The sequence below is a fragment of the Pseudomonas sp. FYR_7 genome, assembly GCF_043106155.1.
Classification (GTDB): Bacteria; Pseudomonadota; Gammaproteobacteria; order Pseudomonadales; family Pseudomonadaceae; genus Aquipseudomonas; species Aquipseudomonas parafulva_B.
The window spans coordinates 1-56,692 of sequence record NZ_JBICMI010000033.1; the positions used below are offsets into that span (position 1 = coordinate 1).

54 protein-coding genes (1 of these 54 cut by a window edge) are annotated in these 56,692 nt (G+C 62.1%); 30 read left to right on the forward strand and 24 right to left on the reverse strand.

Annotated features, from left to right (window positions below):
* On the reverse strand, positions 1–85 hold an 85-nt coding region (locus tag ACF8R3_RS07940; RefSeq protein WP_140400445.1), incomplete at its 3' end, for a transposase.
* Positions 86–845: 760 nt separating this feature from the next.
* The gene (gene fdhA, locus ACF8R3_RS07945; protein WP_023532721.1) at positions 846–2,045 is read right to left on the reverse strand and encodes a formaldehyde dehydrogenase, glutathione-independent; all 1,200 of its coding nucleotides are present in this window, start codon (positions 2,043–2,045) and stop codon (positions 846–848) included.
* 434 nt (positions 2,046–2,479) lie between these two features.
* On the opposite strand from fdhA, the gene ACF8R3_RS07950 reads away from it, so the two are divergent.
* Positions 2,480–3,445 carry an RHS repeat-associated core domain-containing protein gene (locus ACF8R3_RS07950; RefSeq protein WP_197844116.1) on the forward strand — a complete coding sequence of 322 codons (966 nt, stop codon included), beginning with the start codon at positions 2,480–2,482 and terminating at the stop codon, positions 3,443–3,445.
* Between the two features lie 63 nt (positions 3,446–3,508).
* Here ACF8R3_RS07950 and purU read toward each other — a convergent pair whose 3' ends face one another.
* The 6 genes from purU to ACF8R3_RS07980 all read right to left on the reverse strand — a co-directional run bounded on the left by purU (position 3,509) and on the right by ACF8R3_RS07980 (position 11,049).
* Positions 3,509–4,366 (reverse strand): formyltetrahydrofolate deformylase, encoded by an 858-nt coding sequence (purU, locus tag ACF8R3_RS07955; protein ID WP_058638083.1) that lies wholly within the window; start codon positions 4,364–4,366, stop codon positions 3,509–3,511.
* Between the two features lie 11 nt (positions 4,367–4,377).
* Complete coding sequence (locus ACF8R3_RS07960; protein WP_058638084.1) at positions 4,378–5,010, reverse strand: sarcosine oxidase subunit gamma; 633 nt, start codon at positions 5,008–5,010, stop codon at positions 4,378–4,380.
* Positions 5,011–5,165: 155 nt separating this feature from the next.
* Positions 5,166–8,183, reverse strand: a complete 3,018-nt coding sequence (locus ACF8R3_RS07965) for a sarcosine oxidase subunit alpha (RefSeq protein WP_392515418.1) — start codon at positions 8,181–8,183, stop codon at positions 5,166–5,168.
* A complete protein-coding gene (locus tag ACF8R3_RS07970) occupies positions 8,180–8,515 on the reverse strand; it encodes a sarcosine oxidase subunit delta (RefSeq protein ID WP_027913567.1) in 336 nt (111 codons plus the stop codon). The genes ACF8R3_RS07965 and ACF8R3_RS07970 overlap by 4 nt, the downstream gene beginning before the upstream one ends.
* A 14-nt stretch (positions 8,516–8,529) precedes the next feature.
* Positions 8,530–9,780, reverse strand: a complete 1,251-nt coding sequence (locus ACF8R3_RS07975) for a sarcosine oxidase subunit beta family protein (protein ID WP_023532460.1) — start codon at positions 9,778–9,780, stop codon at positions 8,530–8,532.
* A 15-nt stretch (positions 9,781–9,795) separates the two neighbouring features.
* Positions 9,796–11,049 carry a serine hydroxymethyltransferase gene (locus ACF8R3_RS07980; protein WP_392515420.1) on the reverse strand — a complete coding sequence of 418 codons (1,254 nt, stop codon included), beginning with the start codon at positions 11,047–11,049 and terminating at the stop codon, positions 9,796–9,798.
* Between the two features lie 382 nt (positions 11,050–11,431).
* On the opposite strand from ACF8R3_RS07980, the gene ACF8R3_RS07985 reads away from it, so the two are divergent.
* On the forward strand, positions 11,432–12,472 hold the full coding sequence (locus tag ACF8R3_RS07985; RefSeq protein ID WP_078479259.1) for a low specificity L-threonine aldolase: 1,041 nt from the start codon (positions 11,432–11,434) through the stop codon (positions 12,470–12,472).
* Between the two features lie 110 nt (positions 12,473–12,582).
* Here ACF8R3_RS07985 and ACF8R3_RS07990 read toward each other — a convergent pair whose 3' ends face one another.
* The 3 genes from ACF8R3_RS07990 to gbcB form a co-directional block, all read right to left on the reverse strand.
* The gene (locus ACF8R3_RS07990) at positions 12,583–12,885 is read right to left on the reverse strand and encodes a cell division protein ZapA (protein ID WP_196185548.1); all 303 of its coding nucleotides are present in this window, start codon (positions 12,883–12,885) and stop codon (positions 12,583–12,585) included.
* Entirely contained in the window at positions 12,882–13,112 is a 231-nt protein-coding gene (locus ACF8R3_RS07995; protein ID WP_100852392.1) for a hypothetical protein, read from the reverse strand. The genes ACF8R3_RS07990 and ACF8R3_RS07995 overlap by 4 nt, the downstream gene beginning before the upstream one ends.
* Positions 13,113–13,318: 206 nt before the next feature.
* Complete coding sequence (gbcB, locus tag ACF8R3_RS08000) at positions 13,319–14,419, reverse strand: glycine-betaine demethylase subunit GbcB (RefSeq protein WP_058638089.1); 1,101 nt, start codon at positions 14,417–14,419, stop codon at positions 13,319–13,321.
* A 294-nt stretch (positions 14,420–14,713) separates the two neighbouring features.
* On the opposite strand from gbcB, the gene gbcA reads away from it, so the two are divergent.
* Positions 14,714–16,006 carry a glycine-betaine demethylase subunit GbcA gene (gene gbcA / locus ACF8R3_RS08005; protein WP_058638090.1) on the forward strand — a complete coding sequence of 431 codons (1,293 nt, stop codon included), beginning with the start codon at positions 14,714–14,716 and terminating at the stop codon, positions 16,004–16,006.
* Between the two features lie 72 nt (positions 16,007–16,078).
* On the opposite strand, the gene ACF8R3_RS08010 is transcribed toward gbcA, so the two are convergent.
* The 7 genes from ACF8R3_RS08010 to ACF8R3_RS08040 all read right to left on the reverse strand — a co-directional run bounded on the left by ACF8R3_RS08010 (position 16,079) and on the right by ACF8R3_RS08040 (position 24,920).
* Positions 16,079–17,005: an RHS repeat-associated core domain-containing protein gene (locus ACF8R3_RS08010; RefSeq protein WP_232105842.1), complete on the reverse strand. Its 927-nt coding sequence runs from the start codon at positions 17,003–17,005 to the stop codon at positions 16,079–16,081.
* A 78-nt stretch (positions 17,006–17,083) separates the two neighbouring features.
* Positions 17,084–17,854, reverse strand: coding sequence for an electron transfer flavoprotein subunit beta (locus tag ACF8R3_RS08015; protein ID WP_197844113.1), 771 nt, complete (start codon positions 17,852–17,854; stop codon positions 17,084–17,086).
* A gap of 10 nt (positions 17,855–17,864) precedes the next feature.
* Entirely contained in the window at positions 17,865–19,097 is a 1,233-nt protein-coding gene (locus ACF8R3_RS08020; RefSeq protein WP_058602964.1) for an electron transfer flavoprotein subunit alpha/FixB family protein, read from the reverse strand.
* On the reverse strand, positions 19,097–21,052 hold the full coding sequence (dgcB, locus tag ACF8R3_RS08025; RefSeq protein ID WP_058638092.1) for a dimethylglycine demethylation protein DgcB: 1,956 nt from the start codon (positions 21,050–21,052) through the stop codon (positions 19,097–19,099). Before dgcB ends, ACF8R3_RS08020 begins: the two co-directional genes overlap by 1 nt.
* Positions 21,053–21,258: 206 nt before the next feature.
* The gene (gene dgcA, locus ACF8R3_RS08030) at positions 21,259–23,319 is read right to left on the reverse strand and encodes a dimethylglycine demethylation protein DgcA (RefSeq protein ID WP_027913555.1); all 2,061 of its coding nucleotides are present in this window, start codon (positions 23,317–23,319) and stop codon (positions 21,259–21,261) included.
* Positions 23,320–23,334: 15 nt separating this feature from the next.
* A complete protein-coding gene (locus ACF8R3_RS08035) occupies positions 23,335–23,865 on the reverse strand; it encodes a DUF5943 domain-containing protein (protein ID WP_013970507.1) in 531 nt (176 codons plus the stop codon).
* Positions 23,866–23,942: 77 nt separating this feature from the next.
* Entirely contained in the window at positions 23,943–24,920 is a 978-nt protein-coding gene (locus ACF8R3_RS08040) for a dipeptidase (protein ID WP_023532386.1), read from the reverse strand.
* Positions 24,921–25,205: 285 nt separating this feature from the next.
* Here ACF8R3_RS08040 and ACF8R3_RS08045 point away from each other — a divergent pair, with 285 nt between their 5' ends.
* From ACF8R3_RS08045 to ACF8R3_RS08055, 3 genes are all read left to right on the forward strand, one after another.
* Positions 25,206–25,607 (forward strand): lysozyme inhibitor LprI family protein, encoded by a 402-nt coding sequence (locus ACF8R3_RS08045; protein ID WP_196185547.1) that lies wholly within the window; start codon positions 25,206–25,208, stop codon positions 25,605–25,607.
* A 117-nt stretch (positions 25,608–25,724) separates the two neighbouring features.
* Positions 25,725–26,441 (forward strand): hypothetical protein, encoded by a 717-nt coding sequence (locus tag ACF8R3_RS08050; RefSeq protein WP_078479264.1) that lies wholly within the window; start codon positions 25,725–25,727, stop codon positions 26,439–26,441.
* Between the two features lie 58 nt (positions 26,442–26,499).
* Positions 26,500–27,051, forward strand: a complete 552-nt coding sequence (locus ACF8R3_RS08055; RefSeq protein WP_058638096.1) for a hypothetical protein — start codon at positions 26,500–26,502, stop codon at positions 27,049–27,051.
* Here ACF8R3_RS08055 and ACF8R3_RS08060 read toward each other — a convergent pair.
* Entirely contained in the window at positions 27,048–28,004 is a 957-nt protein-coding gene (locus ACF8R3_RS08060; protein WP_058638097.1) for a GlxA family transcriptional regulator, read from the reverse strand. The genes ACF8R3_RS08055 and ACF8R3_RS08060 overlap by 4 nt on opposite strands.
* A gap of 142 nt (positions 28,005–28,146) precedes the next feature.
* On the opposite strand from ACF8R3_RS08060, the gene choX reads away from it, so the two are divergent.
* The 5 genes from choX (at position 28,147) to ACF8R3_RS08085 (ending at position 32,124) form a co-directional block, all read left to right on the forward strand.
* Positions 28,147–29,091: a choline ABC transporter substrate-binding protein gene (choX, locus tag ACF8R3_RS08065; protein WP_058638098.1), complete on the forward strand. Its 945-nt coding sequence runs from the start codon at positions 28,147–28,149 to the stop codon at positions 29,089–29,091.
* A 119-nt stretch (positions 29,092–29,210) separates the two neighbouring features.
* Positions 29,211–30,095, forward strand: coding sequence for a 3-keto-5-aminohexanoate cleavage protein (locus ACF8R3_RS08070; RefSeq protein ID WP_058638099.1), 885 nt, complete (start codon positions 29,211–29,213; stop codon positions 30,093–30,095).
* Between the two features lie 18 nt (positions 30,096–30,113).
* On the forward strand, positions 30,114–31,079 hold the full coding sequence (locus ACF8R3_RS08075) for an L-carnitine dehydrogenase (RefSeq protein ID WP_196124629.1): 966 nt from the start codon (positions 30,114–30,116) through the stop codon (positions 31,077–31,079).
* A gap of 10 nt (positions 31,080–31,089) precedes the next feature.
* On the forward strand, positions 31,090–31,566 hold the full coding sequence (locus ACF8R3_RS08080; RefSeq protein ID WP_058638101.1) for a thioesterase family protein: 477 nt from the start codon (positions 31,090–31,092) through the stop codon (positions 31,564–31,566).
* 300 nt (positions 31,567–31,866) lie between these two features.
* On the forward strand, positions 31,867–32,124 hold the full coding sequence (locus tag ACF8R3_RS08085; RefSeq protein WP_023532364.1) for a hypothetical protein: 258 nt from the start codon (positions 31,867–31,869) through the stop codon (positions 32,122–32,124).
* Positions 32,125–32,218: 94 nt separating this feature from the next.
* Here the strand turns inward: ACF8R3_RS08085 and ACF8R3_RS08090 are convergent, their stop codons facing one another.
* Both ACF8R3_RS08090 and ACF8R3_RS08095 read right to left on the reverse strand, forming a co-directional pair.
* Positions 32,219–33,325 (reverse strand): GlxA family transcriptional regulator, encoded by a 1,107-nt coding sequence (locus ACF8R3_RS08090; protein ID WP_023532694.1) that lies wholly within the window; start codon positions 33,323–33,325, stop codon positions 32,219–32,221.
* A 447-nt stretch (positions 33,326–33,772) separates the two neighbouring features.
* Positions 33,773–35,149 (reverse strand): L-serine ammonia-lyase, encoded by a 1,377-nt coding sequence (locus ACF8R3_RS08095; protein WP_078479266.1) that lies wholly within the window; start codon positions 35,147–35,149, stop codon positions 33,773–33,775.
* 440 nt (positions 35,150–35,589) lie between these two features.
* On the opposite strand from ACF8R3_RS08095, the gene ACF8R3_RS08100 reads away from it, so the two are divergent.
* From ACF8R3_RS08100 to trxC, 7 genes are all read left to right on the forward strand, one after another.
* Positions 35,590–36,537: a choline ABC transporter substrate-binding protein gene (locus ACF8R3_RS08100; protein ID WP_023532510.1), complete on the forward strand. Its 948-nt coding sequence runs from the start codon at positions 35,590–35,592 to the stop codon at positions 36,535–36,537.
* 82 nt (positions 36,538–36,619) lie between these two features.
* Entirely contained in the window at positions 36,620–37,468 is an 849-nt protein-coding gene (gene choW / locus ACF8R3_RS08105) for a choline ABC transporter permease subunit (RefSeq protein ID WP_193754990.1), read from the forward strand.
* On the forward strand, positions 37,465–38,643 hold the full coding sequence (gene choV, locus ACF8R3_RS08110; protein WP_023532472.1) for a choline ABC transporter ATP-binding protein: 1,179 nt from the start codon (positions 37,465–37,467) through the stop codon (positions 38,641–38,643). Before choW ends, choV begins: the two co-directional genes overlap by 4 nt.
* 196 nt (positions 38,644–38,839) lie before the next feature.
* Positions 38,840–40,582: a potassium/proton antiporter gene (locus ACF8R3_RS08115; protein WP_058602953.1), complete on the forward strand. Its 1,743-nt coding sequence runs from the start codon at positions 38,840–38,842 to the stop codon at positions 40,580–40,582.
* 35 nt (positions 40,583–40,617) lie between these two features.
* Positions 40,618–43,926, forward strand: coding sequence for a mechanosensitive channel MscK (gene mscK / locus ACF8R3_RS08120; RefSeq protein ID WP_197844110.1), 3,309 nt, complete (start codon positions 40,618–40,620; stop codon positions 43,924–43,926).
* A 121-nt stretch (positions 43,927–44,047) separates the two neighbouring features.
* A complete protein-coding gene (gene selO / locus ACF8R3_RS08125) occupies positions 44,048–45,508 on the forward strand; it encodes a protein adenylyltransferase SelO (protein WP_326383308.1) in 1,461 nt (486 codons plus the stop codon).
* Positions 45,509–45,534: 26 nt separating this feature from the next.
* Positions 45,535–45,969: a thioredoxin TrxC gene (gene trxC, locus ACF8R3_RS08130; protein WP_058638106.1), complete on the forward strand. Its 435-nt coding sequence runs from the start codon at positions 45,535–45,537 to the stop codon at positions 45,967–45,969.
* Between the two features lie 2 nt (positions 45,970–45,971).
* Here trxC and ACF8R3_RS08135 read toward each other — a convergent pair whose 3' ends face one another.
* The 3 genes from ACF8R3_RS08135 to ACF8R3_RS08145 all read right to left on the reverse strand — a co-directional run bounded on the left by ACF8R3_RS08135 (position 45,972) and on the right by ACF8R3_RS08145 (position 47,461).
* Positions 45,972–46,328 carry a type II toxin-antitoxin system HigA family antitoxin gene (locus ACF8R3_RS08135; protein ID WP_392515424.1) on the reverse strand — a complete coding sequence of 119 codons (357 nt, stop codon included), beginning with the start codon at positions 46,326–46,328 and terminating at the stop codon, positions 45,972–45,974.
* Entirely contained in the window at positions 46,318–46,626 is a 309-nt protein-coding gene (locus ACF8R3_RS08140) for a type II toxin-antitoxin system HigB family toxin (RefSeq protein ID WP_058638200.1), read from the reverse strand. The genes ACF8R3_RS08135 and ACF8R3_RS08140 overlap by 11 nt, the downstream gene beginning before the upstream one ends.
* Positions 46,627–46,687: 61 nt before the next feature.
* Positions 46,688–47,461: a ParA family protein gene (locus tag ACF8R3_RS08145; RefSeq protein ID WP_196134773.1), complete on the reverse strand. Its 774-nt coding sequence runs from the start codon at positions 47,459–47,461 to the stop codon at positions 46,688–46,690.
* 301 nt (positions 47,462–47,762) lie between these two features.
* Here ACF8R3_RS08145 and ACF8R3_RS08150 point away from each other — a divergent pair, with 301 nt between their 5' ends.
* The 12 genes in view from ACF8R3_RS08150 to ACF8R3_RS08205 are tightly spaced (at most 9 nt apart) and all read left to right on the forward strand, a layout consistent with a single transcriptional unit that may run on beyond the window.
* A complete protein-coding gene (locus ACF8R3_RS08150; protein WP_392475098.1) occupies positions 47,763–48,482 on the forward strand; it encodes a beta-ketoacyl synthase chain length factor in 720 nt (239 codons plus the stop codon).
* Complete coding sequence (locus ACF8R3_RS08155) at positions 48,458–49,276, forward strand: 1-acyl-sn-glycerol-3-phosphate acyltransferase (protein WP_196185545.1); 819 nt, start codon at positions 48,458–48,460, stop codon at positions 49,274–49,276. The genes ACF8R3_RS08150 and ACF8R3_RS08155 overlap by 25 nt, the downstream gene beginning before the upstream one ends.
* Entirely contained in the window at positions 49,245–49,517 is a 273-nt protein-coding gene (locus tag ACF8R3_RS08160) for a phosphopantetheine-binding protein (RefSeq protein WP_196185544.1), read from the forward strand. The genes ACF8R3_RS08155 and ACF8R3_RS08160 overlap by 32 nt, the downstream gene beginning before the upstream one ends.
* A gap of 9 nt (positions 49,518–49,526) precedes the next feature.
* Entirely contained in the window at positions 49,527–49,781 is a 255-nt protein-coding gene (locus tag ACF8R3_RS08165; RefSeq protein WP_023532695.1) for an acyl carrier protein, read from the forward strand.
* Entirely contained in the window at positions 49,778–50,323 is a 546-nt protein-coding gene (locus ACF8R3_RS08170; RefSeq protein ID WP_196185543.1) for a hypothetical protein, read from the forward strand. Before ACF8R3_RS08165 ends, ACF8R3_RS08170 begins: the two co-directional genes overlap by 4 nt.
* Complete coding sequence (locus ACF8R3_RS08175) at positions 50,320–51,999, forward strand: AMP-binding protein (protein ID WP_326383310.1); 1,680 nt, start codon at positions 50,320–50,322, stop codon at positions 51,997–51,999. Before ACF8R3_RS08170 ends, ACF8R3_RS08175 begins: the two co-directional genes overlap by 4 nt.
* On the forward strand, positions 51,992–52,726 hold the full coding sequence (locus tag ACF8R3_RS08180; protein ID WP_197844106.1) for a glycosyltransferase family 2 protein: 735 nt from the start codon (positions 51,992–51,994) through the stop codon (positions 52,724–52,726). The genes ACF8R3_RS08175 and ACF8R3_RS08180 overlap by 8 nt, the downstream gene beginning before the upstream one ends.
* Positions 52,723–53,661: a glycosyl transferase gene (locus ACF8R3_RS08185; protein WP_100852412.1), complete on the forward strand. Its 939-nt coding sequence runs from the start codon at positions 52,723–52,725 to the stop codon at positions 53,659–53,661. The genes ACF8R3_RS08180 and ACF8R3_RS08185 overlap by 4 nt, the downstream gene beginning before the upstream one ends.
* The gene (hutH, locus tag ACF8R3_RS08190; RefSeq protein WP_392475086.1) at positions 53,642–55,186 is read left to right on the forward strand and encodes a histidine ammonia-lyase; all 1,545 of its coding nucleotides are present in this window, start codon (positions 53,642–53,644) and stop codon (positions 55,184–55,186) included. The genes ACF8R3_RS08185 and hutH overlap by 20 nt, the downstream gene beginning before the upstream one ends.
* Positions 55,179–55,604 (forward strand): acyl-CoA thioesterase, encoded by a 426-nt coding sequence (locus tag ACF8R3_RS08195; RefSeq protein ID WP_326383311.1) that lies wholly within the window; start codon positions 55,179–55,181, stop codon positions 55,602–55,604. Before hutH ends, ACF8R3_RS08195 begins: the two co-directional genes overlap by 8 nt.
* Complete coding sequence (locus ACF8R3_RS08200; RefSeq protein ID WP_392475087.1) at positions 55,601–56,215, forward strand: outer membrane lipoprotein carrier protein LolA; 615 nt, start codon at positions 55,601–55,603, stop codon at positions 56,213–56,215. Before ACF8R3_RS08195 ends, ACF8R3_RS08200 begins: the two co-directional genes overlap by 4 nt.
* On the forward strand, positions 56,205–56,692 hold the beginning of the coding sequence (locus tag ACF8R3_RS08205; RefSeq protein ID WP_326383348.1) for a hypothetical protein. Its footprint extends 1,834 nt past the window's final position; only the first 488 of its 2,322 coding nucleotides appear in the window; its start codon is at positions 56,205–56,207; the stop codon falls past the right edge of the window. The genes ACF8R3_RS08200 and ACF8R3_RS08205 overlap by 11 nt, the downstream gene beginning before the upstream one ends.

A 56,692-nucleotide genomic window follows, 5' to 3' on the forward strand; every position in this document is an offset into this window, starting at 1 on the left:
CGACATCGGCGACAGGTTTGCCTTTCTCGGTCACTTGCTTGACCGCTTCGATCTTGAATTCTTCGGGGTAACGCTGACGACTCATGGCACCTCCTATTTGGGCCTCATTATGAGGCTTGGAGGTGTCTACGAAACTAGGGGCGATTCAATGCCCCCGTCAACTACACCAACCCGACAGGCCATGCACTTGTCCACTTGAAAAATGGTCAAACACTGCAACCTTATAAGAACCACGCGGCGCCCCTGCCTCATGTGTTCAAGCCATCCAGGCTAAGACGCACAACCTCTCATGCTAGCGCGCTGAATCCAAACCCACCCAAATATGTTCCTCCCACAGAAGACTATTACAAGAGGATCAGGGAGCCTGACATATTTGAATCAATCATCAGCAATCTTACTTTCCAAGATGCCGCCGCCTTTGCAAAGACCGCCCAATCCAATAGAAGCTATGCCGTGCCGGTCATCGAGCGGTACATGTCAATAATCTCAGATACAGATGCCACCATGGAAGCCGTCCGGTCTGGCGTACTCCCCGGTGTCCCTAGGAGGTTTGGACAAAGCCTGGGCTTGGAGCTGAATCCCTATCTGCGAGACATAAACGCTTTAAGCTCAATTCATAGAGCAGCGCTTGACGGCATCCGAAACATTGCCCGACTTATAAGATTTAACAGGGAGTATGATGCACGCGCGAATCGTTCGCGTAGCGACAGTCTGCTGGGAGAATGAAACACGGTCGAAGCATCGTGGTTAAATTAACTTGCTATAAATACGCCTGGGATCAACTTACTTGTTCCCTTGATGCAGAAAGCCCCTCGGTTTGAGGGGCTTTCGTTACTCGATGCTAATTACGCCGCCCCCCACATCTTATGCGGGTCAATCACAAACTTCTTCGGCACGCCCGCATCAAACTCGCCATACCCTTCTGGCGCCTGATCCAGGTTAATCACCTGCACGCCCACCACTTCGGCAATGTTGATGCGGTCCCACATGATTGCCTGCATCAGCTGGCGGTTGTACTTCATGGTCGGAGTCTGGCCGGTGTGGAAGCTGTGCGACTTGGCCCAGCCCAAGCCGAAGCGGATGCTCAGTGCACCGATTTTGGCAGCAGCGTCCACCGCACCCGGGTCTTCGGTCACGTACAGGCCCGGAATACCGATCTGCCCAGCCACACGGGTCACCTGCATCAGCGAGTTCAACACAGTCGCCGGCGCCTCGTGCTTGGCGCCTTCATGGCCATGACCGCGAGCTTCGAAGCCTACGGCATCGACGGCGCAATCCACTTCCGGCTCGCCGAGAATGTCCACGATCTGTTCGTGAAGCGGCGTGTCCTTGGACAGGTCGACCACTTCGAAACCCTGGGACTTGGCGTGGGCCAGGCGCGCAGGGTTCAGGTCACCGACGATGACGCAGGCGGCGCCCAGCAGGCGGGCCGAAGCGGCAGCAGCCAGGCCTACAGGGCCAGCACCGGCTACGTAGACGGTGCTGCCAGGGCCGACCCCAGCGGTCACCGCACCGTGGTAGCCGGTCGGCAGAATATCGGACAGGCAGGTCAGGTCACGGATCTTCTCCATGGCCTTGTCGCGTTCTGGCAGTTTCAACAGGTTGAAGTCAGCGTACGGCACCAGCACGTATTCGGCCTGGCCGCCCGTCCAGTCACCCATGTCGACATAACCGTAGGCACCACCAGCACGGGCCGGGTTGACGGTCAGGCAGACGCCCGTATGCATTTCCTTGCAGGAGCGGCAGCGACCACAGGCGACGTTGAACGGTACCGAGACCAGATCGCCGATCTGCATGCGCTCGACGTCACTGCCCTTCTCGACAATTTCGCCGGTGATTTCGTGGCCCAGCACCAGACCGACCTGGGCCGTGGTACGGCCTCGGACCATGTGCTGGTCGGAACCGCAGATGTTGGTGGAAACCACCTTGAGGATCACGCCGTGCTCGATCTTCTTGCCGCGTGGGTCTTGCATTTTCGGGTAGTCGATTTTCTGCACCTCGACCTTGCCCGCGCCGAGATACACCACTCCACGATTGCCAGACATGCTCTTACCTCGCTTTATTTGTATTTATGCAGCGGTGGTGAACGCGCCGCCATCCATGGGCGGCATGTGTTACTGGATGGGGGAATTGTGGGCTCGATGGGCGATGTCACAGTGACTGGTTGCGACAGGGGTATGCCTGTTAGCGGCGCCTACCGCCTGGAGGGTGAGCGGTCGCAGCCAAGCCGCTACCTGACATTTATTTGTATGCAGCCAGCGGTGGTGAACGCGTCACCCTCCATGGGCAGCCCGTGTCATTGAAATGTAGGGGTGGTGGGCGTGTTAAGCCGCTGTGCGGTGACTGGAGACAGCAGGGGGATACTTTTTCACCGTGCCCCGTTTGGCAACCTATTAGTTTTGCCAGTGGTAGAGGCACGGCGGGTGTTGAGAATGGACGTGTGTCAACCGCGCTCATCCGTTGCACAGAGACGTTCATCATGACGACAACGAACCGTTCACTTTATTTCTACCAGGCCAACAGACTCATCGCAGTGCAACAGAGTGGCGACCACCGCTCAGTTTTTCGCACCGCAGGCACACCCTTAGCCGAACAATTATCAGGACAACTGGGCACGAGCCTGCTCGCAGTCGAGGGGAGCGGGACCGTACTGCGGGCCGGCTGTGCTGGTCGGAACGAACCACACCACTACACAGCTTACGGGTACGATCCGAAACTGCCGTCCTACATGACGCTGCTGGGGTTCAACGGCGAAGTATTAATTGCGTTGCAAGATGACTACGCCCTTGGCCAAGGCCATCGCTGTTTCAGTCCGGTGAGGATGCGCTTCAATACGCCCGATAGGTTGAGCCCTTTCGAGGCGGGCGGTTTGAATACTTACTGTTACTGTGAAGGGGATCCCGTCAATTACATAGACCCCAGCGGGCAAATGAAACGCTTAGGGAGGAACGCCAAGCCGTCCGTGAGTGCTCCTAATGCGAGTACCCGACGACCCCGCCACTCACCGCCTCCCACCACCGGGTTGTCAAACTTAACAAACAACAACAAGACGGTGGCGGCCGCACAACCGCCTGCGTCAAGGAAACCCGCTGGGCTTTTACCCCGGCAGGCCGTATTACGTTCTGACAACCCCAATCCCAGCCCTAGGTCTGATTGGATAGAGGACCCCAGAAGTGACTCATTTATATTCAACGTAAATATAAACCCAAAACCCACGGCCGTGGTCACACCCATTCAAACTTCACGGCCATCAAGCCCCTACCGGCAGCAGCCCCACTCCCCTGCATCTTCAGCGAACTCGTCAAGGGACTCGACGCCCGCTGAAAGTCGATCATCCAGTCCTCCATCTGGACTGATACCCGACTTCGTTCAGAGCACTATCGATATTCGCCAAAGCTCTTTTTACAGCCGTCGACATGATCCATCTAATTTCTATGGCTCATAGCCAGCATGCCGGCTCCCACACGGGCATCCACTGCCCTGATGTCCAAACAGCCAGCACAACCGGTCAGAGCACAACCGTCCGATTGGCGTTCAGAAACACCCGCCTTTCAATGTGGTACCCCACCGCCCGCGCCAAGGTCAGGCACTCGATGTCTCGCCCTTTGGCGATCAGGTCCTCGGGGTAATAGGTGTGGTCCACCACCTCCACGCCCTGGGCGATGATCGGCCCTTCGTCCAGGTCGTTGTTGATGTAGTGCGCCGTGGCCCCGACCATCTTCACACCTTTGTTGTACGCCTGGTGGTAAGGCTTGGCGCCCTTGAAACCCGGTAGTAGCGAATGGTGGATGTTGATCGCGCGGCCATCGAGCTGGCGGCACAGTTCAGGCGAGAGCACCTGCATGTAGCGGGCGAGGATGACCAGCTCTGCGCCCGTGTCCTCGATCACCTGCAACACCTTGCGCTCCTGCGCAGGCTTGTCTTTGGGATCGAGCGCGAAGTGGTAGTAGGGAATCTTGTGCCAGTGTGCCAAAGGCTCGAGGTCGGGGTGGTTGGAAACCACCGCCGCCACGTCCATGCCCAGTTGACCGATGCGCTGGCGATACAGCAGGTCGTTCAGGCAATGATCGGCCTTGGAGACCATGATCACCACCTTGGGGCGATGGTTGGGCGCCGTCAGCTCGAACGCCATGCCAAACGCCTCGCTGCGCTCGGCAAGGCCTGCACGCAACCCGTCTTCGTCGAAGCCATCAGGCACGCGAAACTCCACGCGAATGAAGAAGCGCCCTGACAGCCGATCATCGAAGGAATGGTGCTCCGTCACGTAGCAGCGTTGCTCGAAGAGGTAACGCGTCACCACGTCGACGGTACCGAGCATGCTCGGGCAGTCGGCGGTGAGAATCCAGGTATCCGGTGCCCGACTCATGGTGTTTCTCCTTAAGCCTCGATGGCCAGTCCGTACTCAGCCGATGCGTCCTGCAGCCAGAGCCACCAGTAATCGGAGAAGCTGCGGCGGATGACCAGTTCCCAGGTGTCTTCGGCGGTGCGCCGAATCACCAGTTGCGACTTGGCAAACACCGTGCCGACAGCCTTGCCGACCGGGAAGTTGTTCGGATGCACATCATAGCTGGTGGATTTCATCAGCACTTCGCGCACGTTCGGGCCGCGCAGTTCCAGCAGGCTCTGCCCACCGCTGACGTTGACCACCTGGATGTGTTGCCCTTCCAGGGCATCGCGCAACTTCTGCTCAATCGCCACTTCCTGCCCACCCGGAACGATCAGCAGCCATTCGTCAGGGCCGACCCATTGCAGCGACAGGTCGCCATTGGCAACGACGGTCAGTGCCACCGGCAACTCCAGGCCCAGGGCCTTGTGGACGCCACCGGCAAAGGCGGGATCATGGCCGTTGCCACGCAGGGTCAGGTGACCGAGGAACTTGCGCTCGCGCAAGGTCACGCCGGCATTTTTGCGGCCCTTACCCACCAGGCTCGCCAGGTCGGCGTGGTGCAATGGCGACTCGGCCTTGGCCGAGGCACCAGGGTTTTGCTCGAAGACGTTGATAGCGCTCATTTCATACCTGCCTAGAATTCTTGTTCGTCGATGGGATGCAGACATCCGGTCCTGCAAACTCTGCCGGCCTCATCGCCGGCGAGCCTGCGCCGATCCTTGACATCTGCATCGCGCCATTAGGAGCAGGCCTGGCCTGCTCCTAATGGAGCCCGGAGTCAAACGTTCTGCCGCTCACCCTTCGGATCGAAGAACACCGAAGACACGATTTCCGCCTCGATCACGCTGCCATCGGCCTGAGGCGAGTAGACACGCTCGCCCATGCGCTTGAGGCCGCCCTTGACCACACCCATGGCGAACGAGTAGCCCAGAGAGTTGGCAGCGTAGCTGGAGGTAACGTGGCCAACCATGTCCATCGGGATGGGCTGCTTCGGATCGAACACCAGTTGAGCGCCTTCAGGCAGCCACTGGTTCGGGTCGATCGGTTTCAGGCCAACCAGCTGCTTGCGGTTTTCACGCACGCAGTCTTCACGGTTCATGCCGCGCAGGCCAATCCACGAATACGGCTTGTTGCGCCCTACGCACCAGCTCATGTTCAGGTCGTCCGGGGTCATCGAGCCGTCCGTGTCCTGGCCGACGATGATGAAGCCCTTCTCGGCACGCAACACGTGCATGGTCTCGGTGCCGTACGGGGTCAGGTTGTACTTCTTGCCTGCCTCGACGATCTGCTCCAGCACGCCCATGGCGTAGTTGGCCTGCACGTTGATTTCGTACGACAGTTCACCGGTGAACGAGATACGGAATACACGGGCCGGCACACCGCCGACGTTGCCTTCCTTCCAAGTCATGAACGGGAAGGCTTCCTTGTCCATGTCGATGTCGGTCAACTCGCTGAGCAGCTTGCGGCTGTTCGGCCCGGACAAGGTCATGGTCGCCCAGTGGTCGGTCACCGAGGTGAAGTACACCTTAAGGTCCGGCCACTCGGTCTGGTGGTACAGCTCCAGCCACTGCAACACGCGCGCCGCGCCGCCAGTGGTGGTAGTCATGATGAAGTGGTTGTCGCCGACGCAGGCGGTTACGCCGTCGTCGAACACCATGCCGTCTTCCTTGCACATCAGGCCATAGCGCGCCTTGCCCACATCGAGCTTGGTCCAGGCATTGGTGTACACGCGGTTGAGGAACTCGCGCGAATCCGGGCCCTGAATATCGATCTTGCCCAGGGTAGAGGCGTCCAGGAAGCCGACGCTGTCACGCACCGCTTTGCACTCACGGGCAACGGCGGCGTGAATATCTTCACCGGCCTTGGGGAAGTACCACGGACGCTTCCACTGGCCGACGTCTTCGAACTCGGCGCCGTTCTTCACATGCCAGGCATGCAGGGCCGTAAAGCGCACAGGCTCGAACAGGTGCCCACAGTGACGACCCGCCACCGCGCCGAACGTCACCGGCGTGTAATTGGGGCGGAACATGGTGGTGCCCATTTGCGGAATGGTGATGCCCATCGAACGCGCCGCAATGGCCAGGCCGTTGATGTTGCCCAGCTTGCCTTGGTCGGTACCGAAGCCCAGTGCGGTGTAGCGCTTAACGTGCTCGACCGACTCGAAGCCTTCACGGGTAGCCAGCTCGATGGCAGCGGCCGTGACGTCGTTCTGCTGATCGACGAACTGCTTCGGCGCACGGGCGGTGCCCTTGTCGTGTGGCACCTGGAACAGCGCCAGGGTGGCGTCTTCCTTGCGCGAAACGGTTTTCGGCAAGGTGCCTACGCTGGCCTTGAAACCTGCTTCGGTGGCTGCACGCACGCCGCCTTCGAAGCCGTCGGCAATGGCATCGCCCAACGGGTAGACACCGTTGATGCCGCCAACGCACTCGCGCTTTTGCGGGGCATTGCCCGGCACGAAGCCCAGGATGTCTTCACGCCATACCGGACGGCCGCCCAGGTGCGAAGCCAGGTGAACCACAGGGCTATAGCCCCCGGAGGTGGCGATCAAATCGCACTCGAGGGTTTCACCAGGGCTGGTGACCTTGTGGGCCCTCACATCGATGGCCGCCACACGAGCGCCGGTGACGTGCTTGCTGCCCTTGGCTTCGATGACGGCACTGGAAGTGAGGATACGAATACCCTTGGCGCGCGCTTCTTCGACCAGCGAGCCACGTGGGTTGTGGCGCGCATCGGCGATGGCCACCACTTGCAGCCCAGCATCGTGCCAGTCCAGCGCGGTACGGTAGGCGTGGTCGTTGTTGGTCGACAGCACCAGCTTGCGGCCAGGTGCTACGCCGTAGCGACGAACGTAGGTCGAAACGGCGCCGGCCAGCATGTTGCCCGGCACGTCGTTGTTGCCGTACACCAGCGGGCGCTCATGGGCGCCGGTGGCCAGTACGACACGTTTGGCCCGTACACGGTGCACGCGGTGGCGCACCTGACCAAGCGGAGCACGGTCGCCCAAGTGGTCGGTGAGGCGCTCATGGATGGTCAGGAAGTTGTGGTCGTGGTAGCCGTTGACCGTGGCGCGTGGCAGCAAGGTCACTTCCGGCAGGCCTTCGAGCTCCTTGATGACGCCACTGACCCATTCAGCGGCCGGCTTGCCATCGAGGGTTTCACGGGTGTCCAGCAGGCTGCCACCGAATTCTTCCTGCTCGTCCGCCAGGATCACGCGAGCACCGCTGCGCGCAGCGGCAAGGGCCGCCGCCAGGCCCGCAGGCCCTGCACCGACGATCAGCACGTCGCAGTGCTGGTTCATGTAGTCATAGCTGTCCGGATCATTCTGCAGCGGCGCGCGGCCAAGGCCGGCTGCCTTACGGATGTACTTCTCGTACGTCATCCAGAACGACTTAGGGTACATGAAAGTTTTGTAGTAGAAGCCCGGCGGCATCATGCTGCCGCCCACCTTGCTGAGGATACCCATGACGTCATTGTTGACGTTCGGCCAGCCATTGGTGCTGGTGGCGACCAGGCCCGAATACAGGGCTTGCTGGGTGGCGCGCACGTTGGGGATCTGGGTGGCTTCGCTGGAGCCGATCTGCAAGATGGCGTTCGGCTCCTCGGTGCCTGCGGCAATGATGCCGCGCGGACGCGAGTACTTGAAGCTGCGGCCAACGATGTCGACGCCGTTGGCCAGCAGGGCCGCTGCCAGGCTGTCGCCGGCATAGCCCTGGTAAGTCTTGCCGTTGAAGGTGAAGTTCAACACCTTGCTGCGGTCGATACGGCCGCCGCTGGCGAGGCGATAGGTCTGGCTCATACGTTGACTCCCCGTTCGTTTACAGCAGCCGAGCGCGCCGGTGTGTGTTCACGGGCGCTGACTTGCGGCTTCTCGCCAATCTTGTAGGTTTCCAGGATCTCGTAGGTTTCGGTGTTACGAGTGACGTTGAAATACTGACGGCAGCCGGCAACGTGATCCCACAGTTCGTGGTGGATACCGCGCGGGTTGTCACGGTAGAACATGTACGTGCCCCACTCTTGGTCGGAGCAGGCGTTGGGGTCCAGCGGGCGGGCAATGTGCGCCTGGCCAGAGGCGTGGAACTCTTCTTCGGAGCGCAGCTCGCCGCAGTGGGGACAGAAAATATGCAACATGACGGTGTCTCCGGTTAGTGGGCGACGGCGGCAGCGCCGTGTTCGTCGATCAGGGCGCCGTTGTAGAAGCGGTCCATGGAGAACGGCGCGGCCAGTGGGTGCATCTCGCCCTTGGCCAGGCTCGCGGCGAAGACGTTGCCCGAACCTGGAGTCGCCTTGAAGCCGCCAGTACCCCAGCCGCAGTTGAAGAACATGTTCTTGACCGGGGTCTTGGTGATGATCGGGCAGGCGTCCGGCGAGGTGTCGACGATGCCGCCCCATTGGCGGTTCATGCGTACACGCGAGAGGTTGGGGAACATCTCGACGATGGCCTGCAAGGTGTGCTCGATCACCGGGTAAGAACCACGCTGGCCGTAGCCGACCCAGCTGTCGATACCCGCACCGATCACCAGGTCACCTTTGTCCGACTGGCTGATGTAGCCGTGCACGGCGTTGGACATGATGACGCTGTCGATGATGGGCTTGATCGGTTCGGAAACCAGTGCCTGCAAGGGGTGCGATTCGAGCGGCAGGCGGAAGCCGGCCAGCTTGGCCATGTGGCCGGAGTTACCTGCCGTGACCACGCCCACGCGCTTGGCGCCGATGAAACCCTTGTTGGTTTCCACGCCGATGACCGCGCCGTTTTCCTTGCGGAAACCCGTCACTTCGGTCTGCTGGATCAAATCCACGCCCAGGGCGTCGGCGGCACGGGCGTAACCCCAGGCCACGGCATCGTGACGGGCAACGCCGCCACGGCGCTGTACGGTAGCACCCAGGATTGGGTAACGGGTGTTCTTGGAGCAGTCCAGGTACGGAATCTCGGCCGCGACCTGGGCGGTGTTGAGCAGCTCGCCATCGACGCCGTTGAGGCGGTTGGCGCTGACCCGGCGCTCGGAGTCACGCATGTCCTGCAGGGTATGGCACAGGTTGTACACACCGCGCTGGGAAAACATGACGTTGTAGTTGAGGTCCTGGGACAGGCCCTCCCACAGCTTCATGGCGTGCTCGTAGAGGTGGGCCGACTCGTCCCACAGGTAGTTGGAGCGCACGATGGTGGTGTTACGGGCGGTGTTGCCGCCGCCCAGGTAACCTTTTTCGATCACCGCGACATTGGTGATGCCGTGCTCCTTGGCCAGGTAGTAGGCCGTGGCCAGGCCGTGGCCGCCACCGCCGACGATGACCACGTCGTACACCTTCTTCGGTGTCGGCGTACGCCACATGCGCTGCCAGTTCTCGTGGTGGCTGAGGGAGTGCTTGAGAAGGCCGAAGCCCGAGTAACGTTGCATGGTGTGGGACTCCACTCAGCGGTAAACAGGGAAATCTGCGCACAGCGCCGCGACATTGCTGGCCACATCGGCTTCGACGTCAGCGTCACCGAGGTTGTCGAGCACGTCGCAGATCCAGCCGGCCAGGGCCACGCATTGGGCGACCTTGAAGCCACGGGTGGTGACCGCCGGGGTGCCGATGCGCAGGCCCGAGGTCACGAACGGCGATTGCGGGTCGTTGGGTACGGCGTTCTTGTTGACGGTGATGTGCGCGCGGCCCAGGGCAGCGTCGGCATCTTTGCCCGTCAGGCCCTGGCGAATCAGGCTGACCAGGAACAGGTGGTTGTCGGTGCCACCGGAAACCACGTCATAGCCGCGTTCGATGAACACCTGCGCCATGGCCTGGGCGTTTTCGATGACCTGCTTCTGGTAGCTCTTGAACTCAGGCTCAAGCGCTTCCTTGAAGCACACCGCCTTGCCGGCGATTACGTGCATCAGCGGGCCGCCTTGGGCGCCCGGGAAGACGGCAGCGTTGAGTTTCTTCTCGATCTCTTCGTTCGACTTGGCCAGGATCAGGCCGCCACGCGGGCCGCGCAAGGTCTTGTGGGTGGTGGTGGTCACCACGTCCGCGAACGGGATCGGGTTCGGGTAAAGGCCCGCAGCGACCAGGCCGGCCACGTGGGCCATGTCCACGAACAACAGCGCCCCGACCTTGTCGGCGATGGCGCGAAAACGCGGGAAGTCCAGGGTTTTGGAGTAGGCCGAGAAGCCCGCGACAATCATTCTGGGCTTGTGCTCGACCGCCAGTCGCTCGACTTCGTCGTAGTCGATCAGGCCGGTATCGGTGTCGATGCCGTACTGCACGGCGTTGTACAGCTTGCCCGAAGACGACACCTTGGCGCCGTGGGTCAGGTGGCCCCCGTGGGCCAGGCTCATGCCTAGAATGGTGTCGCCGGGCTGCAGCAACGCCAGGTATACAGCGCTGTTGGCCGAGGAGCCGGAGTGCGGCTGGACGTTGGCATAGTCGGCACCGAACAGCTGCTTGGCGCGCTCGATGGCCAGCACTTCGACCTTGTCGACATGCTCGCAGCCACCGTAGTAGCGCTTGCCTGGGTAGCCTTCGGCGTATTTGTTGGTCAGGCCGCTGCCTTGGGCCTGCATCACGCGCTTGGACGTGTAGTTCTCCGAGGCGATCAGCTCGATGTGGTCTTCCTGACGCTGCTCTTCGGCACTCATCGCCGCCAGCAGTGCATCGTCGTAACCTTGAATCTGGTCTTGCTTGCTGAACATCTTGTATCTCCCGGCAGCGATCATTTTTTGTTCGGAGGGTTCACTTTGACCCTTTGTGGCGATGGTAGGGCTGGCCGGGGTGTGCCAGATGCCTGCGCACGCCTTGCAATGGCGCGTTTACGACATTGGTCAGCGTCCCGATCACACTGACCACACGTACGGCTTGCGTTGGGGGGCGCTGGCCTGAACACCCGCCAGGCCACGGCCCGTTTCTTCATCGGGCCAAGCTCACTGACCTGACGCTTCGGCACGCCTGCCTGGATTTGGATACAGCGAAGCCCGTGAACAAGTGCGCTTGAAACGCATGGGTATCGGGGTTGTATAGTCAACCGCTGAATCGATGGTTTAGAGTGCTGTCCTGCGTCGTTCACAGGACAGTGTCATGACAGATAAGAGCCAACAATTCGCCAGCGACAACTATTCCGGCATCTGCCCGGAAGCCTGGTCTGCGATGGAAAAAGCCAACCACGGCCACGACCGCGCCTACGGCGACGATCAATGGACGGCGCGCGCCTCGGAATACTTTCGGGCCTTGTTCGAAACCGACTGCGAAGTGTTCTTCGCCTTCAACGGCACCGCCGCCAACTCGCTGGCCCTGGCCTCGCTGTGCCAGAGCTACCACAGCGTGATCTGCTCGGAGACCGCGCATGTCGAAACAGACGAGTGCGGCGCCCCGGAATTTTTCTCCAATGGCTCTAAGCTGCTTACCGCCCCAAGTACCAACGGCAAGCTCACCCCCGAGTCGATCCGCGAAGTGGCGCTCAAGCGCCAGGACATTCACTATCCAAAGCCCCGCGTGGTCACGCTCACGCAAGCCACGGAAGTCGGCACCGTCTACCGCCCCGACGAACTCAAGGCGATCAGCGCCACCTGTAAGGAATTGGGCCTTAACTTGCACATGGACGGCGCGCGCTTTACCAATGCTTGCGCTTTCCTGGGCTGCAGCCCGGCCGAACTGACCTGGAAAGCCGGCGTCGACGTATTGTGTTTTGGCGGCACCAAGAACGGCATGGCCGTCGGGGAAGCCATCCTGTTCTTCAACCGGCAGTTGGCCGAAGACTTCGACTACCGTTGCAAGCAAGCCGGGCAATTGGCTTCGAAGATGCGGTTTCTGTCTGCGCCTTGGGTCGGGATACTCGAAGACGGCGCCTGGATGCGGCACGGCAAGCATGCCAACCACTGCGCCCAATTATTGGCATCACTGGTGAGTGATTTGCCAGGCATCGAGCTGATGTTCCCAGTGGAAGCCAACGGGGTGTTCCTGCAAATGCCCGAACCGGTGATCGAGGCCTTGCGAGGCAAGGGCTGGCGCTTCTATACCTTCATCGGCAGCGGCGGTGCGCGGTTCATGTGTTCCTGGGACACTGAAGAAGAACGTGTGCGCGAGCTGGCGGCAGACATCCGGGCCATCGCCGGCACTTGATACTTCTGCCAGTCGGCTTCACCTGAAACTCAGTCATCGAGCAACTGGGGGAAACCGTGAAGCGTGGGGGCGAGGTTAGCCGCTCCCCACTTGGCTTGGCCAACGACCTGTCACTGCTCGGCCATGGTCCGAACGATCGCGTCAACGGTGGCGTCGATCTGCGCCTGGGTCCGTGCAAGCGTCTGCTGATGCTCCTTCTGCAGTTCTACCTGCTTCGAACACAGGTTCAAGGCTGCCAGCACCAGCAGCTTGTCGCCGATCAACGTCGGATACGAACGCTTGGTCTCGGCCAGGGCCGTGTTCAACATACGCACCGCGTGCGCCAAGGTTTCTTCCTGGCCTTCGGGCGCCTTGATCGAATAGTCGTTGCCAAGAATCGACACGACATTGATCGGCTGCGCTTGCAGGTTCATGCGTTGACGACACCCGCGCTGGCACGCTCGACCAACGCCTGGATACGGGCAGCGGTGGCGCCGTTCTTTTCTTCCTGCTCCATCAAGGACAGCTGCAGGGTTTCGTTCTCTTCGTTTGCCTGGGCCAGTTGCTGACCGAGTGCGTTGTTCTGCTCGGTGAGTTGAGCGTTCTTTTGCATCAGGTCGCTGACCAGTTGCTCGAGTTGATTGAGGGAAGCTTCAAGCATGGGTCTATCTCAGGTTGTTGCGAGGGGCGCACACGATAAAGAAAACCGTTGCCCATCGCCATTAAATATCGGATTCACAAGGTTTCTACCCCGCACATTGACAGGGTAACCCCCCTCTTGTTCCGACCTGAGTCAACCATCGGTCAGTCAAACACAGGGAGCTGCACAGCAGCCCCCCCTGACAGATCCAAGGCCGTGCCAGAAACTCAGTAGTCGATGCGCACATCCCCTTTCGGCACGCTGCAGCACGACAGGATGTACCCCTCGGCTTCATCTTCCTCGGTGATACCGCCGTTATGCTCCATTTCGACTTCGCCACCCAGCTTGAGCACCTTGCAGGTACCGCAAATGCCCATGCCGCAAGCTTTCGGGATCATCAGGCCGACCTTGGCCGCTGCAGCGTGCACGGTTTCGCCGGGGGCGATGCGGATGCTCTTCTCGCTGCCGATGAACTCAACCAGGTTGAGGTCGGCGGCGTCCACTTCAGGTGCCTCGGCGGCCGCTTCGGCGTGTTCGACCGCATCGGCCTTGGCTTCGGCTGGCGTCGCCCCGAACGACTCCTCGTGGTAATTGTTCATGTCGAAGCCGACAGCCTCGAGCATGCGCTTGACCGCCGTCATGTAAGGGGTCGGGCCACAGCAGAACACCACACGCTCCATGTAGTCCGGCGCGATCAGCTCCATCAGCCGTTGGTTCAGGTAGCCACGGTAGCCCGCCCAAGGCTCGCCCAGGCCATGCTTCTCGCAGATGATGTGCAGGCTGAAATTGGGCACGCGGGACGCCATCTGCTCCAGTTCGCGATGGTAGATGATGTCCTTGGGTGAACGGGCACTGTGAACGAAGACCATGTCGACATTGGCGTTGGTGTCATAGAACCAGCGGGCCATGGACATGACCGGGGTGATGCCCACGCCGCCAGACAGGTACAGCACCTTGGCGCCTGGAAAATCGATGGCGTTGAACAGCCCCACAGGTCCGTGTACCGGCAGCTCGGCACCTTCGTGCATGGTGTCATGCAGGAAGTTGGACACCAGTCCGCCGGGTACGCGCTTGACCGTGATGGAGAAGCTGTAGGGCACCGATGGCGAGCTGGATATGGTGTAGGAACGCATCACCGGCTTGCCTTCGATTTCCAGCTCCAGGGTCACGAATTGCCCGGGCTTGAAGAAGAACATGATCGGCTGGTCTGCCATGAAGCAGAAGGTGCGCACGTCCCAGGTCTCCTGGATGACCTTGACGCAGCGCACGATGTGGCGGCCGTTGGCCCAGGTCTGGGTAGTGACCGGATTGAGGAAGGTTTCGGACATGTTCATCTCCAGCAGCCGACAGTTGGCCTTTTTATGGCTCGGATGATGCTCAAGCTTGCGACCTTGAACATTCCTGCCAGCGACATCGGCGTACTTATCGCGACCAGCCCCGCACGACAAGGGTTGCGGCGTCGTAATTCAAATCGGCCATGTCGCCCATGGATACGGTTCACGCCGCCTTCGGACGCACACTCCACCGCAAAACAACACGCTGTTCATGGTTAACAGCCTTGCGGCACCACAACAACGATTAGCCACCTTTTGCCGGCCGCACACGGCCCCGAGGAATACACGATGGACGTCACCGCAACCCTGAGCCTGGGCGATCCACTTGAACCTGCACGCAAGGCGACTGCCCAGATGCTGCAGAACCGCGAGCGCACCTACTCGCTGCCCCAGCCGTTCTACACCGACGAGCGTCTGTTCCAGATCGACATGCAGGAGATTTTCCACAAGGAGTGGCTGATCGCCGGCATGACCTGCGAGATCCCGGCGAAGGGCAATTACCTCACGCTGCAGATCGGCAAGAACCCGATCATTGTAGTGCGTGGTACCGAGGGCAAGGTGCATGCGTTTCACAACGTGTGCCGTCACCGCGGCTCGCGCCTGTGCGTCAGCGAAAAAGGCAAGGTGGCCAAGCTGGTGTGCCCTTACCACCAGTGGACCTACGAGCTGGACGGCCGCCTGCTGTTCGCCGGCACCGAAATGGGCGCCGACTTCGACATGAACCAGTACGGCCTCAAGCCTGTGAACGTGAAGGTCGCTGGCGGCTACATCTTCATCAGCCTGGCGGAAAACCCACCAGCCATCGACGAGTTCCTGGCCACCCTTGACCACTACATGGAACCGTACGACATGGAAAATGCCAAGGTGGCGGTGCAGACCACCTTGATGGAAAAGGCCAACTGGAAGCTGGTGCTGGAAAACAACCGTGAATGCTATCACTGCAATGGCTCGCACCCGGAGCTGCTGCAGACCCTGCTGGAATGGGACGACACCAACGACCCACGCGCCAGCCAGGAATTCAAGGACCACGTGGCCGCCTCTGCTGCCGCCTGGGAAGCCGAGAAGATCCCGTACCTGCACAAGAGCCACGGCCTGCGTAACCGTATCGTGCGCATGCCGCTGCTCAAGGGCACGGTCTCGATGACCATGGACGGCAAGCAGGCCTGCCAGAAGCTGATGGGCCGCATCAAGAACCCAGACCTGGGCTCGATGCGCATCCTGCACCTGCCGCACTCCTGGAACCACTGCATGGGCGATCACATGATCGTGTTCACCGTGTGGCCGATCAGCGCCCAGGAAACCATGGTCACCACCAAGTGGCTGGTGCACAAGGATGCCGTCGAAGGCGTGGACTACAACCCTGAGAACATGCGAAAGGTGTGGGACGCCACCAACGACCAGGACCGCCGCCTGGCAGAAGAGAACCAGCGAGGCATCAATTCCACGGCATACCAGCCTGGGCCTTACTCGAAGACCTACGAGTTTGGCGTGGTGAATTTCATTGACTGGTACAGCGGGCGCTTGCTGAACAACTTGGGGGCGGAGCCTGCTCCGTACTTGAAGGAAGTGCTAGCTCAGTAGTTATCAGATGGAGCAGTAGCGCGCTCTGCCTTTCACCGGCAGAGCGTGCTTAGCCTCGTGGCATTCTTAACGCTAGCTCTGCACGTCATAGGGGCGAGTACCCCAGGACCTTATCTTGGCCGCAGCTGATATGAACCCACGGCCAACAGTGGATAGCATCTCGTCCACCATCGTGACATCCATCAGCGTCTCGAAGGCTACTGTGGGAATTTCTCGCGGGTTAGCCCGCAAATAACCGACTACCTCGCGAGCAGCCGCAAAGTTACCGATCGAGCCGCCGCTCAGATTCGTGACTGCGTTCACGACGCCCAGTACATCCGTGGCCGATTGAAAAGTGGCAGTTGCACCTGTGAACGCGGCAGTGAGCTGACCCGCCACCCCTGCGCTTCCAGTGATGAAGAATTGCTGGTTTGCAACCCTGGAAGCCTGCGTCAACTCCGTATGATTGAGCGGACTTTCTCTGCTTGCATTGGTGCTTGCAGCCTTGAATGCGCTTCTACGCCCAACAACGTTCCTGGCGGTTCGCATCAATGAACCGAAGAGCGTTGCGCCGCTGGATGCAACACCAATGGTTCTGAGCAGAGCGCTCCAGAAAGCGCCATCCGGATCGTGGCGATTGACGGGATCACCACCGCAGTACCCGTATACATTGATACCCCCCTTGCCAAATGGGCTCAGCGAGTCCGGGCTGGTGAAGCGCCCCAGCCTGGGACTGTAGAAACGACGACCGTTTCCTAGCGGATACTTAGCCGTCAGCGCATCCCTGAACTCACCACAGAACCCTATGCAGGTGGCCTGGGACAGACACTGGGCACCGTAAGGTGTATAGGCAAGTAGCTTGCGATGACTTTTTCCCGATACAGAATAGAGTCGGTCGGTGCTATCAAGAAGGGTCGCCATGATCACTCTGACTCGCTTGGCATACGCGTAGAGTAAGTGAGGATGCGGTGCTTGCGAACTGGCAGAAATGACAGGTAGTGAACGGCGCGTATCGTTCATTGTGAGAGCGGACGAACCCGCGATCACTGCCAGCTACTGCGCTGGATACCTCGCAGGTTCAGTCATGTGGCATGCCCATCAGCGCAGCACGCCTTCCTCCACCAATAGTTTCATGATGGCTTCGGCGCCTTCCTGCGGCGTGACGTCCTTCAGCACCTTGCCCCCGCCCCCACTGGCCTTGGCCGTTGCGGCCTTCATCCGGTCAGCGCCGCTCTTGGCCTTGATAACCTTCAAGCGCTTGGGTCGTGGACGCGCCGGCTGAAGGGCCTCTTCGCCCAACAGCTCATCCTCCACCACCTGTACGTCCTGCGCCGCCAGCACACCACGGCGCGCTGGCCCGAAGGCGCTTTGACGCGGCTTTGGCGCGGCGTTATCCACTGTCGCCACCATGGGTAGGCGTACTTTCAAACGCCGGCGCTGACCGCGCGGTAGCGCCTGCAACACCTGGGCAGTACCGTTCTCGATGGATTCCACCTCGGCCAGCCCCACCACCAACGGCCAGCCAAGTTTTTCGGCGAGCAGGAACGGCAGCATGCCCGACCCCTCCCCCGTCTCGGCCTGGCTGCCGGTAAGTACCAGTTGCGCACCGGCACCGCGCAGGTAATCGCCTAGTACTCCCAGCACATCGGCGCCTGCGGGTTGCTCAAGCACATCCAAATGTTCCAGGCCCATCCCCAGGTAACCGCGCAACGCTTCCTCACGGGAATCCCCTGCGTGCACGACTTGCAGGTCTTCGCCGGCCAGTTGCAGGCCCAACTCGACTGCCCGCGAGTCCTGCTCGGCGCGCCGCGTGCGACCGGAGCTTGGATGCGCACCGATCGAAACCAGGCTGATGACTTTCGTACTCATGCTCGTGCCCTTATGCCGCGTCACGCTGGGCGCCGTTGCGGAACTGCTCCACAGCGTCGATCAGTGCCTGAAGAATCGCCGCGCTGTCGCCAATCACCGACAGGTCGGCCCGTTTGATCATGTCGCAACCCGGATCCATGTTGATCGCCACCACTTTGTCGCACGCACCGATGCCCTGCAGGTGCTGGATCGCGCCAGAGATACCCACCGCCATGTACACCCGAGCCGTTACCCACGTACCCGTGGCGCCGACCTGGCGATCACGCGGCATGTGGCCATCATCCACCGCCACCCGCGATGCACCTTGGGTCGCGCCCAGTGCCGTGGTCGCCTTGTGGAACAAGGCCCAGTCCTTGACCCCGTTACCGCCGGATACGATGAACTCGGCTTCGGCCATGGCGATCTTGGCCGGGTCGACGGCCACCGAGCCCAGGTCCTCGATGCGCGAGATACTGCGCGCCACACTGCCGGACAACTCGACCGGTAAAGCCTCGTGACGGGTTTCGCTGACAGGCTCTGCACATTCGGCCGCAGCCAGGATCAGGCGTGGCAGCGCGCGTTGCATGTCTTGCTGGCCCGCACCGGCGCGGCCGATGCACTGCCCATCCTTGACCTGCCAGACGCGTGTTGCCGGGCGCTCGCCCAGCGCAGCACCCAGGCGTCGGCCGAGCTCGCCACCGCCGGTGCGGCTGTCTGGCAGCAGCCAGTGGCGCGGAGCGAACTGGTTGTCGACAGCGCGCAGGCCCTGCACCAACTGCTCCGGTGCATACCCTTGATACGCCTCGCCTTCGATGACCAGCAAGCGGTCCACACCTGCGCCGGCAAAGTTGGTTTCCTTGTGCTCGCCGAACACGATTGCCAGTACCGCACCGTCACTGCCCGCCAGCCCATGGGCTAGGCCCAGCAGGTCGCGGTCATGGCTACCCAGGCGCCCGCCGATCATGTCCGGTACTACGGCAATGTAGAACGCAGGCTCTGGCACCTGGTGCAGCGGCAACTGCACTTCGACCGCAGCGCTACGGCGTGCGCCACCACTGGTGCCCTGCTGGGCCCCCGAGCGGTCGATGCGCTTGAGCCCATTGGGGCCGATGAAGCCCGCTGCACTGGCGTGAGGGTTCTTGCGCACGAGGCCGTTGGGCCCCATCCAGCTGGTCTGTTGCGTCTGCATGGCTGCATGCAGCGGATGCAGGCGGTTACGGGCGATCCACTCGGCGCGAGGGTCGCGGCGGATGATGTCGCTCATCAATGCACCTCCGCAGGTTCACGTTTGGATTTCGCAGGCTTGGCAGCCGCTGGCTGGGCCTCTTCCTCGATCAGTACATCGGCCACCAGTTCGGCCAGGTCCTTGATCAGCGGCCGTGGCTCTACTACCCCTTCAAGCATGGCCGTGCACTGCGGGCAGCCCACGGCAACCACTTCGGCTTCGGTGGTGCGGATGTCGTCCATGCGCATGTCGGGAATACGCTGTTTGCCAGGGATGTCAGTGATCGGCGCACCGCCTCCCCCGCCACAGCAGCGTGAGCGAAAGCCCGAGCGCTCCATTTCGCGAACTTCGATTCCCAGCGCGCGGAGCACCTCGCGAGGCGCCTCGTACTCGCCGTTGTAGCGGCCCAGGTAGCACGGATCGTGGTAGGTGACGCTGCCGCCCTTGTGCTGCCCCAGGTTGAGTTTGTTGGCGCCAATCAGCTCGGCAATGTAGGTGCTGTGGTGCTGCACCTGGTAGTTGCCGCCCAGTGCGCCGTATTCATTCTTGAGCACATGGAAGCTGTGCGGGTCGCAGGTGACGATGCGCTGGAACTTGTACTTGGCCAGGGTCTGGATATTGCGTTTGGCCAGTTGCTGGAACGTCGCTTCGTCACCCAGGCGGCGCGCCACGTCGCCGCTGTCGCGCTCCTCCAGGCCCAGCACGGCGAAGTCCACACCCGAAGCCTTGAGTACCTTGACGAACGAACGCAGCGTGCGCTGGTTGCGCATGTCGAACGCGCCGTCGCCCACCCAGAACAGCACCTCGGTGCTCTTCACCTCCGACAGCAGCTTGAGGTTCAGGTCGGCAGCCCAGTTCATGCGGCCACCCGGTGCGAAACCACCGGGGTTGTCAGTGGCAATCAGGTTGTCGAGCACTTCGGCACCCTTGTTCGGGGTGGCGCCCTTTTCCAGGGTGAGGTGGCGGCGCATATCGACGATGGCATCGACGTGCTCGATCATCATCGGGCACTCTTCAACGCAGGCGCGGCAAGTGGTGCACGACCAAAGTGTCTCGGCATCCACCAGGCCGTTGACGATCGGCTGGTGCGGATGGCCACCATGCTCGCCAATCGGCTTGCCGGGGTAAGGGCTGCCGGCGAACTTGGCGTCAGTGCCACCGGCCAGGCCGATGACCATGTCCTGAATGAGTTTTTTCGGGTTCAACGGCTGCCCAGCGGCGAAGGCCGGGCACATGGCCTCGCACTTGCCGCATTGCACGCAGGCATCAAAGCCCAGCAGCTGGTTCCAGGTGAAGTCCACCGGCTTTTCCACGCCAAGCGGCGCACGTGGGTCTTCCAGGTCCAACGGCTTGAGGCCGGTCGAGCGGCCGCCACCGAAACGCTCGGCGCGCCGGTGCCAGGCCAGGTGCAGGGCACCGGCGAAGGCGTGCTTCATGGGCCCGCCCCAGGTCATGCCGAAGAAGAGCTCCGACACGCCCCACAGCACGCCCAGGCCCAGAATGCCGACCATCACCCAGCCGCCCGTGTTGGCCGGCAGAATACCGGCCACCGGCAAGGTGGCGATGAAGAAGCTGGCAGCAAATACCAGCAGGCTCTTGGGCAGGCGCATCCACGGGCCCTTGGACAGGCGCGAAGGCGGGTTCAGGCGGCGCTTGAAGACGAAGATGGCGCCGGTGAACATGACCACCGTGGCCAGCAGCAAGGCGTAACCCAGGACCTTGCTCTGCAGGCCGAAACCGTGCACCAGGATCGCCAGCAGCGCCGAGAGCACGAAACCACCAGCGGTGGCCACGTGGGTGTTGGACATGTACTTGTCGCGCTCGACCACATGGTGCAGGTCCACCAGGTAGCGGCGCGGCATGGCCAGCAGGCCGCCGACCAGGTCCACCTTGGAGGGCCGGCCACGGCGCCACATGTTCACACGGCGCAGCGCACCGAGCACGGCAAGCCCGAGCGCGGCGAACAGCAGGATGGGTAGAAGGGTGTTCAACATGGGAAGCTCCCACAACAGCTAGATTCTTGCGCCACCCCGAAGGCCAGCGCGGGCCCCTGTAGGGGCGGCCTGTTGCCGCGAAAGGGCTGCGAAGCGGCCCCAGCATCCGTGGTACTGATCAAATGCTGGGGCCGCTTCGCAGCCCTTTCGCGGCGCAAGGCCGCTCCTACAGGGGGGCCAGTCCCGCTTTCAGAAAGGCGGTGCGATCAGAAGTCCTTGCACAGCCGCAAGGCATCGTAGATCGCCGCATGCACGTTACGCTGGGCCACACAGTCGCCGATGCGGTACAGCAGGTAGCCTTCGCCTGGCTGGCTCAGGATCGGCTGTGGCTTGATGGCGAACAGCGCCTCCACGTCGATCTGGCCCTTGTTGCGCGAGCCGTCCTTGAGGGCGTAGTACAGCTGCTCGTCCGGACGCACGCCGTTTTCCACCACCACCTGATCGACCACCCGCTCTTCCTTGGCACCGGTGTACTCGTTCTCCAGCACAGCGACCAGCTTGTCGCCCTCGCGGTAGACTTTCTCCAGCATCATGTCCCCGGTCATGATCACTTCCTTGGGGTACATGCTGCGGTAGTAGGTCGGGAAGGTCGTACCGCCCATGGCCACACCCGGCTTGATGTCGTCGGTGACGATCTCGACCTGGCTGCCCTTGTCAGCAATGAAGTCGGCCACCGACATGCCGGTGAACTCGCAGATGGTGTCGTACACCAGCACGTTCTTGCCCGGCGCGACCTTGCCGTCGAGCACGTCCCAGCTGCTGACCACCAGCCCTTCTGCTGCACCCCAATGTTCGTTCTGCTCCAGGAACGAATGCCCGCCCACGGCCAGCACGATGATGTCCGGGCGCAGATCCTGGATGGTGTCCACATCGGCCGCAGTGCCCAGGCGCAGGTCCACCTTCAGGCGGGCCAGCTCCAATTGGTACCAGCGGGTAATGCCAGCAATCTGGTCACGTTGCGGCGCCTTGGCCGCGATGGTGATCTGGCCACCGATCTGGTCGCGTTTTTCGAACAGGGTCACATCGTGGCCACGCTCGGCGGCCACGCGCGCCGCCTCCATGCCGGCAGGGCCGGCACCGACGATGACCACCTTGCGCTTGGCGCCGGTGGTCTTCTCGATGATGTGCGGCACACCCATGTACTCACGGGAGGTCGCGGCGTTCTGGATGCACAGCACGTCCAGGCCTTGGTACTGGCGGTCGATGCAGTAGTTGGCGCCGACGCACTGCTTGATCTGGTCGATCTGGCCCATCTTGATCTTGGCGATCAGGTGCGGGTCGGCCATGTGTGCACGGGTCATGCCGACCATGTCCACATAACCACCTTCGAGAATCCGGGTAGCCTGGTTTGGGTCCTTGATGTTCTGCGCGTGCAGGACCGGGACCTTGACCACTTCCTTGATGCCAGCTGCCAAATGTAGGAACGGCTCTGGCGGGTAGCTCATGTTCGGAATGACGTTGGCCAGGGTGTTGTGGGTATCGCAACCCGAGCCCACCACACCGATGAAGTCGAGCATGCCGGTGCCATCGTAGTAGGCAGCGATCTGCTTCATGTCTTCGTGGCTGAGGCCATCGGGGTGGAACTCGTCGCCGCAGATACGCATGCCCACGCAGAAGTCGTCGCCCACTTCGGCACGCACGGCCTTGAGTACTTCCAGGCCGAACTTCATGCGGCCTTCGAAGCTGCCGCCCCACTCGTCGGTACGCTTGTTGACGCGCGGGCTCCAGAACTGGTCGATCATGTGCTGGTGCACCGCCGACAGCTCGACGCCATCGAGGCCACCTTCCTTGGCACGGCGGGCCGCCTGCGCATAGTTACCGATCACACGCCAGATCTCTTCCACCTCGATGGTCTTGCAGGTGGCGCGGTGCACCGGTTCGCGGATGCCCGAGGGCGACATCAGGGTCGGCCAGTTGAAGCCATCCCAGCGCGAACGACGACCCATGTGGGTAATCTGGATCATGATCTTGGCGCCATGCTTGTGCATGGCGTCGGCCAGGTTCTGGAAGTGCGGAATGATACGGTCGGTGGACAGGTTGACCGACGACCACCATTCCTGCGGACTGTCGATGGCCACCACGGACGAGCCGCCGCAGATGGCCAAGCCGATGCCACCCTTGGCCTTCTCTTCGTAATACTTCACATAGCGGTCGGTCGTCATGCCGCCGTCAGTGGCGTAGACCTCGGCGTGCGCGGTGCTGAGCACGCGGTTGCGGACGGTCAGTTTGCCGATCTGGATCGGCTGGAACATTGCTTCGAATGCCATGACGCTATCTCCGGCTTACAACGGCTTCGTGACGAACAGGCCATCTTCGTGGCCTTCTTCCGACCCGCCATATACCTGCTCGGCAACGGTGCGGATCGAGCTGCCGCGGGCAGCGAGGATCTGGTCCATGGCACCGGCGAACCAGCCAGTGAACATGTAGTCGACCTTGCGGCCGCACTTGCCATAGACGTAGACGAAGGCAGAGTGCTTGAGCTTGACGCTGCACGTGCCCTTGTCCAGGTCGATGTCCTGGATCTCGAACAGCCCCCAGCCGCGCTGGCTCAGGCGTTTCATGTAGTGCTCAAAGACCGCGACCCCTTCCAGGCCATGGCACTCGGCTTCCTTCTCGCACCAGTGCCACGCCGACTTGTAACCGGCCTTGTAGAGAATTTCGGCGTACTTGTCGGCGCCCAGGACCTCTTCGATGCCCATGTGGTTGTTGACGAAGAAATGGCGTGGCACGTACAGCATCGGCAAGGCGTCGCTGGTCCAGACACCGGTCTCGCTGTCGACTTCGATTGGCAATTGCGGGGCGATCTTGGCCATGGAAACTCAACTCCAGAAAAAATTTTTATTGGGTTGCCCCGGCGATGCTGGCAGGGGCTTGAAGCTTGGAGAGCGGCTTATTCGCCCCAGACGTCTTTCAACACGTTGACCCAGTTCTCGCCCATGATCTTGCGAACCACGCGCTCGGAGTGGCCACGTTTGAGCAAAGTCTCGGTGAGGTTGGGGAACTCGCCCACGGTACGAATGCCCAGTGGGTTGATGATCTTGCCGAAGTTGGTCAGGCGACGGGCGTAGCCCTTGTCGTGGGTGAGGTATTCGAAGAATTCCTTGCCGTGACCTTGGGTGAAGTCGGTACCGATGCCGATGGCATCTTCACCCACGATGTTCATGGTGTACTCGATGGCCTCGGCATAATCGTCGATGGTCGAGTCGATCCCCTTGGCCAGGAACGGTGCAAACATGGTCACGCCAACGAAACCACCGTGGTCGGCGATGAACTTCAGTTCCTCATCGGACTTGTTGCGAGGGTGCTCCTTAAGGCCCGATGGCAAGCAGTGGGAGTAGCACACCGGCTTTTTCGATTCGAGGATGACTTCCTCGGAGGTTTTGGACCCGACGTGGGACAAGTCGCACATGATGCCGACGCGGTTCATTTCGGCAACGATCTCGCGACCGAAGCCTGACAGGCCGCCGTCGCGCTCGTAGCAGCCGGTGCCCACCAGGTTCTGGGTGTTGTAGCACATCTGCACGATGCCCACGCCCAGCTGCTTGAACACCTCCACGTAACCGATCTGATCTTCGAAGGCATGGGCGTTCTGGAAGCCGAAGAGGATACCGGTCTTGCCCAGTTCCTTGGCCTTGCGAATATCGGCGGTGGTGCGCACGGGCATCACCAGGTCGCTGTTCTCGCGGATAAGCTTCTGGCTGGCGGCGATCTGGTCGACGGTGGCCTTGAAACCTTCCCAAACCGACACGGTGCAGTTGGCGGCGGTAAGGCCACCTTTGCGCATATCCTCGAACAGCTCGCGGTTCCACTTGGCGATGATCAGGCCATCGATGACGATGCTGTCGGCGTGTAATTCGGCTGGGCTCATCAGGCGTCCCCTTTTATTGAATGGGCTGGCGCCAAACCTTGTGCCGGCGCTTTGGGGCCAGCATATGCCTGTGCCCCGAGGCGCCCCGATGCAAAAACGACAGGGGGTTTGCCGAAAGCGTCAATGCGCGACAACGCGCGCTCTGGCGCGGTCTGTGGCGATGAGACACAGTCTCGATAACGACCATGGAGGGTCCTTTGATGAACAATTTGCCCAGGTGATACCGTACGCGCCGAGAGTGCGCGAGAATCGTCGGCATTCGTCAGTCGATGGAGGAAACAGCGAATGAAAGCGATGGCAGCAGTGGTACTGCTGGCGGTGGTGGCGGCAGCCCAGGCCGGTGAGGAGGAAAATACCCCATGCGATAACGTCGAGACAGAGGCGCAAGCCCATGCCTGCGCAGCGTTCAACAAGCAAGCTTCCGAACGGGAGCTAAAATCGGCCTATGACGAACTTCTCCAGCGCGTTCACGACGCGTTTGACGACAAAGGCGGCATTGCAGCAACGATGATCGAGCGCTTGAAACAGGCTCAGGGGCTATGGACGCAGCTTCGCGATGCCGATTGCAAGGCGGAAACCTTCGCCCTGCCCACCAACGGCAAGGCTTACCAGGCAGCCTGGGACACCTGCGTCGCGCAGCGCACTGATGACCGGTCCGAATACCTGCAATCGATTCTGCAACAGTAGAGTAGGACTGCCTGGTTAGGAAAAGTTTGCGGCTTATTCATCAAGCTGGCTCGTATCAAAGTGAGTGCCAAGTGCCCTTATCCAAGGCGCTTCACCCACTTAACAGGAGTCGCAGATATGACCGTGAACCTCACGAAAACCGACATGGACAGTGCCATCGCTGCCTTGAAGAAAGAAGGCGAAGAGCGGGCCGTCATGGTGGCAAACACTGTGTGCATCTTCGCACCAGACGTACCGGCCAGCGTCGCTGAAGACGTGCTGGACGGCATGCGTCTGATGAACCTGTCGGCGAACAAGAAGTTCGACAAGGAAACGCAGCAGCGCGAGTGGTACAACTTCTACAATGATGGGCTCGGCAAGTTCGGCTGGACGCTGACCGGCGCCGCCCATGTGGAAGAGGCGGTCGACAAGGACACCCATACCCTGGCAACCCTGGTGCCAGAAATCGTCTCGGTGCAGATTGGCCACAACCATCGTCTGAACCGCTGCGTCAAACGCTCTTTCGAAGTGATCGTCAAGACACCCAAGGCCCAGCAGTTGCTGGAAGAAAGCGCCGCGAGCGTTTCCGGTAAATCCAGCACCGTGCAGATTTCGACCTGCGAAATGTCGCCACAGGGGTTGCCGATCATGCACATGACCAGTGTTCAACTGAGCTACGACAAAGCCGAGAAGACTGCCGGCGCCACTGGCCGCACCCTCGACAAGTCCAATACCCGTGTGTATCGCGCCTCGCAGCAGGGTTCCTTCAGCATCCGCCACTTCAATGCCATGCGCGAAGCGGTCAGGCTGAAACTGGCCAGCCAGGCCGTCGATATTCTGGCCCTGGACATCTGAACAAGCCCTGGCGCCGCGCTGCGGCGCCAAGCTTCCCTGTTTGCCGAAGGCCTATCTAATGCCCATGGAAGTTGTCAGCCACCCTTACGAGGACCTGCAGGGCTGCCTGCGCGTGGCGCAGTTGGAAGCCAACCTTGTCCACAATCAACACCTGGACAGCCAACGCTGGTTCGAGCATTTTCTAACCAACCTGGAGCGCTACGGCGCCTTGTTATTCGAGCGGACCACCAGAACAATACCGTACGTGCCCACCGAGGCAGTTTTCGAAGACATCTTCTCAGGTTGGATCCCCGCTCCCCAAGGCAAGAATCTCAAGTTCCAACGTGTGGGCAACGACATTCTGCAGGGACTGAAGCAGCCAGACCCGGCCTTGTTGAAGATTCGATCGGCAAGCTCACACATGCTCATCGACTTCGACACTGACGAGGCGGCACGGCCCGTGGCCATCGTTCTGCACATGGCCTGCTCGACCAACCCAGATACGAGTCGAACCAAGGCGTTGCTTGAACTGGATCACTTGGGTATCCGGCTTGTCGATGAATACGCAGCGCTGTACAGAGACTGCGTAGAACGACGTCTCGAGGCGCATAGCAGCATCGATCACCTCTAATTCGGTGGAGACGACTTCACGAACTTGCGCTCTTCGCGTGGGCAGCACCCGAAGCGGCGCTTGTAACGTCGGGTAAAGTACGACGGCAGTTCAAAACCGCATGCCACGCTGACCTGGGTGATCGTCATCTGGGTCTGGCGCAGCAACTGGCGAGCCTTGTCCAGGCGCAGGCCAAGGTAAAAACCGCTGGGCGTATCGTTGAGATGCAACCTGAACAGGCGCTCCATCTGACGACGCGTGATCATCACGCGCGCGGCCAATTCTGTTGTACCAAGCGGGTGTTCGGTATGCTTTTCCATCTCTGTGATCACCTGCACCAGCTTGCGGTTGCTGATGCCATAGCGTGCAGCAATCTGCATGCGCTGATGATCTTGGCGCGGTCGAATACGGCTCAACACGAACTGCTCGGAAACTTGCACAGCGAGCTCGGCGCCATGGGCCTGGGCGATCAGATCGAGCATCAAGTCGATCGAAGCGGTCCCGCCCGCACAGGTGATGCGTTGCCGGTCAATTTCGAACAGCTCCTGGGTGGCATGCAGGCTGGGATAGTTTTCCCTGAACGCATCCAGCGCCTCCCAATGCACGGTCGCACGATGACCATCGAGCAAGCCTGCCTCGGCCAGCACCACAGCGCCGGTATCGATACCGCCTAGCATGACGCCCTCGTGAGCCAGGCGGCGCAGGCTTTGCTGAAGCTTTGGGGCGTAGCAGCCCAGGGGTTCGAAGCCTGCCACGATCAGCAATGTACTGCAGGGCGTTTGCGCGCCCAACGCTGCATCGGCATTGACTGACATGCCGTTGCTGGCGTTCACGGCGCTCCCATCCAGGCTCAATACCTGCCAGTGGTATGCCTGGGCTTTGAACCTGTTGGCCACGCGCAGGGGCTCCAGGGCACTGATGAACCCCATGGCGGAGAAACCGGGCAACAACAGAAAGTGGATGATCTGCGCCATGGCATGCTCCAGCGAACAGGTCGCCTGCGTGCAAATGTTGGTCGCCGGCGTGCGATTTTCAATAGTGCCACCAGCGTAGCGTGTTCACACGGTCCGCAGAGGCCGCCCCCATAAAAATATGCACTGCCGATGGAGAGCCACCATGCACAGCTTGATCCGCCGCAGCCTGTTGACCTTGGCCCTGACCAGCCTTGCTACCCCCTCGCTTTACGCCGCCGATGCCGCTGCTTGCAAGAATGTCCGTCTGGGCGTGGTCAACTGGACCGATGTGATCGCGACCAGCGCCATCGCCCAGGCTTTGTTCGATGGCCTGGGTTACACCACCAAGCAAACCAGCGCGTCGCAGCAGATCATCTTCGCTGGCATTCGCGACAAACGCCTGGACATGTTCCTGGGCTACTGGAACCCGATCATGACCCAGACCATCACCCCCTTCATCGATGCCGGGCAGGTCAAAGTCATGGACAAGGCCAGCCTCGAAGATGCCCGGGCCACCTTGGCAGTGCCCAAATACCTGGCCGACAAGGGGCTGCGCACCTTCGCCGACATCCATAAATTCGAGAAGGAGCTTGGAGGCAAGCTCTATGGCATCGAGCCGGGTTCGGGCGCCAACACCCAAATCAAGGCCATGATTGCCAAGAACCAGTTCGGCCTGGGCAAATTCCAGCTGGTCGAGTCCAGCGAAGCGGGCATGCTGGCCGCCGTGGACCGGGCAGTACGGCGCAAGGAAGCCGTGGTGTTCTTCGGCTGGACCCCACACCCCATGAACGTGAACATCGACATGGTGTACCTCGGGGACAGCCAGGACGCGCTCGGCCCGGACGAAGGCCGCGCGACGGTGTGGACCGTCACCGCACCCGATTATGCAGCGCGCTGCCCCAATGCCAACCGCCTGCTGGCCAACCTGAGTTTCAGCGCCGAAGACGAGAGCCGCATGATGCAGCCATTGCTCGATCACAAGGACCCGCTGGAATCGGCGCGCCAATGGCTCAAGGACCACCCCGAGGACAAGGCCCGCTGGCTTGAGGGTGTAACCACCTTCGATGGCAAACCGGCCGCCGACAATCTCAAGCTTACCGCCAACTGAAACCGCCCCATCACCGACAAACCAGCCCCTACAGATCCACGGACACCAAGGTTCGTCCAGAACCTTGCAGGGGTCGGCTTGCCGGCGAAAAGCCCACAACAGATCGCACAGGATCCCCCATGAACCACGACGTCATCATTACGTGCGCCCTGACCGGCGCCGGCGACACTGCCTCAAAAAGCCATCTGGTCCCCGTCACGCCGAAGCAGATCGCTGCAGCGGCCGTGGAAGCCGCCAAGGCCGGCGCCACAGTGGTCCACTGCCACGTACGCGACCCGCAGACGGGGCGCTTCAGCCGTGATGTCGCCCTGTATCGCGAAGTCATGGAGCGCATTCGCGAAGCCGACGTGGACATCATCGTCAACCTCACTGCCGGCATGGGCGGCGACCTGGAAATCGGGCCCGATGAAAACCCCATGGCATTCGGGCAGGGCACTGACCTGATCGGCCCGCTCGAACGCCTGGCCCACGTCGAGGCGTTATTACCGGAAATCTGCACCCTGGACTGCGGCACCCTCAATTTCGGTGACGGCAATTCCATCTACGTTTCCACGCCCGCGCAACTACGCGCCGGTGCCCGGCGCATTACGGAGCTGGGGGTCAAGGCAGAGCTGGAAATTTTCGATACCGGCCACCTGTGGTTCGCCAAGCAAATGATGAAGGAAGGGCTGCTCGACAACCCCTTGTTCCAGCTGTGCCTGGGAATACCGTGGGGCGCACCGGCTGACACCACCACCATGAAAGCTATGGTCGATAACCTGCCCGCCGATGTCACCTGGGCCGGCTTTGGCATCGGCCGCATGCAGATGCCCATGGCCGCGCAGGCCGTGTTGCTCGGCGGTAACGTGCGAGTCGGCCTGGAAGACAACCTGTACCTGGACCGTGGCGTACTGGCGAGCAACGGCCAGTTGGTCGAGCGCGCGGTAGAGATCATTTCGCGCCTGGGTGCCCGTGTCCTGAGCCCCGCAGAAGGCCGGGCAAAGATGAACCTGAACCGTCGCTGATCGCTTCTGGAGACCTGCATGACCTTCATCACTGACATCAAGACATTTGCCGCGTTGGGCAGCGGCGTGATCGGCAGCGGCTGGGTTGCACGCGCCCTCGCCCATGGCCTGGACGTGATCGCCTGGGACCCGGCGCCAGGCGCCGAACAGGCCCTGCGCAAACGCATCGCCAACGCCTGGCCTGCCTTGGAGAAACAGGGCCTTGCGCCAGGCGCATCGCAAGCTCGCCTGACCTTTGTCGATACCGTTGAAACGTGCGTGCGCGAGGCTGATTTCATCCAGGAAAGCGCGCCTGAGCGGCTGGACCTGAAGCTCGATTTGCATGCACGGATCAGCGCCGCTGCCAAACCCGATGCAATTATTGCCAGCAGCACGTCGGGCTTGTTGCCCAGCGAGTTCTACGCCTCGGCCGTTCACCCTGAGCGCTGTGTGGTAGGCCATCCTTTCAACCCGGTGTACCTGCTGCCATTGGTCGAGATCGTCGGCGGCAAGCAGACTGCGCCGCAGGCCATCGAGGCGGCCAGCACTGTTTATACCGCCCTTGGCATGCGGCCACTGCACGTACGCAAGGAAGTCCCCGGTTTCATCGCCGACCGGTTACTCGAAGCGCTGTGGCGCGAGGCGCTGCACCTGGTCAACGACGGGGTCGCCACCACGGGTGAAATCGACGACGCCATCCGTTTTGGCGCGGGCCTGCGCTGGTCGTTCATGGGCACCTTCCTGACCTACACCCTGGCCGGTGGCGATGCCGGCATGCGTCACTTCATGTCGCAATTCGGGCCGGCACTGAAGCTGCCGTGGACCTACCTGCCGGCGCCTGAGCTGACCGACAAACTGATCGACGATGTGGTGGAGGGTACGTCGCAGCAACTGGGTGATCGCAGCATCGCCGCGCTGGAACGCTACCGGGATGACACGCTGCTGGCGGTGCTGGAAGCGGTGACCACCAGCAAGGCCAACCATGGCATGTCGTTCAGCGACTGAGGAGAGCACGATGCCTGCATTGATCACCTACCGGACCCAAGTGCTGGAAGACTGGGTCGATTACAACGGTCACCTGCGTGATGCGTTCTACCTGCTGATATTCAGCTACGCCACCGACGCGCTGATGGAGCGCATTGGGCTGGATGCCGAAAGCCGTGGGCAGGGTGGCAACTCTCTGTTCACGCTCGAGGCGCACATCAACTACTTGCACGAGGTAAAGCTCGGCACCGAGGTGTGGGTGCAGACGCACATCGTCGGTTTTGACCGCAAGCGCCTGCATGTCTACCACAGCCTGCACCGCGCGGGGTTTGGAGATCCATTGGCGGCGAGCGAACAGATGCTGCTGCATGTGGACCTCGCGGGGCCGAAATCCGCACCCTTCAGTCAGCGCAGCAGCGCTGCCCTGGCCGCCACCCTCAATGCTCAGGGGCCTGTACCGGCCAACGCCTATACCGGGCGGGTGATCCGCCTTCCAGCGAACGGCTAGGGTCTTGCGAGCGATTGAAAATGGATAGGTGATCTGCAAAAAAATAACCCCGGAAAGCCGTGAGCATCCGGGGCCAAGAGCGAGCAACATCCACTGTGCACGAGTGAGGGTGACCAAACCCTCCGTAGCGGTAGATGACTAGAGTGTGCGCAGTTCCTGGGCAGCGGATTTAGCCGGAAACGACCTGTTCATAGCCAAAGCGGCCACTCTGCCCTTTCGAGGTTGCGAGCATGACGGCGGCGCCACAGAATCGGTCGTGATCACTGCAGCACTCTCTATGCGATAAAAGGGACAACAGCCATGATGCATGCCGATTTGATTGATCAAGACGACCTGGCGGGCCACCTGCGGGCACGCGGGTTCGACATTCCGGCCGGTGCCAGCGCCGAGCAGGCGTGTGAGGCCGTAGTACGCGGGCTCACCGAACCGAATGCGCGGGCGCTCAAGGGGATGGTCGAGCAGATGTACGCGGGCAGCGCCACCCTGTTACCGGCCGTGCGGCAGGCGATTGATAAACAGCTGCTGCCAGCCTTGGCGCAATTCAACAAGCGCGCCTGAGCGATTGCTCCGATGCCGGCGTGATCGTCGGCAAGCCGGCCCCTAGAGGGGCCGCGCGATGCCGGCGAACGGGCTGCAGCGCAGCCCTGAACCCTTAGAGCCTTACACTGGCAAACGTTGACTCATTACGCGCCTGGCTCAATGCCGCCATCGGACCACTGTGGGGCGACAGGGTGATGGCCTGTGGAATCGGCATCATCGCCACCTGCTGGGTGGTATTGGAGCCAACACGCTCGTCGCGCGGTGGAATGCCGAAGTATTCGCGGTAGCACTTGGAGAAGTGCGGCGTGGACACGAAGCCGCAGACCGAAGCCACCTCGATGATCGACATCGGCGTCTGCTTGAGCAACTGACGTGCGCGTATCAGCCGCAGCTTGAGGTAATAGCGCGAAGGCGAGCAGTGCAGATACTTCTGGAACAGCCGCTCCAGCTGCCGACGCGACACGGATACGTAGACGGCGAGTTCGTCCAGGTCGATCGGCTCCTCGAGGTTGGCTTCCATCAGGGCGACGATTTCCTGCAGTTTCGGCTGATTGGTGCCCAGCATGTGCTTGAGCGGTACGCGCTGGTGATCCTGCTCGTTACGGATGCGCTCGTAGACGAACATCTCGGAAATGGCCGCCGACAATTCCCGACCATGATCGCGGCTGATCAAGTGCAGCATCATGTCCAACGGCGCGGTGCCGCCAGAGCTGGTAAAGCGGTTGCGGTCGAGCGTGAACAGGCGCGTGCTCATGTTGACCCGTGGGTAGGCCTCTTGCATGGCCGCCAGGCATTCCCAGTGCACGCTGCAATCGAAGCCGTCGAGCAGGCCGGCACAGGCCAGCGCCCAGCTGCCGGTGCACACCGCCCCAAGGCGGCGCGACTGGCGAGCCTGGGCTTGCAGCCAGGTCACGTGCTCACGCGTCACGGTGCGCTGGATACCCACACCGCCACAGACGATGACCGTGTCCATGGGGGGCGCGCTGTGCATGGCGGCATCGGGTGTGATCTGCAAGCCGTCGCTGGCCCAGACCTGGCCGCCATCGACGGTCAGGGTATGCCAGCGGTACAGCTCGCGGCCGGACAGCTGGTTGGCCATGCGCAGGGGCTCGACCGCCGACGCCAGAGAAATGAGGGTGAAGTTGTCCAGGAGAAGAAACCCGATGGACTGGGGGGTTGTGCGGTTCTGGGTTGGGTTCCCGGAGGTGTACGACGTCATCGCGATTTCTCCTCACACAAATGCAGGGCGTGCCTCAGGCGGACACTGATTTCTTGTTATTGCCCCGGGGTCGTCCACGGGGCTTGGTTGTCTATCACTACGCAAACGCCGTGCCTGAAATTGAACAGCTATCCGAAAAAACCTGAAAACGACCTACTCCGTCGTCAAAATCAGGACTTTCCTACAAGTCTGTTACAGCCCTCAAACAGGCGTTCTAGGCGGCATGCGTGTCACCCCTGAGCACTTTGGTGACACGCATTACCCAAGTTGCCCAGAAACGACACTCTTGAGTGTCACCGACAACGCCTGCACCGATCGCGACATCCGACTGACGGTAGGCATCGTCTTGCACGTTTTAAGGTCACGAGGTGGTGCTTTGCACCGTTATGATGAGCGTGGTGCCAGCGCCGATCGCTCGACGATGACACCGCAGGTCGAAGAAGTGCATCAGCACTCGATGGCGCTGACGGCAAGGCCGCCGCGCGAGGTTTCCTTGTACTTGTCGTGCATGTCGGCACCTGTATCACGCATGGTGCGGATCACCTGGTCGAGGGAGATGAAATGCTCGCCATCACCACGCAACGCCATCTGCACAGCGTTGATGGCTTTCACTGCAGCAATTGCATTGCGCTCGATGCAGGGCACCTGCACCAGTCCGCCTACCGGGTCGCACGTCAGGCCCAAATTGTGTTCCAGGGCAATCTCGGCTGCGTTTTCAACCTGGGGCGGGGTAGCGCCCAGTACCTGAGCAAGTCCTGCAGCGGCCATGGCGCAGGCCGAGCCCACCTCACCCTGACAGCCCACCTCGGCCCCTGAGATCGAGGCGTTCTTCTTGCACAGGATGCCCACGGCGGCGGCCGCCAAGAAGAAATCCACCACGCTGGACTCGTCCACCTCGTCACTAAAGCGCATGTAGTAGTGAAGCACCGCCGGAATGATGCCGGCCGCGCCATTGGTAGGCGCGGTGACCATGCGCCCGCCTGCGGCGTTTTCCTCGTTCACGGCCAAGGCGAACAGGTTGACCCACTCCATGGCGCTCATGGTCGAGCCGATCACGTTGGGCTTGCCGATTTCCTGCAGGCTGCGGTGCAGCTTGGCAGCACGACGACGGACATTCAGCCCGCCCGGCAGCGTGCCTTCGTACTTGAGCCCATTGTTGACGCACTCCTGCATGGCATCCCAAAGCGTGTGCAGGCCGGCCCGAATTTCTGCCTCGCTGCGCCAGACCCGTTCATTGGCCATCATCAATTGCGACACACTCAGGTCGTTTTGCTTGCACAGGCGCAACAGCTCGGCCGCGCTGTTGAAATCGTACGGCAGCACGGTCTGGTCGGCGTCCAGCACGCCACTGGCGGCCTGGGCGGCATCGACCACGAAGCCACCGCCGACTGAGTAGTAGGTATCTCGGTGAATTTCGCCCTGCTCGCCTTCTGCCACAAGGGTCATGGCGTTCGGGTGGTAAGGCAGGTTCTCGTCAAGCAGCAGCATGTCACGGGCCCAGATGAAATCGATGGGCAGGCGGTTATCGAGTTTGAGCACTTGGGTTTCGCGCAGGTCGGCGATACGCGGGACAATCTGGGTAGGGTCGATGGCGTCTGGCCATTCGCCCATCAGCCCCATGATGGTGGCGTTGTCGGTTCCATGGCCGATACCGGTAGCCGACAGCGAGCCATACAGGCGCACCTCGATCCGCTTAACCTGTTCCAGCTCGCCGCGCTCGCGCAGCCCCTGGACAAACAGGGCACCGGCGCGCATGGGGCCGACGGTATGCGAGCTGGAAGGCCCGACACCGATCTTGAACAGGTCGAACACGCTGATGGCCATTGTCGAATCACCTCTTGCTGGGCTTGTCTGTACGCGCAATGCGCAGGGCGGGGCAGCTGCTAGGCTGGACTGCAGGCCGCCTTCAATGCACGCATCATCGGGCTTTTGCCACCCTGCTCGCCGTCTGCAACCGACGTAGTCTTGTCCAGCCGCGCCGCCTGTTTTGCAGGCTCAGTGCGCCGCTTTCCGGTGCCTTGGTGACGCAAAAAAGCGGCAGGATGGGTAGAAGAATCCATAAGCGACATTGCCCATACTGGATGCGACCCGTTGCGTACTGGATACGACTCCACCAGTAGGCGATTGCCCGGCGCTGGAGGATTATCGAAAGCGACTCGTAAAGCACGGCCACGCAACCTGCCCTCTGCAGGCCTGATCGATCGGACCCTCAGAACGTCCGACGAACCACGCGAACCCGAAGACAAAATCACAGGAGTCCACCCATGAAAGGTTCACCCTCGCTGTTGCTGGTCGCGTTGCTGTCCGCACCGGTACTGGCCCAGGCCGCAGAACCCGAGCAGTGCCAGACGGTGCGGTTTTCGGATGTCGGCTGGACCGACATCACGGTAACCACGGCCACCACCAGCGCTGTGCTCGACGCCCTGGGCTACAAGACGCACACCACCATGATCTCGGTGCCGGTGACCTACAAGTCGCTGGCGGCCGGCAAGGACCTGGACGTGTTTCTCGGCAACTGGATGCCGACCATGGAGAACGACATCAAGCAGTACCGCGACGCCGGTACGGTCGAAACCCTGCGCGCCAACCTGGAAAACGCCAAGTATACGCTCGCAGTACCGCAAGCCCTGTACGACAAGGGCTTGAAGGATTTCAGCGACATTCCCAAGTTCAAGGATGAGCTAGGCGGCAAGATCTACGGAATCGAGCCGGGCAACGATGGCAACCGCACCATCCAGAGCATGATCGACAAGAACGCCTTCGGCCTGAAGGACGCCGGCTTCAAGATTGTCCAGTCCAGCGAGGCCGGCATGCTTTCCCAGGTGGACCGCTCGCAGAAACGTGGCGAGGCCATCGTGTTCCTGGGATGGGAGCCGCACCCGATGAACACCCGGTTCAAGATGCAGTACCTGACCGGTGGCGATGAGTTCTTCGGCCCCGATTTCGGCAAGGCGACGGTGTACACCAATACCCGCAAGGGGTATGCGCAGGAATGCAGCAACGTCGGCCAACTGTTGAAGAACCTGTCGTTCGAGCTCAAGGACGAAAGCACCATGATGGGCTATGTCCTGGACGACAAGATGAAGCCTGACGCCGCTGCGCGGAAATGGCTCAAGGACAATCCCGGCAAGCTGGACACCTGGCTGGCAGGCGTGACCACTGTGGATGGCAAACCTGGCCTGGAGGCGGCCAAGGCCAAGCTGACGCAATAACCGAACTACGCAGTAGCGCTACCTCGGGGCAGGACCGTGCCCGCCCCGGGTTGATTTCAATCTACGCAGGTGGAAGCTCGCTATCATGCTTATCGATCAGAAAATACCCCTGGGCCAATACATGTCCTCGTTCGTCGAGTGGCTGACCCAGCACGGCGCGAATTATTTCGACGCCATCGCCCAAGGCCTGGAGTTCATGATCCATGGCGTCACCAGTACCCTGACCTGGTTCAACCCGCTCGTGCTCATCGCCCTGTTCGCTGCACTGGCGCACTTGATCCAGCGCAAGTGGGCATTGACCGCCTTCGTCGGATTGTCCTTCCTGCTGATCCTCAACCTGGGCTACTGGCAGGAAACCATGGAAACCCTGGCCCAGGTCAGCTTCGCCACCGTGGTCTGCGTGGCTATCGGCGTGCCGCTGGGTATCGTCGCCGCACACAAGCCGATGTTCTACACCGCCATGCGGCCGGTGCTCGACCTGATGCAGACGGTCCCCACCTTCGTCTACCTGATCCCTACCCTTACCCTGTTCGGCCTGGGCGTGGTGCCTGGGTTGATCTCGACGGTCGTGTTCGCCATCGCCGCCCCCATCCGCCTGACCTACCTGGGCATCTGCGATGTACCCCAGGAACTGATGGACGCCGGCAAGGCCTTTGGCTGCTCGCGCCGTCAACTGCTCACCCGTATCGAACTGCCCCATGCGATGCCGAGCATCGCCGCAGGCGTCACCCAATGCATCATGCTGTCGCTGTCGATGGTGGTGATCGCCGCCCTGGTGGGCGCCGACGGCCTGGGCAAACCTGTGGTCAACGCACTGAACACCGCCGATATTTCCCTGGGCTTCGAAGCGGGCCTGGCAATCGTGCTGCTGGCGATCATGCTCGACCGTATCTGCAAGCAACCGGAGCTGCCGGCCAGGAGTGAAGCATGAGTATCATTCGATTCGAAGACGTCGACGTCATCTTCTCCAACAAGCCACGCGAAGCGCTGTCGTTGCTGGACCAGGGCAAGACCCGCGAAGAAATTCTCAAGCAGACCGGCCTTGTGGTCGGCGTAGAAAAAGCCAACCTGGACATCCAGAAAGGCGAGATCTGCGTGCTCATGGGCCTTTCCGGTTCGGGCAAGTCCAGCCTGCTGCGCTGTATCAACGGGCTGAACACCGTGAGCCGCGGCAAGCTGTTCGTGGAGCACGAAGGCAAGCACATCGATATCGCCCACTGCACCCCGGCTGAACTGAAGATGATGCGCACCAAGCGTATCGCCATGGTGTTCCAGAAGTTCGCCCTGATGCCTTGGCTCACGGTGCGCGAGAACATCAGCTTCGGCCTGGAAATGCAGGGCCGCCCCGAGAAGGAACGGCGCAAGCTGGTCGACGAAAAACTCGAACTGGTAGGCCTGGCCCAGTGGCGCAACAAGAAGCCCGATGAATTGTCCGGCGGCATGCAACAGCGCGTAGGCCTGGCACGTGCGCTGGCCATGGACGCCGACATCCTGCTGATGGACGAACCGTTCTCGGCCCTGGACCCTTTGATCCGCCAAGGCCTTCAGGACGAATTGCTGACCCTGCAGAGCCAGCTGAACAAGACCATCGTCTTCGTCAGCCACGACCTGGACGAGGCGCTCAAGCTGGGCAGCCGGATCGCGATCATGAAGGACGGACGGATCATCCAGTACAGCAAGCCCGAGGAAATCGTGCTGAACCCGGCCGATGAATACGTGCGCACCTTCGTGGCCCATACCAACCCGCTGAACGTGCTGTGCGGACGCAGCCTGATGCGCTCGCTGGACAACTGCAAGCGCGTCAACGGTTCGGTCTGCCTGGACCCCGGCGGCGACTCGTGGCTGGACCTGGGTGAAGGCAATTCGATCAAGCGTGCGCGGCAAGGCCAGAATGGCCTGGAGATGCAGAACTGGGCGCCTGGGCAGGCAGTGGAAGGCCTGAGCCGCAGGCCAACCCTGGTGCATGCCGACATCGGCATGCGTGAGGCCCTGCAGATTCGCTACCAGACCGGCAACAAGCTGGTGCTGCAGGAAAACGACAAAGTCGTGGGCATTCTGGGAGACACCGAGCTGTATCACGCGCTGCTGGGCAAGAACCACGGTTGATTGCACGAGGGCCGCACTCGCGGCCCTCTTCTTTGAGGAGAGCGGTTCGCGCTGCGGGCTGGCTTGCCTACATCTTCAGAAACGCTTTACAGGCTGCCAATTCATCAGGTTAGAATCGGTTGGCACGCGACCTGCTAGCAAACATCGAATACGCGCTACCACGTCTTCCCTCCTCGTTGTCCCGGAGTACCTGCCTTTGGATGCCAGTACCATCAATAGCCTGTTCCTGATCGGCGCATTGCTGGTAGGGGCAAGCATCCTGGTCAGTTCGCTGTCGTCGCGGCTCGGCATCCCGATTCTGGTCATTATCCTGGCCGTCGGCATGATCGCTGGCGTGGACGGGGGTGGCATCATTTTCAACAACTACCCGACCGCCTACTTGGTGGGCAACCTCGCGCTTGCCGTGATCCTGCTCGACGGTGGTCTGCGCACGCGGGTAGCAAGCTTCCGGGTTGCCTTGTGGCCGGCGCTTTCGCTGGCAACGGTCGGGGTCATGATCACCACGGCGCTGACCGGCATGGTGGCGGCCTGGTTGTTCGACCTGAGCCTGATCCAGGGCCTGCTGATTGGCGCCATCGTGGGCTCCACCGATGCCGCGGCGGTCTTTTCACTGCTGGGCGGTAAAGGCCTGAACGAACGGGTCACCGCCACGCTGGAAATCGAATCGGGTAGCAACGACCCGATGGCGGTGTTCCTCACCGTGACCCTCATCGACATGATCGCCAGCGGCCAGACCGGGCTGCACTGGAGCCTGCTGGGCCACCTGCTGCGCGAGTTCGGCATCGGCGGGCTGCTGGGGCTGGGCGGCGGCTGGGTGATGCTGCAGCTGGTCAACCGCATCAACCTGGCAGGCGGCCTGTACCCGATTCTGGTCGTGGCCGGTGGCCTGGTGGTCTTCTCGCTGACCAACGCCCTGCATGGCAGTGGTTTCCTGGCGGTCTACCTGTGCGGGCTGGTGCTGGGCAACAAGCCGATCCGCAGCCGCCACGGCATTCTGCACATGCTCGACGGCATGGCGTGGCTGGCCCAGATCGGGATGTTCTTGGTGCTGGGCCTGTTGGTGACGCCTCACGATCTGCTGCCTATCGCCCTGCCGGCACTGGGCCTTGCCCTGTGGATGATTCTGGTCGCACGCCCCTTGTCGGTGGTCGCCGCACTGCTCCCCTTCAAGGCGTTCCACGACCGCGAGAAGGCCTTCATTTCCTGGGTGGGCCTGCGCGGCGCCGTGCCCATCATCCTGGCGGTATTCCCGTTGATGGCCGGCCTGCCAGACGCTCAGCTGTTCTTCAACTTGGCGTTCTTCATCGTCCTGGTTTCGCTGCTGGTGCAGGGCACCAGCCTGCCCTGGATGGCCAAACTGCTCAAGGTGACGGTCCCGCCAGACCCGGCGCCCATTTCACGCTCGGCACTGGAAGTGCACATCACCAGCGAATGGGAGATGTTCGTCTATCGCCTGGGTGCCGAAAAGTGGTGCATTGGCGCAGCGCTGAGGGAGCTGAAGATGCCAGAGGGCACGCGCATCGCCGCGCTGTTCCGTGGCGAACAATTGCTACACCCTTCGGGCAGTACGGTGCTGGAAGTGGACGACATGCTGTGCGTGATCGGGCATGAGCACAACCTGCCTGCACTGGGCAAACTCTTCAGCCAGGCACCCCAGCGCGGGCTGGACCTGCGCTTCTTCGGCGACTTCGTGCTCGAAGGCGATGCCGAACTCGGCGCCGTGGCATCGCTCTACGGTCTCAACGTCGACAGCCAGGATGCCCACATGCCGCTGGCGCAGTTCATCCGACAGAAGGTCGGAGGCGCGCCAGTGGTAGGCGACCAGGTCGAATGGCATGGCACGATCTGGACCGTGGCGACCATGGACGGGAACAAGATTCAGAAAGTGGGCGTCAGATTCCCCGAAGGATCGCGACCAGGACCAGGATTGTTCCTCTAAACTTCGTTTCTGCCTGATCCACAAGTAGTCTGCCTATGTCCTTTCGCCTGCACCTTCGCACAGCCCTGCTCGGGCTGTGCCTTTGCCTTCCCCTGGCGGTCGCCGCCGCTGAAGCCCCCACCACCGCCAGCGTCCAGGAAAGCCTCGACAAGATCGCCGAGCGCAAGCTGCCCGAAGCCGATCAGAAGGCCCTGCAGCAAGTGCTCGAGCAGACCCTCGGCCTGCTGGCCAGCAAGGAAGACAACGAACGCAAGCTGGCTGCCCTCAAGCAGCAACTGGCCAGCGCGCCCAAGGAAACCAGCGACAGCCAGAAAGAGCTGGCAAGGCTCAAGCAGAGTTCGGTGCAGTCGGTGGCCCAGCGCTACGCAAACCTAGGCGTGCCGCAGCTCGAGCAGATGCTCAGTGAGCGCACTACCCAGCAAGGCGAGCTGCAAAAAGCGCTGGCCGAAGCCAACAGCCTGATCATCAATTCGCAGACCCGTCCCGAACGGGCCCAGTCCGAGATCAGCAGCAGCCAGGCGCGGGCCCAGCAAATCAACAGCATCCTCAAAAGCGGCAAGGACGCGGGCAAGCCTGTCAGCCCCGACCTGCGCAACCAGCTCAACGCCGAACTGGCCTCGCTCAACGCCCTTACCCAGTTGCGCCGCCAGGAGCTGGCTGGAAACAGTGTGCTGCAGGATCTGGGCAATGCCCGCCACGACCTGCTGATCGAGCGCACAGCACGCCTGGAACAGGAAATCCAGGACCTGCAGACTCTGATCAATGACAAACGCCTGGCCCAGTCCCAGGAAACTGTCACGCAGCAGTCGATCGAAGCCCAGAAAGCCGGCGGCAGCAGCCTGCTGGCCACCGAAAGCGCAGCCAACCTCAAGCTGTCCGACTACCTGCTCAGAAGCACCGACCGGCTCAACGAACTGACCCAGCAGAATCTGCGGACCAAGCAGCAGCTCGACACCTTGACCCAGGCCGACCAGGCGCTGGACGAGCAGATCAGCGTGCTCAAGGGCAGCCTGCTGCTGTCCAAGATCCTCTACAAACAGAAACAGACCCTGCCGCATCTCAAGCTCGACCGTGACCTGGCTGACCAGATCGCCGACACACGCCTGTACCAGTTCGAGGTCAATCAGCAGCGCGAGCAGATGAGCAGCCCGGTCAGCTACGTGGACAAACTGCTGGCAGCCCAGCCCCCTGAAACCGTCACCCCCCAGTTGCGCAAGGCATTGCTGGAAGTGGCCATCACCCGCAGCGACTTGCTCGAACGCCTGAACCGGGAGCTGTCGGCCCTGCTCAACGAATCCATTACCTTGCAGCTGAACCAGAAGCAGCTGCTGGGCACTGCCCAAAGCCTGCGTACCACGCTGGACGAGCAGATGTTCTGGATACCCAGCAACAAGCCATTGGACTGGGACTGGCTGGCCTATGTGCCGCAACGCCTGGCTGACCAGGTGGCGGACCTGCCATGGGGCTCGGGCCTCAAGGAGCTGGCTGACGGGTTGAGTCAGCGCCCGTTGCTGTTCCTGCCGCTGTTGCTGGTGATCGGCGCGTTGCTGTGGCGTCGCAAGTACCTGTACCAGCGCCTGGGCAAGGTGCACCAGGACATCGGCCATTTCCGCCGCGACAGCCAATGGCACACCCCTCAGGCGATCTTGATCAACATCCTGCTGGCGATGCCGGTGAGCCTGGGTCTTGCGCTGTGCAGCTATGCCTTGCAGATCGACGCCCGCGGGCAGAACGCCAACCTTGGCGCGGCGCTGTGGCAACTGGCCCAGGCCTGGCTGGTGTTCTATACGGCCTACCGCATTCTCTCGCCTGGCGGGGTGGCCGAGATTCACTTCCGCTGGTACAAGCCGCAAGTGGAGTTCCTGCGCGGCTGGGTCCGGCGTCTTGGCACCGTGGTGCTGGCACTGGTAGGGGTAGTGGCGGTAGCCGAACACCAGCCCTCGGCGCTGGCCGATGACGTTCTGGGGATTGGCGTGGTACTGACTTGCTACGCATTGATGGCCTGGTTGCTCAGCCGCCTGTTGCTGAGCAGCCCTGCCCACCGCGACACCTCGCTGTTTCGCAAGGCAGTGGGTGTGGCGTTCACGGCCTTGCCCATCGCCCTGTTCATCGCCGTGTGCTTCGGCTACTACTACACGGCGCTGAAACTCACCGACCGCCTGATCTACACCCTCTACCTGCTGCTGTTCTGGCTGGTGATCGAGGCGGCATTCGTGCGCGGGCTGTCCGTGGCCGCCCGACGCCTGGCCTACCAGCGCGCGCTCAGCAAGCGGGCTGCGGCCAAGGAAGGGCTCGATGGTGAAGTCGTCGTCGAAGAACCGACGCTGGATATCGAACAGGTCAACCAGCAGTCCCTGCGCCTGATCCGCCTGGCCTTGCTCGGCGGTTTCATCGCCGGCCTGTACTGGGTGTGGTCGGACCTGCTCTCGGTGTTCGCCTACCTCAACAACTTCGTGCTGTACGAATACACCAGCGGTACAGGCGCTGCGGCGAGCATGGTCCCCATCAGCCTCGGTGACCTGCTCGGCGCACTGGTGATCGTGGGCATCACCTTCGCCCTGGCCGGCAACTTGCCCGGCCTGCTGGAGGTGCTGGTACTGTCGCGGCTGAACCTGGCCCAAGGCAGCGCCTACGCCACCACCACGCTGCTGTCCTACACCATCGTCGGCGTCGGCATCGTCAGCACCCTCTCCACCCTGGGGGTCAGCTGGGACAAGCTGCAGTGGCTGGTCGCCGCGCTGTCGGTAGGCCTGGGTTTCGGCATGCAGGAAATCTTCGCCAACTTCATTTCGGGCATCATGATCCTGTTCGAACGCCCGGTGCGTATCGGTGACACCATCACCATCGGCAACTTGTCGGGCACGGTGAGCAAGATCCGCATCCGCGCCACCACCATCACCGACTTCGACCGCAAGGACATCATTGTCCCCAACAAGACGTTCATCACCGGGCAACTGATCAACTGGTCGCTCACCGATACCGTCACCCGCGTGACCCTGAAGCTGGGCATCGACTACGGCTCGGACCTGGACCTGGTGCGCGACCTGCTGCTCAAGGGTGCACATGAGAACCCCCGGGTACTCAAGGACCCCGAACCCCTGGTGTACTTCCTGCAATTCGGGGAAAGCTCGCTGGACCACGAACTGCGCATGCATGTCCGTGACCTGGGCGATCGCAACCCGACGCTGGACGAGATCAATCGCTATATCAACCGGGAATTCAAGGCGCACGACATCAAGATCTCCGTACGCCAGGTCGAAGTCTTCCTGATGGACCCCAAAGCCGGCAAACAACAGTTGATACCGATGGACTCGCCAAAATCCGATGGCACTCCATCGGTGTGATTGGACTCCATAGGGCAGATACGCCCTTTCCACCCGCGAAGGCCTGGTCCTCGCTCACGGCCGGTCCGCCCGCACAGGGCCACGCAGCGGCCTCTTGCCACCCCGACTCAGGAGCAGCCCCGTGAAAGCGCTCGACCAGCTCACCTTCGACAACCGCTTCGCCCGCCTGGGCGACGCATTCTCTACCCAGGTACTGCCCGAGCCCATCGCAGACCCTCGCCTGGTGGTTGCCAGTGCGTCGGCCATGGCGCTGCTCGACCTGGACCCGGCCCAGGCCGAGCTGCCGTTGTTCGCCGAGCTGTTCAGCGGCCACAAGCTCTGGGAAGGCGCCGATCCGCGGGCGATGGTGTACTCCGGCCATCAGTTCGGCGGCTACAACCCGCGCCTGGGGGACGGGCGCGGCCTGTTGCTGACCGAGGTGGTCAACGATGCCGGTGAACATTGGGACCTGCACCTCAAGGGCGCCGGCCAGACACCCTACTCACGCATGGGCGATGGCCGTGCCGTGCTGCGTTCTTCGATCCGTGAGTTTCTGGCCAGCGAAGCCTTGCATGCCTTGGGCATACCCAGCAGCCGCGCCCTGTGCGTGATCGGCTCCAGTACCCCGGTGTGGCGCGAAACCCAGGAAAGCGCTGCCATGCTCACCCGCCTTGCCCAGAGCCATATCCGCTTTGGCCATTTCGAGTACTTCTATTACACCCAGCAGCCCGAGCAGCAGCGCGTGCTGATCGACCATGTACTCGATGAGCATTACCCGCAGTGCAAAGACGCCGCACAGCCTTACCTGGCTATGTTCCAGACCATCGTCGAGCGCAATGCCGAGCTGATCGCACGCTGGCAAGCGTACGGCTTCTGTCACGGCGTGATGAACACCGACAACATGTCGATCCTGGGAATCACCTTCGATTTCGGTCCGTTCGCATTCCTCGACGATTTTGATGCCAACTTCATCTGTAACCACTCCGACGACCGCGGCCGCTACAGCTATGCCAATCAGGTACCGATCGCCCATTGGAACCTCAGTGCGCTGGCCCAGGCCTTGACCACGGTGATCGATGTCGAAGCGCTCAAGCAGGCGCTGGCGCTGTTCCTGCCCCTGTACCAGGCCCATTACCTGGACCTGATGCGTCGTCGGCTCGGCCTGACGACGGCCGAGGACGAGGACATGGCCCTGGTCGAGCGCCTGCTGCAACGCATGCAGAGCGGTGGCGTGGACTACAACCTGTTCTTCCGCCGACTGGGCGATCAACCGCTGGCCGACGCGCTGCAATCGGTACGTGACGACTTCGTCGACTTGGCGGGTTTCGACGCCTGGGCGGTGGACTATCAAGCGCGCTGCGAACGTGAACCGAACCATGCTGCCGGGCGGCGTGAGCGCATGCACGCCGTGAACCCGCTGTATGTGCTGCGTAACTATCTGGCGCAGAACGCCATCGAAGCGGCCGAGGCAGGCGACTACACTGAGGTCAGGCGTTTGCATCAGGTGCTCAGCCGCCCGTTCGAGGAACAGACCGGGATGCAGGCCTATGCAGCGCCGCCCCCTGCCTGGGGCAAGCACTTGGAAATCAGTTGCTCGTCCTGAAACCCACTTACTCGAACGGAGATGAAATGACCGATTCGCTGGTTGTCCCTTGCCCTCACTGCAATGGCCTGAACCGCTTACCCGCCGACCGCCTGGGCGATGCGCCCAAGTGTGGCCGCTGCAAGCAGCAGGTCGTGCTGCAGACGCCGTTCGTGCTGACCGAGAACAGCTATGCCAGCCAGGTCAAAGGCGACCTGCCCTTGCTGATCGATGTCTGGGCCGATTGGTGCGGCCCCTGCAAGGCCTTCGCGCCAGTGTTCGAACAGGCGGCCCGCCAATTGAGTGGCCGCTGCCGCCTGGCCAAGCTCGACAGCGAAGCCAACCGCACCTTGGCCGGGCAACTGGGCATTCGCTCGATCCCGAGCCTCATCCTGATGCGCAACGGCCGCGAGGTCGTGCGCCAGGCGGGGGCTCTTCCCCTTCAGGCACTGCTGGAGTGGCTGCGCAGCAAAGGGGTTTGACTTCAGGTACCCCCCAGCAGCGACTCATAGGGGATGCGTAGCCCCTCGTGCAGGCGTCTGATCATGGAGAGGCTCAGCCTACGCTTTCCATTCAAGACCTCAGATACCCGGCCACTGGGCCCGATATAGGGCTCCAGGTCTCGCGGGGTGAGGCTTTGTTGCTCCATGCAGAATTTGATGGCTTCCAGAGGGGTAGCCGACTGAATGGGGTAGTACTTGTTTTCGTACACTTCAATCAGGGTTACGAGTACTTCCATTTCATCAGCTTCGGGGGTGCCCGGTTCGGCTTGGAAGATAGCCTCAAGCCGCAGAAAGGCCGCGTGCAGATCCTCATCACTGCGAATAGGCTTAATATTCACACACTGTCTCCACGTCAATTTCGTCATAGCATTCATGGGTGCCGACGAATTTCACCCAGGCGATGCCCGCCTTATATTGCATTTCCACGACGAGGCGATATTTATTACCGCCAATGTTGAAAACAATGCGGTTCCTTCCACAGATGCGAGCGTTGCCGAGCTGATCTTTCACATCCTGCGGCGTTAGCCAAGTAGCTTTGATCACTAAGTCATACCAGCTTTCCAATGCAGCCTTGGCATCGTGATTACCGGGCATCTCCCAAAATTTCACTAGACTGCTTTTGGCAATCACCCGCATTTCAAAAAATCTCCCGTTTTGGGAGATTATGATCAACACCAAACTTGCACGGAAGCTGCGCCTACCCCTCCCCACCCAGCAAATCATGCAGCGCCACGAATTGCTGGGTCAGTTTGTGGCGGGGGTCGAGGTGGATCAGGGGCAGGCTGGCGTGGTGCGACTCACGCATCTTCACCGAACTGCCCAGATACACCGGCAGCACTGGCAAGCCTTCGGCCAGTAGCGCGTCCAGCATCTGCTGCGGCAGGCTGGCACGGGGCTGGAACTGGTTCACCACGATGCCCTCGACGATCAGGTGTTCGTTGTGGTCTTCCTTGATGTCCTCGATCTCGGCCAGCAGCCCGTACAGGGCCTGGCGCGAGAAACTGTCGCAGTCGAACGGGATCAGTACACGGTCCGCTGCGATGAGCGCCGAGACGGCGTAGAAGTTGAGGGCCGGCGGGGTGTCGATGTAAATCCGCTCATAGTCTTCACTCAAGTTTTCGAGCAATTTGCGCAGCTTGTTGATCTTGTGCTTGGCCTCGAGCTTGGGTTGCAGGTCGGCCAGCTCAGAGGTGGCGGTGACCACATGCAGGTTGTCGAATGGCGTCTGGTGGATTTCAACCTTGTTCTTCTTCGCTCCAGGTCCGCCGGACAGGCTTTGCTTGAAGAAATCGGCGATCCCCATGGGAATGTCTTCGCCCACCAGCCCAGTGAGGTACTGGGTCGAGTTGGCCTGTGCATCCAGGTCGATCAGCAAGGTTCGGTAGCCTTCATGGGCGCTTACCGCTGCCAGGTTGCAGGCGATGCTGGACTTGCCCACCCCGCCTTTCTGATTGAACACCACGCGTCGCATGACTGAGCTCCGGATAGGGACGAGGTTCCGAGTATGTGGCGACACTGTGTTCATGACCAGCGCTGCTACAGCGGCCGCCCACCACCCGTGGCGCCGTAACCGACTGTCGGAAAAATGAAACTATTCAATCGGACCACGCCACATCCGCTTTAAGGCGTTGTCTCTTTGGATCCGAATCCATTGCTACATCACTGCCGCACCGGGATAATGCGCGCCACTCGATGAACGCACCACCCCTGACAGGCAGGCGCCGAGTCGTTCGCTCGGCATGGAAGCCCCTCAGGGCGGGAAGAAGACCACCGTGATCACCTTCAACATCACCCAATGGCGTGCATGGGCTCCGGGCCTTTCGGCGCCTGCCGACTGGCACGCCTGGGCTAGCGGCAATTCGCCATCGGGTGCAGACGCCTGCGCGCCTGACGTAGCCTTCCTGCCAGCCATGCAGCGTCGTCGGCTGAGCCACATGGCGCGCATGGCGTTCGCGGTGGCCTGGCCATTGGCAGAGGGCCAGCCGCCGCTGCCGCTGGTGTTCGTTTCACGCCACGGTGAAACACCCCGCACGTTTTCGATTCTGGGCGAACTGGCTGCCGGGCAGCCGCTGTCCCCTACCCAGTTCAGCCTCTCGGTGCACAACGCGGTCATTGGCCTGTGGTCGATCCTGCGCGGTTCCACCTGCGAGATGACGGCTCTGGCCGCTGCCGGGGATGGTTTCGAACAGGGCGTGGTAGAAGCCGCAGCGCTCATGGCTGATGGCGCCCCAGCCGTGCTGCTGATCGTCACCGAAGAGCAGCCACCACCGGCCTATGGCCCCTGGATAGACGACGTACCGTTCGCCTACGCGCTCGGCCTGTTGCTGACCCCGGGCCGGCAATGGCAGCTGGCGCCCGGCGAGGTCGCCGCGTCACCTGCCGTGCCTGCGCTGCCTCACGGCCTGGCCTGGCTCAAGGCCATGCTCAACGGCCGCACCGATTTCACTCACACAGGGAAGCGTCGTACATGGAACTGGCACCGACAGCCGTGAGCAGGCCAGGCGACGCCTATATCTGGCGCCTGCTGGCCACCGCCACGAGCTTTATGCTGTTTGGCGTGGGCTGCCTGACCCTGCGGCTATTCGTGTTTCCGCTGCTGGCCTGCCTGCCGGGTGGCCGGGCACGCCACCGCGAGCGGGCCCGGCGCACCATCAGCTGGCTGTTCTGGCGCTTCGTGCAGTTCATGCGCGCCATGGGTGTGCTGACCTACGAAATTGACGGGGCCGAGCGCCTGGGCCGGCCGGGCCAGATGATCATCGCCAATCACCCGTCCCTGATCGATGTGGTGTTCCTGATCGGCCTGGTACGCCAAGCCAATTGCGTCGTGAAGCAGAGCCTGTTCGACAACCCGTTCACGCGCGGGCCGGTCAGCGAGGCGCAGTACATCGGCAACGATGGCAGCATGGACATGCTCGACACCGCCGTCGCCTCGCTGCAACAGGGCCAGACCCTGGTGATTTTCCCGGAAGGCACGCGTACCTCGCCCGGTCAGCCGCCGGCCTTTCACCGCGGCGCGGCTGCGATTGCCCTGCGCGGTGCAAGCGTCATCACCCCTGTCACCATCAAGGTCAGCCCGACCACGCTGACCAAGAACGAACCCTGGTACCGCATACCCGGCAGGCGGGTGCACTTCACCCTTTCGGTGGGCCCGGACGTGCATCCCGGCGCCTACACGGCCCTGGGCCCTGCGCCCAAAGCTTCCCGTCTGCTCAACGATTATCTGCACAACTACTACATCAAGGAGCTCGCCGCCGATGAGCGCGTCACAGCAAGACCTCAACCGTGATCTCAAGCAACTGATCATCGACGCCCTGGGCCTGGAGGACATCAGCGTCCAGGACATCGACGACGAACAGACCCTGTTCGGCGAAGGCCTGGGCCTGGATTCGGTTGATGCGCTCGAGCTCGGCCTGGCCATCCAGAAGCGCTATGGCATCAAGATCGACGCCGATGCCAAGGACACCCGCAACCATTTCAGCAGTGTCGCCGCCCTGGCGGCGTTCGTCACCGCCCGTCAGGCCGCCTGAGACCGCATCATGCAAACCCGTGAAGACATCTTCAACATTCTGCGCGACGCCCTGGTCGAATTATTCGAGCTCGAGCCTGAGCGCATTAGCCTGGACGCCAACCTCTACCAGGATCTGGAGATCGACAGCATTGACGCCGTCGACCTGATCGATCACATCAAGCGCCAGACAGGCAAGAAGATCGCCGCTGACGAGTTCAAGTCGGTGCGTACCGTCAACGACGTGGTCGAGGCTGTGTTCCGCCTGGTGAACCCGGCGGCATGAAGCGACTGATCGGCGCCGGCCTGCTGATCGCCGGGCTGCTGTATCCGTTCGCCGTGCATTTCGGCATGGCGCACTACGCCCCCTGGCAATTTGGCCTGCTGCTCGGCGGCCTCTGGCTGGCACGTGCGCTGAGCGCGCCTCGCCGGCCCGGCAGCCTGTGGATGGCAATCGCCGCCCTGGCGTTCTGTGGGCTGCTGGGGCTATCGGACAGCCAGGCACTGCTGCGTTGGTATCCGGTGCTCATCAGTACCTTCATGCTGGGGCTGTTCGGTAGCAGCCTGGTGCACGGCATGCCGGTGGCCGAACGCCTGGCACGCTTGAGCGACCCGGCGCTGCCGCCGCGCGCTGTGCGTTATACCCGGCAGGTCACCCAGGCCTGGTGCCTGTTCTTCCTGATCAACGGCCTGATCGCGGCCGCCCTTACGCTGTGGGCGCCGTTGGGCTGGTGGACGCTCTACAACGGCGTGATCGCCTATGCCGCGATGGGCGTGCTGTTCGCCCTCGAATGGCTGATTAGACAACGTGTGCGAGGACGCTCATGAACTGGATCAACCTCGAACACCTGCTGCTGCCGCTGGATGCGCCGCGCCAGGTGACCCAAGCCCCCGCCCTGGACCACGCCGAACTGAGCCAGCAGGCGCTGCGCCTGGCCGGTGGCCTGCATGCGCGGAGTGTTCGCCGACTGGCGGTGCACCTGGAGGACGCCGCGCAACTGGCCGCCGTCCTGCTCGGTGCATGGCGGGCCGAGGTCGAGGTCTTGCTGCCGGCCGACCTGCAACCGGCCACCCGCGAGCGCTGGAATGCCCACGTAGACCTGTGGCTCACGGATCTGGCTGAGGACACATCGCCCAACAGCTTGCTGGACACGCCCTTGCCACCTGCCATTCTGGACCTGGCCCGGTGCCGCATCAGCCTGTGTACCTCCGGGTCAAGCGGCGAGCCCAAGCGCATCGACAAGCAGGTCACGCAACTGGCCAGCGAGGTGAATGCGCTGGAGCACCTGTGGGGCAAGGCTCTAGGCCCTGCCTGGATCATCGGCAGCGTCGCTACCCAGCACATCTACGGCCTTCTGTTCCGCGTGCTGTGGCCCTTGTGCGCCGGGCGCGGGTTCGAGCGCCGCCAATTGCCGTTCCCCGAGGACCTGCAACGGGCCAGCCGCGCCCACCCGGCCTTTGCCTGGGTCGCCAGCCCGGCGCTGCTCAAGCGCATGGGCGAAAACCTCGACTGGCCAGCCCTGCAACCGGTGCGCAAGGTGTTCTCGTCGGGCGGTGAGTTGCCCGCCGATGCAGCCGAGCGCCTGCACCAGCGGCTGGGCCAATGGCCAGCAGAGATCCTCGGCAGCTCGGAGACCGGCGGGATCGCCTGGCGCCAGGGGCAGTCGTTGTGGCAGCCGTTTGCCGGTGTACAGCTTAGCCAAAATGACCAGGGGGCGCTGTGCATCGCCTCGCCCTACCTCCCAGCGGGGCATGTGGAACACAGCGCTGACGCCGTCGAATTCTCGTCCGACGGGCGCTTTCGCTTGCTGGGGCGACTGGATCGGATCGTCAAGCTCGAAGAAAAACGAATTTCGCTCCCCATGCTCGAACAGGCCTTGTGCACGCATCCATGGGTGTCTGAAGCACGTCTTGGCATGATCGAAAACGGCCGGGCCAGCCTAGGCGCCGTGCTGGTGCCGACCCCCGCAGGCCTGCACGCCCTGCGCAACCAGGGGCGGCGGGCCTTGGTCGAGGCCCTGCGCAGCCACCTGGCAGGCCACTGCGAGGCGCTGGCACTGCCACGCCGTTGGCGCTTGGTGCAGCACTTGCCGCTCAACAACCAGGGCAAGCTGACCCAGGCTGCGCTGCAGGCATTGCTGCTGGCGCCTCGCAGCATGGCCCCGCATGTGCTGGAGCAGCACCGCGAAGGTGACGAGCTCCAGCTCAAGCTCGGCGTGCCCCTGGACCTTGCCTGTTTCCCAGGGCATTTTCCCCGCACGCCGGTGTTGCCCGGTGTGGTCCAGATCGACTGGGCCGTCGCGCTGGCCGCTGAGCTGACCGAGTCGCCGCTGCGCTTTGCTGGCATGGAGGTGCTCAAGTTCCAGCAGTTGGTGCGGCCCGGCGATGAGCTGGCGCTGAGCCTTCGCCTGGACACGTCACGCGGCAAGCTTTACTTCGCCTTCACCTGTGCCGGTCAACCGTGTTCGAGCGGCCGGGTTCTGTTGGAGAACGCCTGTGCATAAGCCCTGCGCGGTGATCCCGGTCTACAACCACGAACAGGCCGTCCCGGCGGTCGTGGACGATTTGCTGCGCGCGGGCCTGCCCTGCGTGCTGGTCGACGATGCCAGCGATGCAGGCTGCGCGCAGGTACTCGCCCGGCTGGCCGAACAGAGGGATGTGTTCCTGGTCACCCTGCCTGTCAATCAGGGCAAGGGCGGTGCAGTCATGGCCGGCCTGCGCGAGGCGGCGCGACTGGGCTTCAGCCATGCGTTGCAGGTCGATGCCGATGGCCAGCACGACCTGGGCGATGTGCAGACGTTTCTGGAGCATTCCCGTCATGCCCCCCAGGCACTGGTGTGCGGGTATCCACAGTACGACGCCAGTGTGCCCAAAGGGCGGCTGTACGCGCGTTACCTGACCCACGTCTGGGTGTGGATCAACAGCCTGTCGCTGCAGATTCCCGATTCCATGTGCGGGTTTCGGGTCTATCCGCTGCCAGCCACGCTGGCCCTGATCGACAACGTGCGCCTTGGCAAGCGCATGGACTTCGACCCGGAAGTTCTCGTGCGCCTGGCCTGGCGCAACCAACCGATGCGCTGGTTGCCGACGCGGGTACATTATCCACAGGATGGCCTGTCGCATTTTCGCCTGGTCCACGACAACGCACTGATCTCCAAGATGCACGCCAAGCTGTTCTTCGGCATGCTGGTGCGAGCACCTGCAATCCTCTGGCGTCGGTGGCAGTCATGAGCACACCGTCGCAGCACTGGGCCGACCACCAGGAGCGGGGCAGCTTCTGGCTGATGAAGTTGACCGCCACCCTGGTACGGTTGCTTGGCCGCCGTGTGCTCAGCCCATTGATCCACCTGATCGTCGCCTACTTCTTCCTGTTCGGTCGCCGCGCCCGCCGCAGCGCGTGGCAGTACCAGCAACGCTTGCACCAATGGAACGCCGGGCAGACGCCTGCCCCCAGCTCATGGCAGGTCTTTCGTCAGTTCATGGCCTTTGCCGAGGCCCTGCTAGACAAGCTTGACGTGTGGAACGGCAAGCTGCGCATCGAGGATATCGAAATCCACGACCCGGCCGGCTTGCGTCAGCAACTGCGCGGCGCTCGCGGGCAGATGCTGGTGGGTGCCCACCTGGGCAACCTGGAAGTCTGCCGGGCCCTGGCCGAAATCGGCGAGCAGGTGACCATGAACGTGCTGGTGCACACCCGCCATGCCGAGCGCTTCAACCGCCTGCTGGGCGAGGCGGGAGCCACCAATCTGCGACTGATCCAGGTCAGCGAGCTGGACCCTGCGGTGATGCTGCAACTGTCCGAACGCCTGGAGCGTGGTGAATGGCTGGCCATCGCTGGGGATCGCGTGCCGCTGCATGGCGGGCGCACTGTCGAGGTGGACTTTCTAGGCCATCGCGCCGCCTTCCCCCAGGGCCCATGGTTACTGGCGGGCATGCTCGAATGCCCGCTCAACCTGCTGTTCTGCCTCAAGCACGACGGCCGCTATCACGTCACCCTCGAGCCCTTTGCCGAACGCCTGCAATGGCGACGTGGCCAGCGCGATCAAGTCATCGCCCAATGGGCCGCCCGCTACGCCGATCGCCTGGGCCACTACTGCACGCGCGCACCCCTGCAGTGGTTCAATTTCTACCCTTTCTGGAAGACCGATGACGATGCAAGCGCATGAACCTGTCACGTTCGGCGAATCGCCGCTGGCTATCGAAGACGTCGTGGCGCTGGCCGAGGGCCGTGCCATGGCACACCTGCAGGACGATGCTGCCTACCGCGAGCGCATTGCCCGCGGGGCGCGCTTTCTCGACACCCTGCTCGACAAGGAAGGGGTGATCTACGGCGTGACCACCGGCTACGGTGACTCCTGTGTCGTGGCCGTGCCGCTTGAACACGTCGAGGCGCTGCCACGCCACCTCTACACCTTCCACGGTTGCGGCCTCGGCAAGCTGCTGGACGCCTCGGCCACTCGCGCAGTGCTGGCTGCACGCCTGCGTTCACTCAGCCACGGCGTATCGGGTGTTCGCCTGGAACTGCTCGAGCGCCTGCGCGACTTCATTGCCCACGACATCCTGCCGCTGATCCCCGAAGAAGGTTCGGTAGGCGCCAGTGGCGACCTTACCCCGCTGTCCTACGTAGCCGCGACGCTCTCGGGCGAGCGCGAGGTGATGTTCCAGGGTCAACGCCGCCGCAGCGCCGACGTGCACCGCGAACTGGGCTGGCAGCCCCTGGTGCTCAGGCCCAAGGAAGCCCTGGCCCTGATGAACGGCACGGCAGTGATGACCGGCCTTGCGTGCCTGGCATTTGCCCGCGCCGATTATCTTCTGCACCTGGCAACCCGGATCACTGCATTAAACGTGGTTGCCTTGCAAGGCAACCCCGAGCACTTCGACGAGCGCCTGTTCGCCGCCAAGCCGCACCCTGGCCAGGCGCAGGTCGCCGCCTGGCTGCGCCAGGACCTGGCGATCGACGCCCCCCTGCCGCCCTTGCACCGCCTGCAGGACCGCTATTCGCTACGCTGCGCGCCCCATGTCCTGGGGGTGCTGGCCGACAGCCTGGGCTGGTTGCGCGGTTTCATCGAGACCGAGCTCAACAGCGCCAACGACAACCCGATCATCGACGGTGATGCCGAGCGCGTGCTGCACGGTGGGCATTTCTACGGCGGGCACATCGCCTTTGCCATGGACAGCCTGAAAACCCTCGTCGCCAACGTGGCCGACCTGCTCGACCGACAGCTCGCGCTGGCGGTGGATGTGCGTTACAACCACGGCCTGCCGAGCAACCTGTCGGGCGCACCGGCCGAGCGCGCCATGATCAACCATGGGTTCAAGGCTGTGCAGATCGGGGCCAGCGCGTGGACCGCCGAAGCGCTCAAGCAGACCATGCCCGCCAGCGTGTTTTCGCGCTCAACCGAATGCCACAACCAGGACAAGGTGAGCATGGGCACCATCGCCGCCCGCGATGCCCTGCGGGTCCTGGAGCTGACCGAGCAAGTCGCCGCCGCGGCACTGCTGGCCGCCAATCAGGGCGTCTGGTTGCGCAGCCAGCAGGCTCAGGCACACGCGTTGCCCCCTGCGCTGGCGCAGATGCATGAGGCGTTGCTGCAGGAGTTCGCGCCGGTCATCGAAGACCGCGCACTTGAAGGCGACCTGCGCCACTGCCTGGTGCGCATCGGTCAACGTCACTGGAGGCTGCATGCGTAACCCTGGCGTTTTCCACGTCGACACCGAGGTCATCGTGCCGTTTTTCGATGTCGACAGCATGCATGTGGTCTGGCATGGCCATTATGTGAAGTACCTGGAAGTGGCACGATGCGCCCTGCTCGACCGCCTGGCGCACAACTATGTGCAGATGCAGGCCAGCGGCTATGCATGGCCGGTGATCGACCTGCAGCTGCGCTACATGCGCGGCGCGACGTTCGGCCAGCGCCTGAATGTGAGGGCCAGCCTGGTGGAATGGGAAAACCGCCTGAAGCTGCATTACCTGATCAGCGATGCCGTGACCGGGGAGCGCATGACCCGTGCCAGTACGGTTCAGGTGGCCGTGCACATCGACAGTGGCGAGATGCAGCTGGCCTCGCCGCAGGCCATGCTCGATGCCGTGCAGCAGGTGTTGCCATGACCCCTGCGCTAAAACGGCTGGCCCGCGTGCTGGCAACGCTGGCGGTGCTGATCGTCAGCCCCTTGAGCGCAGCCTTCGACTTGGACGACCTGCAACGCCAGCTCAGCGCACCTGCGGTGGTCAAGGGCTTATTCATTCAGGAAAAACACCTGCGTGCCCTGCCCCAGCCCTTGCTGAGCGAGGGTGAGTTCGTGCTTGCCCGTGATCATGGCCTGCTCTGGATGCTGCATACCCCCCTGCGTCAGAACTACCGGATCGACGCCCAGGGCATTGCCCGGCGCGACCCGAGCGGCTGGCAAGTGCTGCCAAGCCGCAGCGCCGGTGCGCAGCAAAACCAGCTGTTCTTTGCCGTGCTGCAAGGTGACAGCACCGGGCTGCAGCGTGATTTCGAACTGGCGTTGAGCGGCGATGCAACCCAGTGGCAGCTGCGTCTGACCCCACGCTCGTTGCTGCTCAAGCAAATCTTCAGCCGCATCGACATCAGCGGTGGGCGTTTCGTGCAGCGCATCGAGCTGAGCGAGACCCAAGGCGACAGCACGGTATTGCGCCTGCCTGAAAGCACCGGCGCGGCCGAGCTGAGCGACATGGAGCGCAGTGACTTTGCCGACTGAACGCCAGTTGCCACGCCTGTTCGTCTTCGTGCTGCTGATCATGCTGGCCGTGGCCGGCTGGCAGTGGCACCGCGGCGCGCCCTTGTCTGCCGACTTGATGGCGCTGGTGCCCGGCGCGACCCAGGATCCTCTGGTGCAACAGGCCGAGCAGCGGATGCAGGAGCCACTGAACCGCGAGTTGCTGCTTCTGGTCGGCCACGCTCAGCGACCACAGGCAGTGGCGCTGGCACAACGGTTGGCGAATCAGTGGCAGGCCAGTGGCCTGTTCGAAAAGGTGCAGTGGAGCCTGGACACCGACCTGCAGGCGGTGCGAGACCAGTTGCTCAAAGGTCGCCTGGCCATGCTGCCGGCATCTGACCGGCAACAATTGCAGCAGCAGCCGGACGCCTTCGTGGCGCAGCGCGTCCAGAGCCTGGTCGACCCTTTTGCGGGGTTCAGCCTGGTGCCGGGCCAGGACGACTGGTTAGGGCTGACCGG

Bases quoted from the DNA above. Each gene is read 5' to 3' on its own strand.
- fdhA (WP_023532721.1), bottom strand. From the start codon at position 2,045: ATGTCTGGCAATCGTGGAGTGGTGTATCTCGGCGCGGGCAAGGTCGAG.
- ACF8R3_RS07950 (WP_197844116.1), top strand. From the start codon at position 2,480: ATGACGACAACGAACCGTTCACTTTATTTCTACCAGGCCAACAGACTC.
- purU (WP_058638083.1), bottom strand. From the start codon at position 4,366: ATGAGTCGGGCACCGGATACCTGGATTCTCACCGCCGACTGCCCGAGC.
- ACF8R3_RS07960 (WP_058638084.1), bottom strand. From the start codon at position 5,010: ATGAGCGCTATCAACGTCTTCGAGCAAAACCCTGGTGCCTCGGCCAAG.
- ACF8R3_RS07965 (WP_392515418.1), bottom strand. From the start codon at position 8,183: ATGAGCCAGACCTATCGCCTCGCCAGCGGCGGCCGTATCGACCGCAGC.
- ACF8R3_RS07970 (WP_027913567.1), bottom strand. From the start codon at position 8,515: ATGTTGCATATTTTCTGTCCCCACTGCGGCGAGCTGCGCTCCGAAGAA.
- ACF8R3_RS07975 (WP_023532460.1), bottom strand. From the start codon at position 9,780: ATGCAACGTTACTCGGGCTTCGGCCTTCTCAAGCACTCCCTCAGCCAC.
- ACF8R3_RS07980 (WP_392515420.1), bottom strand. From the start codon at position 11,049: ATGTTCAGCAAGCAAGACCAGATTCAAGGTTACGACGATGCACTGCTG.
- ACF8R3_RS07985 (WP_078479259.1), top strand. From the start codon at position 11,432: ATGACAGATAAGAGCCAACAATTCGCCAGCGACAACTATTCCGGCATC.
- ACF8R3_RS07990 (WP_196185548.1), bottom strand. From the start codon at position 12,885: ATGAACCTGCAAGCGCAGCCGATCAATGTCGTGTCGATTCTTGGCAAC.
- ACF8R3_RS07995 (WP_100852392.1), bottom strand. From the start codon at position 13,112: ATGCTTGAAGCTTCCCTCAATCAACTCGAGCAACTGGTCAGCGACCTG.
- gbcB (WP_058638089.1), bottom strand. From the start codon at position 14,419: ATGTCCGAAACCTTCCTCAATCCGGTCACTACCCAGACCTGGGCCAAC.
- gbcA (WP_058638090.1), top strand. From the start codon at position 14,714: ATGGACGTCACCGCAACCCTGAGCCTGGGCGATCCACTTGAACCTGCA.
- ACF8R3_RS08010 (WP_232105842.1), bottom strand. From the start codon at position 17,005: ATGAACGATACGCGCCGTTCACTACCTGTCATTTCTGCCAGTTCGCAA.
- ACF8R3_RS08015 (WP_197844113.1), bottom strand. From the start codon at position 17,854: ATGAGTACGAAAGTCATCAGCCTGGTTTCGATCGGTGCGCATCCAAGC.
- ACF8R3_RS08020 (WP_058602964.1), bottom strand. From the start codon at position 19,097: ATGAGCGACATCATCCGCCGCGACCCTCGCGCCGAGTGGATCGCCCGT.
- dgcB (WP_058638092.1), bottom strand. From the start codon at position 21,052: ATGTTGAACACCCTTCTACCCATCCTGCTGTTCGCCGCGCTCGGGCTT.
- dgcA (WP_027913555.1), bottom strand. From the start codon at position 23,319: ATGGCATTCGAAGCAATGTTCCAGCCGATCCAGATCGGCAAACTGACC.
- ACF8R3_RS08035 (WP_013970507.1), bottom strand. From the start codon at position 23,865: ATGGCCAAGATCGCCCCGCAATTGCCAATCGAAGTCGACAGCGAGACC.
- ACF8R3_RS08040 (WP_023532386.1), bottom strand. From the start codon at position 24,920: ATGAGCCCAGCCGAATTACACGCCGACAGCATCGTCATCGATGGCCTG.
- ACF8R3_RS08045 (WP_196185547.1), top strand. From the start codon at position 25,206: ATGAAAGCGATGGCAGCAGTGGTACTGCTGGCGGTGGTGGCGGCAGCC.
- ACF8R3_RS08050 (WP_078479264.1), top strand. From the start codon at position 25,725: ATGACCGTGAACCTCACGAAAACCGACATGGACAGTGCCATCGCTGCC.
- ACF8R3_RS08055 (WP_058638096.1), top strand. From the start codon at position 26,500: ATGCCCATGGAAGTTGTCAGCCACCCTTACGAGGACCTGCAGGGCTGC.
- ACF8R3_RS08060 (WP_058638097.1), bottom strand. From the start codon at position 28,004: ATGGCGCAGATCATCCACTTTCTGTTGTTGCCCGGTTTCTCCGCCATG.
- choX (WP_058638098.1), top strand. From the start codon at position 28,147: ATGCACAGCTTGATCCGCCGCAGCCTGTTGACCTTGGCCCTGACCAGC.
- ACF8R3_RS08070 (WP_058638099.1), top strand. From the start codon at position 29,211: ATGAACCACGACGTCATCATTACGTGCGCCCTGACCGGCGCCGGCGAC.
- ACF8R3_RS08075 (WP_196124629.1), top strand. From the start codon at position 30,114: ATGACCTTCATCACTGACATCAAGACATTTGCCGCGTTGGGCAGCGGC.
- ACF8R3_RS08080 (WP_058638101.1), top strand. From the start codon at position 31,090: ATGCCTGCATTGATCACCTACCGGACCCAAGTGCTGGAAGACTGGGTC.
- ACF8R3_RS08085 (WP_023532364.1), top strand. From the start codon at position 31,867: ATGATGCATGCCGATTTGATTGATCAAGACGACCTGGCGGGCCACCTG.
- ACF8R3_RS08090 (WP_023532694.1), bottom strand. From the start codon at position 33,325: ATGACGTCGTACACCTCCGGGAACCCAACCCAGAACCGCACAACCCCC.
- ACF8R3_RS08095 (WP_078479266.1), bottom strand. From the start codon at position 35,149: ATGGCCATCAGCGTGTTCGACCTGTTCAAGATCGGTGTCGGGCCTTCC.
- ACF8R3_RS08100 (WP_023532510.1), top strand. From the start codon at position 35,590: ATGAAAGGTTCACCCTCGCTGTTGCTGGTCGCGTTGCTGTCCGCACCG.
- choV (WP_023532472.1), top strand. From the start codon at position 37,465: ATGAGTATCATTCGATTCGAAGACGTCGACGTCATCTTCTCCAACAAG.
- mscK (WP_197844110.1), top strand. From the start codon at position 40,618: ATGTCCTTTCGCCTGCACCTTCGCACAGCCCTGCTCGGGCTGTGCCTT.
- trxC (WP_058638106.1), top strand. From the start codon at position 45,535: ATGACCGATTCGCTGGTTGTCCCTTGCCCTCACTGCAATGGCCTGAAC.
- ACF8R3_RS08140 (WP_058638200.1), bottom strand. From the start codon at position 46,626: ATGCGGGTGATTGCCAAAAGCAGTCTAGTGAAATTTTGGGAGATGCCC.
- ACF8R3_RS08145 (WP_196134773.1), bottom strand. From the start codon at position 47,461: ATGCGACGCGTGGTGTTCAATCAGAAAGGCGGGGTGGGCAAGTCCAGC.
- ACF8R3_RS08155 (WP_196185545.1), top strand. From the start codon at position 48,458: ATGGAACTGGCACCGACAGCCGTGAGCAGGCCAGGCGACGCCTATATC.
- ACF8R3_RS08160 (WP_196185544.1), top strand. From the start codon at position 49,245: ATGAGCGCGTCACAGCAAGACCTCAACCGTGATCTCAAGCAACTGATC.
- ACF8R3_RS08165 (WP_023532695.1), top strand. From the start codon at position 49,527: ATGCAAACCCGTGAAGACATCTTCAACATTCTGCGCGACGCCCTGGTC.
- ACF8R3_RS08170 (WP_196185543.1), top strand. From the start codon at position 49,778: ATGAAGCGACTGATCGGCGCCGGCCTGCTGATCGCCGGGCTGCTGTAT.
- ACF8R3_RS08175 (WP_326383310.1), top strand. From the start codon at position 50,320: ATGAACTGGATCAACCTCGAACACCTGCTGCTGCCGCTGGATGCGCCG.
- ACF8R3_RS08185 (WP_100852412.1), top strand. From the start codon at position 52,723: ATGAGCACACCGTCGCAGCACTGGGCCGACCACCAGGAGCGGGGCAGC.
- hutH (WP_392475086.1), top strand. From the start codon at position 53,642: ATGACGATGCAAGCGCATGAACCTGTCACGTTCGGCGAATCGCCGCTG.
- ACF8R3_RS08195 (WP_326383311.1), top strand. From the start codon at position 55,179: ATGCGTAACCCTGGCGTTTTCCACGTCGACACCGAGGTCATCGTGCCG.
- ACF8R3_RS08200 (WP_392475087.1), top strand. From the start codon at position 55,601: ATGACCCCTGCGCTAAAACGGCTGGCCCGCGTGCTGGCAACGCTGGCG.